The sequence below is a fragment of the Chromobacterium haemolyticum genome (assembly GCF_002081825.1).
GTDB classification, from domain to species: Bacteria; Pseudomonadota; Gammaproteobacteria; order Burkholderiales; family Chromobacteriaceae; genus Chromobacterium; species Chromobacterium fluminis.
This window is the reverse complement of sequence record NZ_MUKU01000013.1, coordinates 54,098-110,181: the sequence shown is the minus strand read 5'-3', so window position 1 is coordinate 110,181 and position 56,084 is coordinate 54,098. Positions and strand designations below refer to the sequence as shown.

The window sequence follows — 56,084 nt, the reverse complement described above, 5'->3', positions numbered from 1 at the left end:
TCAACTACATCACGCTGCGCGCGGTGATGGCGGCGCTGACCGCGTTGGCGATCTCCCTGCTGCTGGGGCCGTGGGTGATTCGCAAGCTGACCGAACTCAAAGTGGGCCAGGCGGTGCGCAACGACGGCCCGCAAACCCATCTGGTCAAGGCGGGGACCCCGACCATGGGCGGTTCGCTGATCCTGCTGGCCATCGGCCTGACAACCTTGCTGTGGGCGGATCTGTCGAACAAATACGTGTGGCTGCTGCTGGCGGTGATGTTCGGTACCGGCGCGCTGGGCTTTTACGACGACTGGCGCAAGGTGGTGTACAAGGACCCGAAAGGCGTGTCCGCCAAGTTCAAGATGGGCTGGCAGTCCGCCATCGCCATCGGCGCCGGCGTGTTCCTGATCGCCACCGCCAAGCTGCCGGCGTCCACCGAGCTGATCGTGCCCTTCGTCAAGACCGTCTCCTATCCGCTGGGCGCGATCGGTTTCTGCATCCTGACCTACTTCGTCATCGTCGGCACCTCCAACGCGGTGAATCTGACCGACGGCCTGGACGGTCTGGCGGCCTTGCCCACCGTGCTGGTGGCGGCAGGGCTGTCCATCTTCGCCTATGTCGCCGGCCACGCGGTGTTTTCCAAATATCTGGGCCTGCCCTTCATTCCCGGCGCGCACGAGGTGGTGGTGTTCTGCGCGGCGATGTGCGGCGCCTGCCTGGGATTTTTATGGTTCAACGCCTATCCGGCCCAGGTTTTCATGGGCGACGTGGGCGCGCTGGCGCTGGGCGCGGCGCTGGGCACCGTGGCGGTGATCGTGCGTCAGGAGATCGTGCTCTTGATCATGGGCGGCCTGTTCGTGGTGGAAGCGCTGTCGGTGATGATCCAGGTGGCTTCGTTCAAGCTCACCGGCAAGCGGGTGTTCCGCATGGCGCCGCTGCATCACCACTATGAATTGAAAGGCTGGAAGGAAACGCAAGTGGTGGTGCGTTTCTGGATCATCACCATGATGCTGGTGTTGGCCGGCCTGTCCACCATCAAGTTGCGTTGAGGAAGAACATGGATTACGCGAATCGTCACGTCGTGGTGGTGGGCTTGGGAGGCTCGGGCCTGGCGGCCGCGCGCTACCTGGCCGCGCACGGCGCGCGCGTGAGCGTGGCCGACGCCAAGCCGTCGGCCGAGCGCGTGGCCGAACTGCGCGCCTTCCTGCCGCAGGCGGAAGTGCGCGGCGGCGATTTCAGCGACCAGACCTTCGCCGACGCCGACTTGCTGGTGCTGAGTCCGGGCGTGCCGCTGAAGAACCCAGCCGTCTCCGCCTTCCGCCAAGCCGGCGGCGAGGTGATAGGTGATATCGAAGTGCTGGCGCGGGCGATTCGCGGCGACGGCAGCAAGGTGATCGCCATTACGGGCTCCAACGGCAAGAGCACCGTCACCAGCCTCGCGGGCCATTTGTGCGCCGCCGCCGGCCTGGACGCGGTAGTAGCCGGCAATATCGGCCTGGCGGTGCTGGAAGCGCAGCTAGAACGCGAGCAAAGCGGCAAGCGTCCGGACGTGTGGGTGTTGGAGCTGTCCAGTTTTCAACTGGAATCCACTTACAGCCTGGAGGCCGACGCCGCCACGGTGTTGAACATTTCCGAGGACCACCTGGACCGTTACGAGGATCTGCTGGACTACGCCCATACCAAGACCCGGGTGTTCCGCGGCGCCGGCGTCCAGGTGCTGAACCGAGACGACGCGCTGGTGCGCGCGATGGTGCGGCCCGGCCGCGCGGTCAAATGGTTTTCGCTGACAGAGAATGCCGCATACGCGTTGCAGCAGGATGACGGCCGCTACTGGCTGAGCCTGGACGGCGAGCGGGCTTTCGATTGCGCCGAGATGCGTTTGCAGGGCCTGCACAATGCCGCCAACGCACTGGCCGCGCTGGCCTTGTGCGAGGCCGTGGGCGCGCCGCGCGCCGCGCTGTTGCAAGGGCTGAAAACCTTCCAGGGCCTGGAGCATCGCGTCGAGCTGGTAGACGAAATCGCCTCGGTTGCGTTTATCGATGATTCCAAGGGCACCAATGTCGGCGCCACCGAAGCGGCGTTGAACGGCATGACTCGTCCGGTGGTGTTGATCGCCGGCGGCGACGGCAAGGGCCAGGACTTCGCGCCGCTGGCGCCGGCCTGCCGCCGCATCGCCCGCGCCGTGCTGCTGATCGGCCGCGACGCAGGCAAGATCCGCGCCGCGCTGGCTGACTCCGGCCTGCCGCTGCACGACTGCGAGACGCTGGAAGAAGCCACCCGCTGCGCGGCGGAACTGGCGCGGCCGGGCGACGTGGTGTTGCTGTCGCCGGCCTGCGCCAGCCTGGACATGTTCCGCAACTACGCGCATCGCGCCCAGGTGTTCATCGACGCCGTGCGCGAGCTGAAGCGGCAAGCGGAGGCGACGCGGCCATGATCGTGCACGGAGCCCGGCGCTACGCCGCCATCAAGCCGTTCGACGAAGCGCTGTCCTGGGCGCTGGCCCTGCTGTTGTCGATCAGCCTGGTGATGGTGTACTCGGCGTCCATCGCCTACGCCGAGGCCGACGCGGCCACGCACAACCGCTACTTCTATCTGATTCGTCACCTGATCTTCATGACGATAGGGCTGAGCGCGGCCTATATCGCTTTCCAGATTCCGACGGCGTTCTGGCAGAAGTACTCCGGCAAGATTTTCCTGATTGGGCTGGTGTTGCTGGTGCTGGTGCTGATTCCCGGCATCGGCAAGATGGTCAACGGCTCGCGGCGCTGGATCAATCTGTTCGTGCTGAACCTGCAGCCGTCCGAAGTGATGAAGTTCGCCACCGTGCTGTACGCGGCGGATTACACCGTGCGCAAGAGCCATCTGCTGCACAGCCTGAAAGAAGGCTTCGCGCCGATGTTCGCCGCCATGGTGGTGGTGGCCTTCCTGCTGCTGCGCGAGCCGGACTTCGGCGCGCTGATGGTGGTGATGAGCATCGCGATGGGCGTGCTCTTCCTCGGCGGCATCAATATGCGCATCTTCAGCGGGCTGGCGGTGATGGCGGTGGGCGCCATCGTGGTGTTGATCATCTCCTCGCCGTATCGGTTGAAGCGGGTGCTGGGCTTCATGGACCCATGGGACGACCCGTACGGCAAGGGCTACCAGCTGTCGCATTCCTTGATCGCCATTGGTCGCGGCGAGTGGTTCGGCGTCGGCCTGGGCGGCAGCATAGAGAAATTGTTTTACCTGCCGGAGGCGCATACCGACTTCATCATGGCGGTGATTTCGGAAGAATTCGGCTTTGCCGGCATTTGCGTGGTGGTGGGCCTGTACGCCTGGATTGTGCGCCGCGCTTTCCACATTGGCGTGGAGTCGAAAAAGCTGGAGCGTTACTACCAGTCGCTGGTGGCGCAGGGCCTGGGCATCTGGCTCGGCATTCAGGTGTTTTTCAACATCGGGGTGAATATGGGCCTGCTGCCGACCAAGGGTTTGACCTTGCCGCTGATGTCCTTCGGCGGCTCGGCGATGTTGATGAATTTGATCGCGGTGGCGGTGCTGCTGCGAGTTGATTATGAAAACCGAAGGATTATGCGGGGCTATAAGGTTTAGCCCCGAATAAGGAAAGAGGGCAAGTCTTTCCAGGTGCCTTGGCGCCGCATCCTTCGGTTGCTGCGAGCCCGAAGGGCGAAGCAAAAACCAGCGCATGATGCGCGGCAACGAGAGTTAACGGAACGGATAGAAATGGCGAATCGCACGGTCATGGTGATGGCGGCTGGCACGGGTGGACACATTGTCCCCGGCCTTGCCGTGGCCAAGGAATTGCAAAGCCGGGGCTGGAAGGTGGTGTGGCTGGGCACCCGGCGCGGCATGGAGAACAAGCTGGTGCCGCCGACCGGCATTCCGCTGGAGCGGCTGAACTTTCACGGCGTGCGCGGCAAGGGGCTGTTGGGCTCGCTCAAGGGGGCTCTGCAGCTGCTTGGCGCTTTCTTCAGCAGCGCGGCGCAGATTTTCCGCCATCGCCCGGACGTGGTGCTGGGCATGGGCGGCTACGTCTGCTTGCCTGGCGGCGTGATGGCGGGCCTGCTGTGGAAGCCGCTGGTTTTGGTCAACGCCGACGCCGGCCTGTTGTTGAGCAATAAGGCTTTGCTGCCCTTCGCCAAGAAATTGGTCTGCGGATTCGATGGGGACGCGGCGCGCAACGGCAAGGCGCTGGTCACCGGCAATCCCGTTCGCGGCGAGATCGAGAGCATCGCCGCGCCGGCGGAACGTTTTGCCGGGCGCAGCGGCCCGCTGAAGGTGTTGGTGGTCGGCGGCAGCCTGGGCGCCAAGGTTTTGAATGAAACCCTGCCGCAGGCGATGGCCAAGTTGCCGGCCGAGCAGCGGCCGCAATTGACGCACCAGACCGGCGAGGCGAATGTCGCCGCGGTCGAGGCCGCTTATCAGGCCGCCGGCTTGCGAGAGCAGGTGGAATTGTTGCCCTTCGTCGACGACATGCCTAAGCGCCTGGCCGAATGTGACTTGGTGATTTGCCGTGCCGGCGCGATCACGGTCAGCGAATTGTGCGCGGCCGGCGTGCCCAGCGTGCTGGTGCCGCTGGTGGTGTCCACCACCGGCCATCAGCGCGACAACGCCGAGTGGATGGCGCAGGCCGGCGCGGCCTGGCATCTGCCGCAGAAAGAATTGAACGCCGACGGGCTTGCGGGCCTGTTGGCGGGTTTGGATAGAGACCAGTTGCTGGACAAGGCTGAACGCGCGCGCGCGCTGGCCCGCTCCGGCGCGGCCGGCCGGGTGGCCGACTTGTGCCAGCAGCTGGCCAGGGAATGACAGGGCGTCATATGAGCGCTCAAGCAGAGACACAGACATGAAACACAGGGTCAAACACATACATTTCGTCGGCATCGGCGGCGTGGGCATGTGCGGCATCGCCGAGGTGCTGCACGGCCTGGGCTTTACCGTGTCCGGCTCCGATATGGCGGAAAGCGCCACCAGCAAGCGGTTGATCGACCAGGGCATCCGTGTGTTCTATGGCCACGACGCCACCTATATGCACGGCGCCGACGTGGTGGTGACCTCTACCGCGGTCAAGTCCGACAATCCTGAAGTGCTGGAAGCGCGCGCCAACAAGATACCGGTGATCCCGCGCGCGCTGATGTTGGCTGAACTGATGCGCTTCAAACAGGGCATCGCCATCGCCGGCACCCACGGCAAGACCACCACCACCAGCCTGACCGCTTCGGTGCTGGGCGCGGCTGGTTTGGATCCCACCTTCGTCATCGGCGGCAAGTTGACCGCGGCCGGCACTAACGCACGCCTGGGGTCCGGCGAATTCCTGGTGGCCGAGGCCGACGAATCGGACGCTTCTTTCCTGCATCTGACTCCGGTGATGGCGGTGGTGACCAATATCGACGCCGACCACATGGACACCTACGACCACAGCTTCGACAAGCTCAAGCAGGCCTTCGTCGACTTCTTGCAGCGATTGCCGTTCTACGGCCGCGCGGTGCTGTGCGTGGACGACCCGAATGTGCGCGAGATCCGCGGCCGCATCACCAAGCCGGTGACCACTTACGGCCTGGACGATTCCGCCGACATCTACGCCGAGAACGTGCGCGCCGCCGCCGGCCAGATGCATTTCGACGTGGTGGTGAAGAATGGCAAGGAAGTGCGCTTCCCGGTGGTGCTGAACATGCCGGGTCGCCACAACGTGCTCAACGCCTTGTCCGCCATCGCCATCGGCCTGGAGTGCGGGGCCAGCGTGGAAGCAATCCAGCAAGGCCTGGCCGAGTTCGCCGGCGTCGGCCGCCGCTTCCAGCGCTATGGCGAAGTGCCGGCCAAGGAAGGCGGCAGCTTCACCCTGGTGGACGATTACGGCCACCACCCGGTGGAAATGGCCGCCACGCTGGCCGCGGTGCGCGGCGCCTTCCCGGACAAGCGCCTGGTGCTGGCCTTCCAGCCGCACCGCTACACCCGCACCCGGGATCTGTTTGAAGACTTCGTCAAAGTGCTGTCCAGCGTGGACGCCTTGTTGCTGTCCGAAGTCTACGCCGCCGGCGAAGCGCCCATTGTGGCCGCCGACGGCCGCGCCTTGGCGCGCGCGGTGCGGGTTCTGGGCAAGGTGGAGCCGGTGTTCGTCGAGGACATCGCCGAGATGCAGCAGACCATTTTCGATCAAGCTCGCGACGGCGACGTGGTGGTGACCATGGGCGCGGGTTCCATCGGCGCGGTGCCGGCCAAAGTGGCGGCGGGCGCGTGATGATGAATGACAAGGACAAGGCAATGAAGCAGTACGGCAAGGTAGCGGTGATGATGGGCGGGAGCTCCTCCGAGCGCGAAGTGTCGCTGATGAGCGGCGCCGGCGTGCTCAAGGCCCTGCAGTCCCGCGGCGTGGACGCCCATAAGTTCGATCCGTCGGAACAGCCGCTGACGGCGTTGAAGGAAGAGGGTTTCGATCGCGTATTCAACATCCTGCACGGACCCTTCGGCGAAGACGGCACCTTGCAAGGCGTGTTGGAAAGCATGGGGCTGCCGTATACCGGTTGCGGCGTGATGGCGTCGGCAATCTGCATGGACAAATGGCGCACCAAGCTGTTGTGGCAGGGCGCCGGCCTGCCGATCCCGGCATTCGAGCTGCTGGACGAGAACAGCGACTTCGCCGCGGTGGAAGCCAAGCTTGGCCTGCCCATCTTCGTCAAGCCGGCCACCGAGGGCTCCAGCATCGGCGTGACCAAGGTCAAGCAGCCGGGCGAATTGAAGGCGGCGTTCGAAGAGGCTCGCAAATACGACAGCATCGTGATCGCCGAACGTTTCATCGGCGGCGGCGAGTACACCTGTGCGGTGATTGGCGATACGGCCTATCCGACGATCAAGATCGAGCCGGCGACCGAGTTCTACGACTACGACGCCAAGTATTTTCGCGACGACACCGTCTACCGTTGCCCGTCCGGCCTGAGCGAAGCGCTGGAACAGCGCGCGCGCGAACTGTCGCTGGCGGCTTTCCGCGTATTGGGCGGCCGCGGCTGGGGCCGGGTGGATTTCCTGATGGACGAGGCCGGCGGCATTTACTTGCTGGAAGCCAACACCAATCCGGGCATGACCAGCCATAGCCTGGTGCCGATGGCGGCGCGGGCGATGGGCATCAGTTACGAGGATTTGTGCCTCAAGGTGCTGGATATGGTGCATGTGGGATAACCATCGGTTGCTAAAAGGCCTGGCCAATTTGATGCTGGCCGCCGCAGCGCTGATGTTGCTGTATGCAGGAGGGTTCTGGTTGACGCACGCTCCGGTGTTTTCGGTGAAGAAGATCCAGATTCGCGGCGACATGAAACGCGTGACGCCGGAACAGCTGAAGTTCATTGCCGAGCATGAGCTGTCCGGCACCTTCTTCACGCTGGACATCGACAAAACGCGGGCGGCCTTCGGCAAATTGCCGTGGGTGCGGGATGCCCAGGTGCGGCGGCGCTGGCCGGACGCGCTGGATATTTCGGTGGAAGAGCATGTGGCGCTTGCGCGCTGGGGAGAGAACGGCCTGGTCAATACCCGAGGAGAGCGGTTCGACGCCGCCAGCGATCAGGACCTGCCGGTGTTTTACGGGCCGGCGGGGGCAGAGAAGGACATGAGCGAAATGCTGGGCGGGCTGCGTCAGGATCTGGCCCCGGCGGGCGTCAAACCCGCGGAGCTGTGGCTGTCCAGCCGCCGCGCCTGGAGAGTGGGGCTGGACAACCAGGTGAAGCTGGAGTTGGGACGCAACGACGTAAGTCCGCGCGCCCGCCGCTTCGCCCAGTACTGGAAGAGCAAATTGGCGGCGTTGCCGTATCACGTGGAATACGTGGATATGCGCTACCCGAATGGATTCGCCGTGCGGATGCCCGATTACAAGGCGCCGCCGGCCAAGGGAAACAAGTAATTAGCAGTTGGAGCGACAGGTGAGCAAACCAAAGGAAAGCAAGAACATGCTGGTTGGCCTCGACATCGGCACATCCAAGATCGTGGCGATCGTCGCAGAAGTCCTGGAGGACGGCCAACTCAATATCGTCGGCATGGGCCACACCCCGTCGCGCGGTTTGAAGCGCGGCATGGTGGTGAACATCGAATCCACGGTGCAGGCCATCCAGCGCGCGCTGGAAGAGGCCGAGCTGATGGCCGACTGCAAGATTCACGAGGTGTTCGCCGGCATTGCCGGCAGCCACATCAAGAGCGTGAACTCGCACGGCATGGTGGCGATCAAGGATCGCGAAGTCACCAAGATGGACATCGACCGCGTGATTGAAACCGCGCGCGCGGTGACCATCCCGCCGGACCATCAGGTGTTGCACATCCTGACTCAGGAATACAGCATCGACGGCCAGGAAGGCGTGCGCGAACCGCTGGGCATGAGCGGCGTGCGGCTGGAAGCCAAGGTGCACATTGTCACCGGCGCGGTGTCCGCCGCCCAGAACGTGACCAAGTGCGTGCGCCGCTGCGGCCTGGAAGTGTCCGACCTGGTGCTGCAGCCGATGGCCTCCGCCATCGCGGTGCTGTCGGAAGACGAAAAAGACCTGGGCGTATGTCTGATCGACATCGGCGGCGGCACCACCGACATCGCGGTGTACGCCAACGGCGCGATCCGCCACACCGCGGTGATTCCGATCGCGGGCGACCAGATCACCAACGACATCGCCATGGCCTTGCGCACGCCCACCAAGGAGGCCGAGGACATCAAGATCCAGCACGCGGTGGCGCTGGTGGCGATGGCCGACCCCAGCCAGATGATCGAGGTGCCGGGCGTGGGCGAACGCGGGCCGCGGCAGATGTCGCGCGCCACGCTGGCCGAAGTGGTGGAGCCGCGGGTGGAAGAGCTGTTCCAGCTGGTGCAGCAGGAACTGCGCCGCAGCGGCTTCGAGGATTTGCTGTCCTCCGGCATCGTGCTCACCGGCGGCGCCAGCCTGATGCCGGGCATGGTGGAGCTGGCGGAAGAAGTGTTCCACATGCCGGTGCGCGTCGGCGTGCCCAAGTATGTGGGCGGCCTGGCGGAAGTGGTGAAGACCCCGCGCTTCTCCACCGGCGTCGGCCTGCTGTTGTACGGCAAGGATCAGATTCAAACGCATGCCGGCCCCAAGGTGGAGTCGGCGGGCGTGGGCCAGATGTTCTCGCGCATGAAGGCGTGGTTCGCTGGCAATTTTTAAGAGTTTGTTGACGATCCGCAGATCGTGAACATTGTACTAAGCGCTACGCGGCCGGCGCATTCGCTGGCCACGATAGCGATCGGGCAGATGTATCGGGTAGGTAGCTCATCTTTATTGAGGAGAGGAAAATGAGCGGAATGGTCTTTGAAGTTATGCAAGAAACCGCCAATGTGGCGATCATCAAAGTCATCGGCGTTGGCGGCGGCGGTTGCAACGCCATCGACAATATGATCGACGGCAATGTGCACGGCGTGGAATTCATCTGCGCCAACACCGATGCTCAGTCGCTGCTGCGCAACAAATCGCCGCAGAAACTGCAGTTGGGCAACAACCTGACCCGCGGCCTGGGCGCGGGCGCCAATCCGGAAGTGGGCCGCAGCGCGGCGCTGGAAGACCGCGAACGCATCGCTGAGATGCTGCGCGGCTCCAATATGGTGTTCGTCACCGCCGGGATGGGCGGCGGCACCGGCACCGGCGCGGCGCCCGTGGTGGCCGAAGTGGCCAAGGAAATGGGCATCCTGACCGTGGGCGTGGTCACCCGGCCGTTCGAGCACGAAGGCAAGCGCATGAAGGTGGCGCAGAACGGCATCGAGGATCTGAAAAAGCACGTCGATTCGTTGATCGTGATTCCCAATGAGAAACTGATGGAAGTGCTGGGCGACGACGTGACCATGCGCGAAGCCTTCCGCGCCGCCGACGATGTGCTCAAGGGCGCGGTGGCCGGCATCGCCGAGGTGATCACTTGCCCGGGCCTGATCAACGTCGACTTTGCCGACGTGCGCACCGTGATGAGCGAAATGGGCCTGGCGATGATGGGTTCCGCCTACGCTTCCGGCATCGACCGCGCCCGCGTGGCCGCCGAGCAGGCCGTGGCCAGTCCGCTGCTGGACAATATCACTCTGGAAGGCGCGCGCGGCGTGTTGGTCAATATCTCCACCGCGCCGGGTTGCCTGAAGATGAGCGAGTACCGTGAAATCATGGGCATCGTGCGTCAGTACGCGGACGAAGACGCGCAGATCAAGTTCGGCACCGCCGAAGTGGAAGACATGCCGGAAGACACCATCCGCGTGACCTTGATCGCCACCGGCCTGGGCCAGAAGAAAACCGCCCGCAACACTGAGGAGCGGCCGGAGTACATCAAGATCGTGAAGACCGGCACCGACGACCGCGCGGTGGAAGTGGTCAGCTACGACGACTTCGACACCCCGGCCATCATGCGCCAGGGCCGTCGCCGCGCCGCGCCGTCCATGGACTTCTCCAACCCGGAAGTGAGCGAAAGCTACGATATCCCGGCCTTCCTGCGCAAGCAGGCGGACTGAGGCGGAGCCGCTATAGAAGAAAGCTATTTAATACTGCAAATCAATCAATAAAGTGCGGTTTTTGACTGTGCTAGAATCGGGCATTCCCATCTGTTTGAGAAGTCCGACATGATATTGCAGCGCACGCTGAAACAAGCGATAAGCGCCACGGGTGTGGGTTTGCACTCCGGCGAGCGGGTGAAGCTCACCCTGCTGCCGGCCGCGCCCGACACCGGGATCGTCTTTCGCCGCACCGACTTGCCCGAGCCGGTGGAGGTGAAGGTGGATCCATCGCTCGTCAACGACACGCGACTCTCCTCCACGCTGGTGACTGATACCGGCGTGCGTGTCGGCACGATTGAGCATTTGATGTCGGCCCTGGCGGGCTTTGGCATCGACAACCTCGTGATTGAGGTCACGGCGGCGGAAATCCCCATCATGGACGGATCCGCCGCCCCTTTCATTTACCTGCTGCAGACCGCGGGCGTGGCCGAGCAGAACGCCAAGAAGCGCTTCATCCGCGTGATGCAAACGGTGGCGGTGGAAGAGCGCGGCGTGTGGGTGAAGCTGGAGCCGCACGACGGCTTCAAGGTTACCCTGTCGATCGACTTCAACCATCCGGCCTTCAATCTGGCGCCGCAGACGGTGGCGGTGGATTTCGCGCGTCATTCCTATACCGACGAAATCAGCCGCGCGCGCACCTTCGGCTTCATGCACGAGGTGGAGTACATGCGCAACCACGGCCTGGGCCGCGGCGGCAGCCTGGACAACGCCATCGTGATCGACGACGAATACGTGCTGAACCCGGAAGGCCTGCGCTTCCCGGATGAATTCGTCCGCCACAAAATCCTGGACGCCATCGGCGACCTCTACATCATCGGCCATCCGCTGATCGCCGCCTTCTCCGGCCACAAGTCCGGCCACGCGATGAACAACAAGCTGTTGCGCAAGCTGCTGGAAACGCCGGAAGCCTGGGAATACGTCAGCTACGACGATCCGCTGGACGCGCCGTCCAGCTTCCACCGGCTGCCGGAGGTGGCCTAGCGGTGTTCGGCTTCTGGCGCTTGTGGCTGCTCGTCACCATCCTGCTGCTGGGTTGGGCAGGCGTCTGTTATCTATTGACCCGCAATCCGCTCTACCTGCACTACCTTGGCCGAATCGCCCGCTGGAGCGGCGGCCTAGTGGTGCTGGTCAGCGCCTTCTGGCTGATTTACCGGCTGCTGTCCTAAGCGGGCCGGAGGAGTGATGAACCCATGTCCGAATTGACACATTTCGATGCCGGCGGCCAGGCCCATATGGTCGACGTCGGCGCCAAGGCGCACACTCGCCGCCGCGCGGTGGCCGAAGGCCATATCCGCATGCTGCCCGCCACCTTCGCGCTGGTGAAAGGCGGCGGCCATAAAAAAGGCGATGTGCTCGGCATCGCCCGCATCGCCGCCATCATGGCGTCCAAGAAGGCCGCGGACCTGATCCCGCTCTGCCACCCGATCGCGCTGACCCGCGTGGCAGTGGACTTCGAACTGCTGGAGGCCGACAACGCGGTGCGCATCGAAGTCACCGCGGAATGCAGCGGCCAGACCGGGGTGGAAATGGAGGCGCTGACCGCCGCCAACGTTGGTCTGCTGACCATTTACGATATGTGCAAGGCGGTGGACCGCGGCATGGTCATCGACGGCGTGCGCTTGTTGGAGAAAGAGGGCGGCAAGAGCGGGCATTGGCGGGTGGAAAGCTGATCCGGCGCGATGTCGCTCGCAGTCTCATGTGTCGTTACCCGTGTTGTTCCGCACCGGCCGGCGTCCGCTCGGCGGGCTTGTCCCGCCAATAGCCGGCCAGCAGCGAGCCGGAAATATTGTGCCAGACCGAGAACAGCGCGCCGGGCAAGGCCGCCAGCGGGCTGAAGTAGGCCTTGCCCAACTGGGCGGCCAGGCCGGAGTTCTGCATGCCCACCTCAATCGCCAGCGTGCGGCACACCGATTCGTCGAAGCCCAGCAAACGTCCTCCCCAATACCCGCCCAAGAGCCCGATGGCGTTGTGCAGCATCACCGCCAGAATGGTCAGCCCGCCCACCGCGGCGATATGGTTCTTGCTGCCGGCGACGATGGCGGCGATCAGCGCGACGATGGCCAGCATGGACAATAGCGGCAGCAGCGGCTCCAGCCGGCGGACTTGAGGCGCGAAGAAACGATGGGCCAGCAGGCCCAGGCCTATCGGCAGGATGACGATCTGCAGAATGCTCAGCAGCATCGCCGCCACTTCCACCTTGATCGCCGCGTCCACGTACAGCCGGGTCAGCAGAGGCGTGGCCACTACCCCGACCAGCGTGGACAGCGAGGAGATGGTGACCGATAGCGCCACGTCGCCGCGCGATAGATAGATGATCACATTGGACGCGGTGCCGCTGGCGACGCTGCCCACCAGAATCATGCCGATGGCCAGTTCAGTCGGCATCTGGAACAGCCGCGCCAGCGCCCAGGCCGGCCAGCACCGGCGCCGGCCGGCTCAGCACCCGTTTGAAATCGTCCAGCGTCAGCGTCAACCCCATCGCGAACATGATCACCGCCAGCAGCAGCCCGGTATGCGGCAGTAGCGGGGTGAACGCCGCCGGCCGCTGGTAAGCGACGGCGGACAGCAGCAAAGCCCAAAGCGGGAACAGGCGGGTGATCTTGGCGAGCACGGCGACTCCTGACGGCGGATAATCCGCACATCATAGGCGATGCGCCCCGGTGTCTGGCAAGTTCGCGAGTTCATATGGCTGATCCAGCGTCAGCCGTCGCTTGCGCAATCGTCTTTTGCCAGCGGCGGCGCGGCGCGGTTTAATCGGGTCTTCGATTTCGTGGAGCGCGCGATGCAAGCGACGATTGCCGGCAAGACCGTGGCCGACTGGCAGGCCAGCCACCCCTTATTGACGCCCTTGATGGCCTTGCAGCCCTTGGCTTGGTTCAACCCCGCGCTGGCGTCGTCGGCGGAAGCGCTGGCCGACGTGGGCCTGAGCCGGGCCGATGTCGCGGACGCGGACGCGCGCTTGCGTCGCTTCGCGCCCTATCTGGCGAGGGTGTTCCCGGACGCTGCCGCCAGCGGCGGCATCATCGAATCGCCGCTGCTGCCGTTGCCGGCGATGCGCGCGGTGCTATGGGCCGAGGCCGGGCGGGTGGACGGCGGCAGCCTGTGGCTGAAGGCGGACAATCTGCTGCCCATTTCCGGCTCCATCAAGGCGCGCGGCGGCATCTACGAGGTGTTGAAGCATGCGGAGGCCCTGGCGCTGAGCCACGGCCTGCTGCGGGAGGAGGAGGACTACGCCGGGCTGGACAGCGCCGAGGCGCGGGCCTTCTTCGGCGGCTACCGGGTGGCGGTGGGCTCCACCGGCAACCTGGGCCTGTCCATCGGCATCATCAGCGCCAAGCTGGGCTTCCAGGCCAGCGTGCATATGTCGGCGGACGCGCGACAGTGGAAGAAGGACTTGCTGCGCAGCCATGGGGTCGAGGTGGTCGAGTATCCGTCCGATTACAGCGTGGCGGTGGCCGAAGGCCGCAAGCAGGCGGCGTCCGATCCGCGCTGCCATTTTGTCGACGACGAGAATTCGAAGAACCTGTTCCTAGGCTACGCGGTGGCGGCGGAGCGCCTGCGCGGCCAATTGGCGGAGCAGGGCGTACGAGTGGATGCCGAACACCCGCTGCTGGTGTATCTGCCCTGCGGTGTGGGCGGCGGGCCGGGCGGGGTCGCCTTCGGCCTCAAGCTGGTTTTCGGCGACGCCGTGCATTGCCTGTTCGCCGAACCCACCCACGCGCCCTGCATGCTGCTGGGCGTCTACACCGGACTGCATGATGAAGCGGCGGTGCAGGACTTCGGCATCGACAATCTGACCGCCGCCGACGGCTTGGCGGTGGGCCGCCCATCCGGCTTCGTCGGGCGCGCAATGCAGCGGCTGATAGACGGCTATTACACGGTGGACGATGGCGAGCTCTACCGCTTGCTGGCCATGCTGGAGCGCGAGCAGGGGCTGCGGCTGGAGCCGTCGGCGCTGGCCGGCATGCCGGGGCCGCTGCGGGTGCTGGGCGAGTCCCAGGGTTACCGTCAGCGGATGGGCTTGAGTCCGGCACGGCTGGCGCGCGCTGCGCATCTGGTGTGGGGCACAGGCGGCGGCATGGTGCCGCCGGCGGAAATGGACGCCTATCTGGCGGAGGGCCGGCGACGGCTGACGACGTGAACGATACTGGCGATATGCTGAACCTCCCTCCGCGCGCCGGCGTCCGGCTGGACGGCGCGCAATGGTCCAATCTGCACACTTTCGCGGCGGCGGCGCGGCATCTGAGTTTCGCCCGCGCCGCCGACGAGTTGTGCCTGAGCGCCAGCGCGGTCAGTCATCGCATCGCCAGGCTGGAACGGGCGCTGGGCACCCGCTTGTTCCTGCGGCTGACCCGCAGCCTGCGTTTGAGCGAGGACGGCGAGCGCATCTACCAGGCCTGGCTGGCCGGCCAGGCGCAACTGGAGGCGGCTTTGAATCCGAGAGACGAGGCAGAGCCGGCCGGCGCGGTGGCGCTGTACGCGCGGCCCTCACTGGCGCAATGCTGGCTGGCGCCGAGGCTGGCGGATTTCGCCGAGCGCCATCCGCGCATCGCGCTGGATATCCGCAGCGGCAACGAGATGGTGGATTTTCGCACCTGGAACATCGACCTGGCGTTGTATTACTCGGCAGGCGAGTTTCCCGGTCTGGACGCGCAGCGCCTGATGGACGAGCAAGTGGCGCCGGTATGCAGCCCGGAGTACGCGGACCGGTATGGCCTGCACGGCAATCCGGCGGCCTTGGCCGATTGTTTGCTGCTGCACGACGCCCAGGCCTGGGAGCGGGCGGCTCACGATGCTGAATGGCGCGAGTGGGCACGCCGCCGGGGCGTGGCGTTGCCGTCGCGCGGCATGAGTTTTGACCGTTCCGATTTGTGCGCCCAGGCGGCCGCGCATCACGCCGGGGTGGCGCTGGGCCGGCGGCGCCTGGTTCAAGAGCGGGTGGAGCGCGGCGAACTGATGCTGCCGCTGGGGCCGTTCGAGCCGCTGGGACCTCAGGCGTATTATCTGGTGCGCGCGGAGCAATCGCCGTCTCCGCGGGTGCGGGCGGTGATGGACTGGCTGTGCCGGTGCGCGGCGGATTAACTCCTTTCCTTTCCTCTTTTCACGCCGCCCTATCGCGCGTTTTCCCGGCGGCGTGCTAGTCTGCCTCAGTTCAATGTCATGTTGTCCGTGGGAGGCGCTTGATGATCACCCTGTACCAGTTCGGCCCGGCCATGGGCCTGATGGATCCCAGCCCCTTTGTGGTGAAGGCGGATCTGCTGCTTAAGCTGTCCGGCCTGCCGTACCGCCGCGTGCGCGGCGATATGCGCAAGGCCCCCAAGGGCAAACTGCCCTGCATCGACGACGATGGCCAGATGGTGCCGGACTCGACGTTGATCCGCCTGCACTTGGCGGACAAGCACGGCATCACGCTGGACGCCGGTTTGAACGCTGAGCAGAAAGCGCTGGCCTGGAGCGTGGATTGCATGCTGGGAGAGCATTTCTACTGGGGCATCGTGCATGAGCGCTGGATGGTGGACGCGCATTTCGAGCGCGGCCCCAGTGTGTTCTTCAAGGGCGTGCCGGCCTTGCTGCGCGGATTGGTGGTGGCGCTGGTGCGGCGTAAAGTGCGCGCCAATCTGTGGGGGCAGGGCATGGGGCGTTTCAGCGAGGCGGAACGCTTGCGGCTGCTGGAAGCGGACGTGGAGGCGTTGTCAGCCTTGTTGGGCGAGCGGCGTTATTTCATGGGCGACGCCGCCACTTGGATTGACGCCAGCGTTTACGCCTTCGTCAGCGGCGCGCTGACCGACGCCATGGGAGAAACGCCGTCGCGGGCGCTAGTGTCGGCGCGGCCCAATCTGGTGGCGTATGCGGAGAGGCTGCGGGCCGAGTTTTACCCTTGATAAGTTGGAGGGTCCGTCGCGACGCAACACGATAAAAGCAAAGGGGAAAAGATGAAGATGAACAGATTGCTGCCCTTGGCGGCCTGGCTGTGCGCGGCCGGCGCTTGGGCGGATAGCGGATTGGACTACGGCCGCTACGGCATTGATTTGAACGGCATCGATCCGGCGGTGCGGGTGCAGGACAATCTGTCGCTGCACGCCAATGGCCGCTGGATCCAGAACACGGTGATTCCGGCCGAGCGCTCCTCGGCGGGCGTGGCGGAAACCTTGGTGGACCGCAATCTGGAACGGCTGTGCCAGTTGATCGAACAGGCCGGCCAGCGTACGGACGGCGGCGCGGAGGCGAGGCAGATCGCCGCCTTGTACCGCAGCTTCATGGATGAGGACACCATTGCCCGGCGCGGGCTGGAGCCGCTGCGCGAATCGCTGCGGGCGGTGACCGGCCTGGGCTCGGCGGCGGAGGCGGTGCGCTATATGGGCCGCTTGCAGGATCAGCCGGTGGACACGCCGTTCCGCTTCTACGTGAGCCAGGACTCCAAGAATTCCGCCGCCTACCTGGCCGGTGTCGGCCAGTCCGGTCTGGCGATGGACCAGGACTACTACCTGGGCAAGTCCGCCGACTTCGCCGCCGCGCGCCAAGCCTATCTGGCCTATCTGACGCGCCTGTTCACGCTGGCGGAGCTGGACCAGCCGCAAAGCCGCGCCCGCGACGTGCTGGCCTTCGAGACCCGGTTGGCGAAAATCCAGTGGACCAATGTCGAGAACCGCGACATCCAGAAAACCTACAACAAGCTGAGCCTGGCCGAGCTGGCTCGCCGGCAGCCTGGCTACGATTGGCCGGCCTTGCTGAGCGATGCCGGCCTGGGCGCGGCCGAGCACCTGAACCTGGACCAGCCCAGCTATCTGGCCAAGCTGGCGCCGCTATTGCGGGACACGCCGGCGGCCACGCTGCGTAATTATCTGCTGGCGCGCACGCTGGACGCCTATGCGCCCAGCCTGACGCCGGCCTTCGTCGACGCTCATTTCGATTTCTACGGCAAGACGCTGGAAGGCCGCAAACAGAACCGGCCGCGCTGGAAACGCGGCGTCGCCATGGTGGAAAACGGTCTGGGCGAGGCGCTGGGCAAGCTTTATGTGGCGAGCTACTTCACGCCGGAGGCCAAGCGCCAGGCCGACGAACTGGTGCGCAATCTGTTGCAGGCCTACGACCAGTCCATCGACACCCTGGACTGGATGAGCGCCGCCACCAAGCGCCAGGCTCATATCAAACTATCCAAGTACACGCTGAAAATAGGCTATCCGGACAAGTGGCGCGATTACAGCGGCCTGCAACTGTCGCCGGACGATCTGGCCGGCAATGTGCGGCGCATCGCAGTATTCAACTACCGCTATATGAGCGGCAAGCTGGGCCAGCCGGTGGACCGCAAGGAATGGAGCATGACGCCGCAGACGGTGAACGCCTATTACAACCCGGCCAATAACGAGATCGTGTTCCCGGCCGCGATTCTGCAAGCGCCGTATTTCGACCCCGGCTTTGATCCGGCGGTCAACTACGGCAGCATAGGTGCCACCATAGGCCATGAGATCAGCCATGGCTTCGACGATCAGGGCAGCCAGTTCGACGGCGACGGCAATATGCGCAACTGGTGGACCGCCAGCGACAAGGCGCGCTTCAAGGCGGCCACGCGCAAGCTGGTCAAGCAGTACGACCGCTATCAGCCTGTGCCCGGCCATCATGTCAACGGCGAGCTGACGCTGGGCGAGAACATCGCCGACAACGCCGGCCTGGAAGTGGCGTACAAGGCCTATCGTCTGGCGCTGGGCGGCAAGGACGCGCTGGTGTTGGACGGCATGAGCGGCGACCAGCGTTTCTTCATCGCCTTCGCCCAATCCTGGCGCAGCAAGAGCCGCGATGAAGCCACGCTCAAGCAGCTGGTGTCGGACCCGCACACCCCGGACCTGTGGCGGCCGATCGGCACCGCCAGCAATATGGAGCCCTTCTATCAGGCCTTCGGCGTCAAGCCGGGCGACAAGATGTATCTATCGCCCAAGCAGCGTTTTCATCTGTGGTGGTGAGCCGCCCGCGGAGCGTGAAGCGCTGCTCAGACTGAGCGTTTGAGCTGGCCGGGCGTGAGCCCGGCGTGGCGGCGGAACATGGCGATGAAGGCGCTGTCCTGCGCATAGCCCAGCTCCGCCGCCACCCGGCTGACGCTTTCCCCCTCGGCCAGTAGCCGGCTGGCCTCCATCATTTTCAATTGCCGCCGCCAGGCGCTGAAGCTGAGTCCGGTCTGTTGCTGGAACAGCCGGTTGACGGTGCGCGCGCTGGCGCCGGCCTGGGCGGCCAGCTGCTCCAGCGCGGCCTCGTCGCCGGGCTGCTGCAGTAGCTGCTCGGCAATGCGCAGCAGCCGCCTATCCTGCGGCAAGGGCAGGCTTAGCGCCTGCTCCGGCGCGCGGCCGGCCTCGTCCAGCAACACCTCCACCAGCCGCTGCCGCGCCGGCTCCAGCGGCGTCAGCGGCCATTCCGCCACCCGCACGATCAACTCGCGCAGCAGCGGGCCGACGGCGATGACCTGCGGCCGTTGCGGCAGCGCGGGGTAGACTACGGGGTCGAAATACAAGCTGCGATAGGCGAAAGGCTTGCCGGTTTCGGCCTGGTGCCACAGCCCGGAGGGAATCCAGGCGGCCATCGTCGGCGGCAGCACGCAGCGGGTGTGGCCGATGCGGATCTGCAGCACGCCGCTGACCGCGTACATCAGTTGCGCGCGGCGATGACGATGCAGGCCGGAGTCGTGCGGCGCCGGCGCGTCTATGGCCATGCCGACGATGGGATCGGCGAGCTGATCCGGGTCCGGAGCGGTGATGGCCAGGTAGCGCGGCATCTTGTCCGATTCTCAATGTTTTATGGCTATCCATCGATAATAGACGGGCTTTCATCCTCCTACAATCCGTGCTCAATTGTTTTAGGGAGGACGAAATGAAAACCGCGATCCGGGCGGCGCCGCTGGCGCTGCTGATTTTATTGCTGGGTTTTCCGCAATTAAGTGAAACCATTTACGCGCCGGCCTTGACCGAGATCGCCCAGGCTTACCATGTCAGCGCCGGCCAGGCACAGTTGACGATGAGCGTCTACTTTCTGGCTTTCGCCTTCGGCGTGGTGTGCTGGGGCCGGCTGGCCGATCTGCGCGGCCGGCGGCCGGCCTTGCTGGCGGCCTTGCTGTGTTACGGCGCCGGGGCGGGCTTGGCCTGGCTGAGCCGCGATTTCACCGTGCTGCTGCTGGCCAGGCTATTGCTGGCCTTCGGCGCCAGCGCCGGCTCGGTGGTGGTGCAAACCATGCTGCGCGACCGTTACCAGGGACCGGCGCTGCTGGCGGTGTTCGCCACCGTCAGCGCGGTGCTGTCCTTGTCGCCGGCCTTGGGCCCGCCGCTGGGCGCTTTGCTGGTGGCCGGTTTCGGTCATCAGGGCGTATTCGCCGCGCTGTGCGCGCTGGCCTTGCTGTTGCTGACGCTGTCGTGTCTGTTTGCCGGCGAGACCCGGCCGGCGGATCTGCCGCCTCCGGCCGCCTTGGGCGCGGTGGCGGCCAGGATGGCGCGCGATCCACGGGTGCTGGCCACGGTATGGCTGGTGGCCGGCTTCAATCTGCTGTTGTTCGGCTTTTACACGCTGGCGCCGTTTACGCTGCAATTGCTGGGCATGCCACCCTGGCTGTTCGGCCTCAGCGGCCTGCTGGTGGCGGCGGGCGGCTTGTTCGGCGGCGCCGTCAACCGCCGCTTGGCGGCGCGCGGCGGCGGCGAGCGCTTGCCGCGTCTGGCCTTGATGGCCGCCGGCATGGCGGCCCTGGTCCAGTTGCTCAGCGGCTGGCCGGGTCTGTGGCAGCCTGTCGCCGTTGGCGTGCTGCTGCTCAGCCAACTGGCGATTTCCGCGGCCTTCGGCTGCGCGATTCCGCCGCTGCTGGCCGGGGCCTTGCGGGATTACCGCCAGGTACAGGGCACGGCCGGCGCGGTATTGGGCCTGATGTACTACCTGCTGATCGCCGGCGGTTTGGGTTTGCTCGGCGCGGCTTATCAGCCGTATACCTTGTACCAGCCCATGGCCATGGCGCTGCTGTGCGCGGCGATGTGGCCGGCGGCGCGGTGATTGGGCCGCTAGGGAGTTGAATATTCTGTCTGATTCATGGCATTGTGTTGAAAATTTCAAACAGCAATGGAGAGCAGCGCGATGAAGCAGGCCAGCGATATCATTGTGTTCCAGCGTCACGACGTGGCGCTGGAATCGTTTGTGGCGGCGGAAGATCGCCGCATTGCCGGCGAATGCCGGCAAAGCGTGGCCAACCATTATTCAGATCCCAGCGGGCAGTTCCACGCTGGCATTTGGAGCGGCGGGCTGGGCTGCTGGAAAGTGCGCTACAGCGAACACGAGTTCTGCACGCTGTTGCAAGGACGAGTGAAGGTCAGCGACGAGGCCGGGAACAGCGTGGAGTTGAAGCAGGGCGATCACTTCGTGATCCCCGCGGGCTTCATCGGCACCTGGCAGGTGCTGGAGCCGGCGTGCAAGACTTACGCGGTGTTCGAAGCGCGCCACGCCGAGTGAGCCGCGACAAACAACAGCCCCGCATTGCGGGGCTGTTTTTCGTAGCGGCGGGCCGAGCTTAAAAGGTGAAGCCGGCGCCGATGTACATGCCGTCGGCCAGCCGGCGGTTGCGGTTGTTGTCCTTGCGCTCAATGTCGAAGTAGCGGTAGCCGGCTTCCACGGTGAACGGGCCGATCGGATTCCAGCGCACGCCGGCGGCGAGATCGCTCACGTTCTTGACGCTGCCGCTGGCCATGCTGTCGCCGGCGTAATAGGCCTGGCCGTAGAGGCTGATCTTGGGCGCGAGCTGGATGTTGGCGCGGCCGCCGAGCAAGGCGGCGGTGCCGGAACCGCTGTCCGGGTTCAGGCCCATCAGCTTGCCGCCGCCGGCCAGAGTGACCGGGCCTAGCGGAATGGCGAACTCCAAGCCGGCGCCGCCGGCGTTGCCCTTGTGGTCGCTGTTCAGGTAGTCGATGGAAAGGCCCAGACCCAGGCCTTGCGGGGTGCGGCTGAATTGCTGGAAATCCTTGCCGGCGATGAAGCTGTAATCGGCGGCGTGGGCGGCGGCAGCCAGGGAAAGCAGAGCGGCGGCGGCGCCCAGTTGCAGAGTTTTCATGGGGTCACTTCTCTTGGGTGAGTTAGACAACAAGGGAAGTGACCGCTTTTTAAATAACAAGTTCGACGCGCCGCCAAATATTCACGTGCGAATCATTCGTTGGCGAGCAGGTTTTCCAGTTCCAGCAGCCGGGTCTTGAGGGCGGCCACTTCCGCTTCCAGCGCGGCGACGCGGCCGGCTATGCCCACCTCGATCACGCCGCAGCCATTGTCGCCGGCGGCCGGCAAAGACGGCGGTTCGCCGCTGAGCAGGTGGGCCCAACGCGCCTCGCGCTCGCCGGGTTGACGCTCTAGCTTCAGCACCAGCGGCGGGTATTTGTCGGCCAGCGCGTTGAGCGCGGTCTCCACCTCCTCCACGCCGCTGAAACCGTAGATGCGGCCGGAGCGGGTGCGAATCTCCGCCGCGGTCTGCGGCCCGCGCAACATCAATAGCGCCAGCGCCGCCAATCGCGCGCCTTCGATGTTCCATTCGTAATTGAGCCTGTGTTCGTACTTGGCCACCCGGCTGCCGGCGGGCAGCCGCTCGTTTGCCAGTTTCTTGGCGATCAGGCTGTCCAGCGCCGCGCTGATGTCGGCTTCGGACAGTTGCATCACCGGCTCGCGGCTGGTCAGCTGATTGCAGGCCGAGGCCAGGCCGTTCAAGGTCATCGGGTAGGCGTCCGGGGTCAGCGCCTGCTTTTCCACCAGGGCGCCCAGCACGCGCACTTCATGCGCTTCCAGTTGATGTGTATCCATCCATGTCTCCGCTTGAGGCTGCCGACGCCGGGGGCGGCGGCGGGCCGGATTGGCATGTAGCGATTCTAGCGCGGTTGGAGGGGCCTCCGCACGGTGAGATCATGGTCTTGGCTTGACAGCGGCCGGCGTGCTTGCCACCCTGTGCGGTTTTGTCGATGGTTGGGAGAGCGTGATGACGCGAGTGGACGTGTTGCTGGTGGAACTGGGCTTGGCGGCTTCGCGCACGGCGGCGCAAAACTTGATCGCCGCCGGGCGGGTCAGTTGCGACGGCGCGCTAGTGAGCAAGCCCAGCCAGAAATGCGCGCCGGGCAGCCGTTTCGATATCGCCGCTGACCCGTCCGATCGTTTCGTGTCGCGCGGCGGCCTGAAAATGCTGGGCGCGCTGGAGTCGTCCGGCCTGGACCCGCGCGGCGCGCTGGCTTTGGACGTGGGCCAGTCCACCGGCGGTTTCAGCGATTGCCTGCTGCAACAAGGCGCGCGGAGGGTGGTGGGCGTGGACGTGGGCCACGATCAATTGCATTCGCGGCTGCGAACGGACCCGCGGGTGCGCTATTTCGAGGGAGTAAACGCCAGGGCGCTGGACCATGCCGCCTTGTTGGAGGCCAATGACGGGCGGCCCTTCGACCTGATGGTGTGCGACGTGTCCTTTATCTCTCTGAGCCTGGTGCTGCCGTCGGCGCTGCCCTTGATCCGTCCCGGCGGCCATCTGCTCAGCCTGGTGAAGCCGCAGTTCGAGGTGGGACGCGAAGGTTTGGCCAGGGGGGGCATCGTACGCGACGAGAGCCTGTACCCGCGGGTGCGGGAAAAGATCAGCGAAGCCGTGCGGGAGCAGGGTTTCGAACTGTTGAAGTGGTTTGACAGCCCGATCACCGGCGGCGATGGCAACCGCGAGTTCTTCATTTACGCGCGCAAACGCTGAGCGGCGCGAGGCAAAGCCTTTTTATGGTTTTGGCATCGCCACGGCCGCGTGTCGCGGTTATTATTCCGCTTGGCCAAACTCGCTTTGTTCGCTGCGCAGCACCATGACCGGGCAATTGGCCCGGCGCAGCAGGTTTTGGGCGAAGCTGCCCAGCAACAGGTGGGCGATGCCGCTGCGGCCATGAGTGCCGAGCACGACCAGATTGGCGTTGTGGCTGTCCGCGTAGCGCACCAGCAGTTCCGCCATGTCGGCGCCGCCGTCCCAGCTTTCCGCCATGTGGATCTGCACTTGTTCCACGCCGGCTTCCACTGCCTGCTTGCGCGCTTGTTCCAGCACGCGGTTGCCGTCGCGGAAGGCTTGATCGTGCAGTTCGTGGGTGCCGAGCAGGCCGACGCCTTCCACCGCGAGGTCGCGCAGGCTGGCGATGTGGAACAACGTCAGGCTGGCTTTGCAGAACTTGGCGATGCGAACGGCCTCCAGCAGCGCCTTGTCCGAATTGCTGCTGCCGTCCAGCGCGGCGATGATGTGTTGGTACATGTTCGATGTCCTTTATGGCTGGTGAGACGGAGGGCTATCGTGACAGCATATCGCGGCGGGCTGCTCAGGCCAAGTCGGCATAGGCCGGGCTTGACCTGGCGCAAAGCATTGACGAAGGGGCCGGTCGGTGTTTTACAATTCAATATTCAGTTAAAGGTTTGATTTGAAATGCTTGTTTTTCTATTGATCATCGGCGCGTGCTTGCTGGCTTTGCTGGGGTGGATTTTGCACTCGCGCCGCGCGCCGCGTCTGGTCAAAAGGACGCGGACCGAGGACAAGGTGTACGCCTTGAATACTCAGATCCGCGCGGTGGAGCCGCCGGAGCATTCCACGGGGATGGCTTTCGGCGTACTGCTCAAGGCTGCGCGCGGCGATCGCACCGCGGTGGAAAAGTGGATTGTGGCCGAGCAATATCGCGGCAACGTGCCGGTCAGCCGGGATGAGGCGATCGAACTGCTGGCGAGGCGGCTGTTATTGAGCCGCAGCTGAGGTTTTCAGCACGAGAGAATAAAAACAGGCCCGCATAAACGGGCCTGTTTGCATTGCTCCACGAGTTCTCAGGCCAGCAGGCCCAGGTATTGACGCTCCCACGGCGTAATCTGGCTATGGTAGTGGCTCAACTCCACCTCCTTCACCGCCAGGTAGGCGGCGCTGAACTCCGCGCCGAACAGCCGCTTGGCGGCGTCGCCGCCGGCCATGGCCTCGCAGGCCGCGTCCAGGGTGTTGGGCAGGCTGGCGCGCTCGCTCTTGAACACATTGCCGGTGGCGGGCTCGCTGGGCTGCAAGCGGCCTTCAATGCCCAGCAGGCCGGCGCCCAGGCTGGCCGCCAGCGACAAATAGGGGTTGGCGTCGCAGCCGGGCAGCCGGTTTTCCACGCGGCGGCCTTCGGGGCCGGACACCGGCACCCGCAGCCCCACCGAGCGGTTGTCCAGGCCCCAGCTCAGGTTGACCGGCGCGGCCATGCCCTTGACGAAGCGGCGATAGGAGTTGGGACTGGGGCAGAACAAGGGCATCAGTTCCGGCAGATAACGCTGCAGTCCGGCGATGAAGCCGTGGAAAGTGTCCGAGGCCTCGCCGTCGGCGCGGCTGAACACATTGTCGCCGCGCTGGTCCACCACGCTTTGGTGCAGGTGCATGGAACTGCCAGGCTGGCCCGGCAGCGGCTTGGCCATGCACACCACGCTGAGACCGTGGCGGTTGCCTATCTCCTTAAGCGCGGTCTTGAACAGGAAGGTTTGGTCGGCCAGCGCCAGCGCGTCGCCGTGTTTGAGATTGATTTCAAACTGGCTGGGGCCCATCTCGTGGACGAAGGTGTCGGTGGCGATGCCCAGCATTTCGCAGGCGCGGTACAGATCGTCGAAATACGCTTCCAGGTCGTTGAGCGAGGAGAAGCTGAAGGAGTCGAAACCGGCTTCGCGGCGGCCGCTGCGCAGCGTCGGAGGTTGAAACGGCTGTTGCGGGTCGCCGTGGGCGGAGAAGATGTAGAACTCCAGTTCCGGCGCCACCACCGGCGTCCAGCCTAGCGCCGCGTAACGCGCCAGCACCGCTTTCAGCGCCGAGCGCGGCGCCAGCGGCGTCAGGCTGCCGTCGTGATCGACGCAGTCGCAGATCACGCTGGCGCGCGGGGTCTGGGCCCATGGCACCTGACGCAGAGTGGCGAAGTCCGGCGCCAGGGTGACGTCGGGATCGTGCTCGCCGTAGAAGCGGTAGTCCGGAAACTCCCCTATGCAGCTTTGAATGGGCACCGCCCGCGCAATGCGCAGCGGTTGCCCCTTGATGAAGGCTTTGGCCGGCAGGGTTTTGCCGCGGGCAAAACCGTGCACGTCGGCGAAAGCCAGTTCTACGTCACGAACATTCTGTTGAATCAGCCATTCGGCCAAGTCCGCCGGGATGGTGGCCTGGGACATGAGTCTCTCCCGATGCGCTTGCGCGTTATTGTTTGCATGTTTGGGTCTGTCTGTCCGTGGCGTTGTTTTATTTTTGGAGCGTTTGCTCTGCGGCCATTATGCCATCAGGCAGGGTCGGGAGGGCAAGCTCGGAATGAAGGCGGCAAAAAGCCCCGGCGAACCGGGGCTTGGGGGAGGAGAAGGCTCCGAACGTGTTTCCAACGCCCTTTTCCATCGATCTCGCCGACGCGCAGCGGATCGCAAACAGGCTTTTAGAGGCGGAAGCGGCCCACGGTCTGCTGCAGGGTATCCGCCTGCTGATCGATGGCGCGCACCGCCTGCACGGCGTTGCTGACCGAGTTCTGGGTTTCCTCCACCACGCCGGCCACCTGCTCGACATTGCCGGCGATATTGGTGCCGGCCTGGCTTTGCTCGCCCATCGCCACCACGACATTGTGCACGTTCTCCAGCGCCTGGCTGGCTTGCTTGCTGATCGCGTCCAGAGTCTGGGCCGCCTGCTGCACCTGTTCAACGCCGCCCTCCACCGCCGGACGGATGTCGTCCATCTGATTGGACACGCTGCCGGTTTCGCTCACCACCGCTTGCACGATGGTGGAGATTTCATCGGTGGCGGTGGCGGTGCGTTCGGCCAGCTTGCGCACTTCGTCGGCCACCACGGCAAAGCCGCGGCCGGTTTCGCCGGCGCGGGCGGCTTCGATGGCGGCGTTCAGCGCCAGCAGATTGGTCTGGTTGGCGATATCGCGTATGGTCTCGGCGATGCCGCTGATGTTGCGAGTGCGCTCGGCCAGTTTGCCCACCATATCGCTGGCCGCATGTACCTGGCCGGCGATATTGCGGATGCCGTCGGCGGCCTGGGCGGCCAGCGCTTCGCCTTGGCGCGCTAGCTCCACGGTGCCGCGCGAGCCGGATTCGGTGTCGCGAGCGCTGGCGGTAACGTGGTCGATGCTGACCGACAACTGCTCAATGGCGGCGGCGGCGGAACTGGTGGAGGAGCTGGCCACGCCGGACACTTCGTGCACCTTGTCCATATCGCTGGACAGCTGGCGGCTGGCCTGGTTGATATTGGTGGCCGCCAGGCGGATCTCTTCTATCATCTGGCGCAGTTTCAGCTGCATTTCGCGCATGGCCGCCAGCAGGCTGTGCGGCGGGCCCTGCACCGCGATGTCGGTGCCCAGGTCGCCGTCGGCGATGGCCTTGACCACCTGCGCGGCGTAGTTGGGGTCGCCGCCCAGAGATTGCATGATGCTGCGCGACACCAGCAGGATCAGCCCGGCCAGCGTGATCATGCCGATGGCGGCGATGATGAGCAGCGTGCGCGCCTGGCTCCAGAACAGCTGGTCGATGTCGTCGATGAAAATGCCGGTGCCCACCATCCAGCCCCAAGGTTCGAAGCGCACTACGCCGTTGAGTTTGGGAAACTCTTCCTTGCTGCCCTTGCGCGAGGTCTGAATGGTCACCAGGCCGTAGTGGTCCTTCTGCAACGCCTCTTCATAGACCGCCACTGTGGTGCGGCCGTCCGGCAGCGTGCTGCCCATGTCCACTTTGCCCACCCGGTCCTTATTGGGGTGGAACATCACCACGTTTTGCGGATTGCGGCCGAAGAAGTAAATGTCGTCCACCTTGAGCGCGTTGAGCGCGGCGATGGCTTGTTTTTGGGCGTCGGCGCGCGGCAGGCCTTTTTCTTCCAGTTTCTGGAAGTGGCTCATGGTGCCTTCCGCCATGCGCAGCAGGTGGGTGATTTGTTCGCGCTTTTCCTGGCCCAGCGTGGCGCGGGTGGAGAGCAGCGCCACGGCCGCGATGCTGAGCAGAGCCAGCAGGCTGGCCGCCATGATGATGAACAGTCTGGTATTGACCCGCATGATGTTCGCTTTTCGAAGGTGGATGTCTGATTTTGGGCTGTCGGTCCTGCCTCTGCAGGAGGCAAGAGCAGGGCCGGGATTATCGCCTGTTCTAGTATGGTTTTATGACATTACAAGCTGCAAGATCAAGGATTTGGTATTAATACTGTAGGATTGGCGCCGCCGGCGGCGGCGCCGTTGCGGGCTTTTTAGTCGTGGACTTGCAGGCGGCCGCTGGCGATGGCGGCCTTGAACACCTGGTAATCGGCCTCAACTTGGTCAGCGTAGGCCAGCGCGTAGTCGGCGATGGCCTGATCCAGCTTGTCGCTGTCACCCACATAGCCCGCCAGTTGGGCGGCTTGGCCGCCGGATTTGGAATGCGCCCGCGCCAATGCCCAGGCGCAGGCCTGGCCGTAGGCGGTGAGCGCCTCCGGCGTGGCGAAGGCTTCCAGCGACGGCGCGGCCTTCATGTCGCGCAGCTGGCGCACGTAGAAGTGGCGGCCGGCGGGGCCGGTGGTCCAACCCAGAAACAGGTCGCTGGCGGCCTGCATCAGGCGCTGGCCGAACACGACTCGCTTGCCCTGGTGGCCGTGCACGCAGGCCTGGGTGTAGGGCTCCAGCACCGAAGAGCGTGCCTCCTTCAATTGCAGGAACAGCGGTTGGTCGAAATTGTCCTGCAACAGCATCACCAGACAGCGGGTGCCCACGCTGCCCACGCCCACTACCTTGAACGCGCAATCCACCAGCCGGAAGCGCTCCAGCAACTGGCGGCGGTCTTCCTTCAGGGTGACGATGTAGTTGTCCAGCATCGGCTTGACCAAAGCTTCGGCGTCGTCGGCGGACAGCCAGCTGTCGTCGTTGTCCAGTAGGGTGTTTTTGTCATGAAGGTGGAAGATCACCGGCGGATTGTCGCGCAGCCGCAGCGTGCCGTCCTCCAGTTCCGTCATCTTGGGCAGCAGCTTTTCCTGGGTCTGGTGTCTGGCCTTGTCGGACAGCTTGAGCATTTGCTGGCGGATGGCGTCGGTGGGCGCGCGCTCCAGTAATTGCTCGAAGCCCACCTTGGTGTACCACAGCTCCAATTGGCCCATGCGGGCGTACTCGTTGACGCGGCGGCGGTAGACCTCGCTGGCGCGGCTTACCATGTCCCGCGCCTGGCTTTCGCTGAAGCCCTGGCCGCGCGCGGCCAGCACCAGGCTGACCGCCAGCCGTTTCAAATCCCATTCCCACGGGCCGTGATGGGTTTCGTCGAAATCGTTGATGTCGAAGATCAGCTGCCGTTCCGGCGAGGCGAAGAAGCCGTAATTCATCAGGTGGGCATCGCCGCAGATCTGCAAGTTCAGGCCGCTGCTGGGATTGGAGGCCAGATCGGCGGCCTGAATCATGGCGAAGCCGCGGAAAAAGGTAAACGGCGATACCTGCATGCGGCTGTAGCGCAGCGGAATCAGGCCTTGCACCCGTCCCTGAGAGGTTTGCTCCACCATGGCCACCACGTCTCGCGGCGCGCTGAGCCGGTTTTCCGCTTGCAGGGTGCGGGAGCAGGATTGGCGCAGCGCCTTGCCGGCGGCGTAGTGCAGTTCGTACTTGGCGTGGTAATTGGACATGCGGGCTCCTGGACAAAGATCTCCTGTCCAGTGTAACCGCTGGAGAATTTTTGTCAGGTGGGAGCGGCGGCTTGGCTTATCCACAAGGTTGTCCCCGTTTCATCCACATTACACACAGCGCGGCTGGGTTTTAGAAAGTTGTGCACAAGGTGGAAAGGCAAGCGGATGCAATCAAACCGGGCGTCTGCCGGAGTGTCTATTATGTTATCCACAGTGTTGTGCACAGTTTGTGCACACTTTCCACAGCGGCGGGGTTGTGGACGGCGCTGTCCACAGCCCCGCCGGAGAGGCGTCAGCTGCGCTGTGCGCAGTCATTGACCAGCTTGCGCCATGCCTTGCTGTAGCTGAGGCCATGGGTGTTCACCGTGAGTTTGCTGGCGTCGCCGTCCGGGCGGATGAGAATTTCCAGCCCGTCCTTATTGGTGGCGGGGTTGGTCAGCCGCACGGTCTCGCCGCGGTCTCCGCCGCGCTCGCGTTCGATGTACTCGCTGGGAATGCGCAGCTTGCGCATGCGCTCGTCCAGGCAGTTGGCGACGACGGGCGGAGGCGCCTTGGCCTTCAGCGTGGCGACCGGGTCGTTCAGGTTGGCGAGCGCCGGCACCACCGCGCAGCTCAGGGCGACGCCGAGCGCGGTTTGCAGCAATAGGGATTTGCAGTGTTCGATCAGATTGGGCATGGCTTTCTTGCGGGAAGGACGACGTACCAAGATTGGAAACGCCGCGTCGCGCGCAAGTTCGAGTTAGGCCCTTTGCAGGTGTTAAGGAGTTTGAGGTCCGAGGAACGGTCGGCGTCCGGTGCCGGCTCAAAGTTCGCCAGCGTGAACGGGGTTTCAGCCGTGCAGCGCGACGGATTCGCCGACGATGGCGAGCAGCAGCCAGATTTGCCAATAGCTGCTGCGCGCCAGCGAATCGGCGCCGCGCAGTTCCAGGCTGCGCTGGATGCGCAGCTGGCTTTGCCAGCGCATCAGACCGCGGGAGGCGCGGACTTCCAGCAGCAGCAGCGGGGCCAGGGTCAGCAGTTTGAGAATGAAAAGAGGATGTTGCAGATGGGAGGTGTCCAGCGAGAGCAGGCCCAGGCCGCTGACGGTCCACAGCGCCAGCGCCAGCAGCCACCAACGATGGCTGCGGAATAGCTGCGGGGTCTGGCTGGGGAATTGCTGCTGGCGCAGCAGGCCGGCGCGGCTCCATAACGCGGCCAGGCCGGCGCCCAGAGCCAGTAGATGCAAGCTTGCCAGCAGCCAGTGCCACAACATGGTTTGCCTCCCGTCCCCAAGAGATGCCCTACACGGTAAACAGGGGCGCGGCGGCTGGCAAGCTTATTTGCTTAGCCGTTTGACCGGGGGACGGCTTAGCCGGCGAAGCGCTGGCCCGCTTGGGCGCGGCGCAGGAAATCCAGCATCGCCGGCACGCGCTCGGAGCCCTCGGCCGGGGACCAAGCGGCCAGGTTTTGGTCCTGCAGCGGCAGATAAGGACCGTGCTTGACTTCAAACACCACGCTGCCCGGCAGCAGCGACACGACCGAATGCCAGGTATTGGCCGGCATTTCGAATACGCGCGCGCCGTCTTCGCCCAGGCGATGACGGCCTTGAACCACGCCGGCCTCGTCGAACACGATCACCTCGAAAGCGCCGCTGAGCGCGATCAACATTTCCCAGCTGTGGTCGTGGCGGTGGGGGCGGACGTAGGTGTCCGGCTCCATGGCGATGGCCAGGCGCTGGATAGGGTCTTCCAGCTGAGCGTGGAAATTCTGGTTGGCGCGCAGGCGCGGCGCACAGGCGGCTTTGGCCGACAGCGCGGCCAGGTCTTGTTGGTTCAGGGTCAGCATGGAATAGCCCGGTAGGGAAGCAAAGCAGCGATTATCAATGAAAACGCCGCCGGCAGCGAGGCCGGCGGCGAGCGCGAGCGTTTAGCGAAAGGCGGTCAAGCAACCGGCCTTCGAGGCGGCGGGATCAGGAACGGATCTGGCCGTCGCCCAGCACGATCCACTTCTGGCTGGTCAGGCCGGTCAGGCCCACCGGGCCGCGAGCGTGGATCTTGTCGGTGGAAATGCCGATTTCCGCGCCCAGCCCGTATTCGAAGCCATCGGCGAAGCGGGTGGAGGCATTGACCATCACGCTGGCGGAGTCCACCTCGCGCAGGAAGCGGCGCGTGCGCCCGTAGTCCTCGGACACGATGGCGTCGGTGTGATGGCTGCCCCAGTGATTGATATGCTCGATGGCCTCGTCAAGGTCTTTGACCACCTTGATGGCCAGGATGGGCGCCAGATATTCGCTGGCCCAGTCCTCGTCGCTGGCCGGCCGTACCTTGTCGCCCAGGATGGCGTGGGTGCGTTCGCAACCGCGCAGCTCCACGTCTTTTTCCCAATAGGCCTCGGCCAGACGCGGCAGGATGAATTCCGCGAAGGCGGTGTGCACCAGCAGGGTTTCCATGGTGTTGCAGGTGCCGTAGCGGTGGGTCTTGGCGTTCAGCGCGATGTTGAAGGCCTTGTCCGGGCTGGCGGTGTCGTCGATGTAGACATGGCAGTTGCCGTCCAGGTGCTTGATCACCGGCACCCGCGCCTCGGCGCTGATGCGGGCGATCAGGCCCTTGCCGCCGCGCGGCACGATCACGTCCACGTATTGCGGCATGGTGATCAACTCGCCCACCGCGGCGCGGTCGGTGGTGGCCAGCACCTGCACCGCTTCCGCCGGCAGTCCGGCCGCGCGCAGGCCCTCGTACACGCAGGCGGCGATGGCCTGATTGCTGTGGAAGGCCTCGGAACCGCCGCGCAGCAGCGCGGCGTTGCCGGATTTCAGGCACAGGCCGGCGGCGTCGGCGGTGACGTTGGGGCGGGCCTCGTAGATGATGCCCACCACGCCCAGCGGCACCCGCATCTTGCCCAACTGAATGCCGGACGGCCGGTAGGCCATCTCGCTGACCTCGCCCACCGGATCCGGCAGCGCGGCGATTTGGCGCAGCCCTTCGGCCATGCCGGCGATGGTTTTCTCCGTCAAAGCCAGCCGCTCCAGCAGCGCCGGTTCCAAGCCGGCTTTGCGCGCCGCGTCCATGTCCTGAGCATTGGCGGCCAACAGCTTGGCCTGATCGCGCAGAATGGCGTCCGCCATCGCCAGCAGCGCGCGGTTCTTCTGCGCGGTGTCGGCGCGGGCCAGTTCGCGGCTGGCCTTGCGGGCGGCCTTGCCCGTCTGTTGCATATAGTCTTTGACGTTCATCGTGGAAACTTCCGAGAGCCAGAATAGAGAATTGACTCTGAGAGTAAACCAAAGCGGGGAGGGCGGCCAGCGCGGAGCGCGCGACGCCTGGGCGCGCTGGAATGGCTTGGGGGCGAGTGGGTTTTGTTAGATTATTGAGGGATAAGAGTATTTCACAATATTATTTATGGATATAACAGTCCTTGGGTATAGTCGGGAACATCGCCGATCATCCATCAAGAAAAGGTCTGTCCATGAAGCTCCGCCTTGCCCTGGCCGCCCTGTTGCTGGCCGCGACCGGCTCCGCGCTGGCCGACGCCACTCTGCTCAACGTGTCCTACGACGTGATGCGCGACTTCTACAAGGACTACAACCCGGCTTTCCAGAAAGCCTATAAGGCCAAGACCGGCGAAACCGTCACCCTGCAACAGTCGCACGGCGGCTCCAGCAAGCAGGCGCTGGCGGTGGCCAACGGCCTGGCCGCCGATGTGATCACCATGAACCAGGCCACCGATATTGACCTGCTCGCGGGCAAGGGCCTGCTGCCGGCCAACTGGGCCAGCCGGCTGCCCAATCACGCAGTGCCGTTCACCTCCACCATCGTGTTCCTGGTGCGCAAGGGCAACCCGCAGCAAGTACGCGACTGGAGCGACCTGGCCAAGCCGGGTTTGAAAGTGGTGATTCCCAATCCCAAGACTTCCGGCAACGGCCGCTACAGCTATCTGGCGGCCTGGGGCTATGCGCTGAAGCAGCCGGGCGGCAACGAAGCCAAGGCCCGCGAACTGGCGGGCAAGATCTTCAAGAACGTGCCGGTGCTGGACGGCGGCGGCCGCGCGGCCACCACCACCTTCATGCAGCGCCAGATCGGCGATGTGCTGGTGACCTTTGAGAACGAGGCGGAAATGATCGCCCGCGAATTTGGCCGCGGCGGCTTCGAAGTGGTTTACCCCAGCCTGTCGGTGCTGGCCGAGAATCCGGTGTCGGTAGTGGACAAGGTGGTGGACCGCAAGGGCAGCCGCAAGCAGGCGGAAGCCTATCTGCAATACCTGTGGAGCCCGGAAGGCCAGAAGCTGGCCGCGGACAACTACCTGCGCCCGCAAGACCCGGCAGTGGCCAAGCAGTTCGCTTCCCGCTTCCCGGCGGTGAAGACCTTCACCGTGGCCAGCGTGTTCGGCTCCTGGGCCGCGGTCAATCAGAAGCACTTCGCCGACGGCGGCAGCTTCGACCAGATCTTCAGCAAGAAATGAGCGCGTGATGGCGGCCAGCGGCTTTAATCTGATCAATAAGCGCCACTCGGTGCTGCCCGGCTTCGGCCTATCCTTCGGCATCACCCTGTTTTGGTTGGGCCTGATCGTGCTGCTGCCCTTCGCCGTGCTGCTGTGGTCGGCGCATGGCATGGGCTGGGCGGCCTTCGTCGATGCGGTGGCCCATGAGCGCGTGGTGGCCGCCATCCGGCTGTCCTTTGTTTCCGCCGGCATCGCCGCGCTGATCAATCTGCTATTTGGCTTTCTGGTGGCCTGGGTGCTGGTGCGCTACCACTTTCCCGGCAAGCGGCTGATAGACGCGCTGGTGGACCTGCCGTTCGCGCTGCCTACCGCGGTGGCCGGCATCGCGCTGACCACGCTGTACGCGCCCAATGGCTGGATAGGCCAATACCTGGAGCCGCTGGGCCTGAAAGTGTCGTTCACCCCGCTGGGCATCATCGTGGCGCTGACCTTCATCGGCCTGCCCTTCGTGGTGCGCACGGTGCAGCCGGTGCTGGAAGACCTGGAGCGCGAGCTGGAAGAAGCCGCCACCTGCTTGGGCGCCGGGCGCTGGGACATTTTCCGGCGCGTGATTTTCCCGGCGGCCTTGCCGGCCTTGATCACCGGCGGCGCCATGGCCTTCGCCCGCGCCACCGGCGAATACGGCTCGGTGATCTTCATTGCCGGCAATATTCCGATGGTGTCGGAGATCGCCCCGCTGATCATCGCCGCCAAGCTGGACCAGTTTGATCAAAACGGCGCGGTGGCGGTGGCGCTGGTGATGCTGGTCATCGCCTTCCTCTTCCTGTTCGCCATCAATCTCATCCAATGGTGGGCCGCGCGCCGCCACGGCGCGGGTAAATGATATGCAAAGCCTGACCACTGAATCGCGCCTGGTGCGCTATCTGTTGACCGGCCTGGCCTTGGTCTTTTTGTTCCTGTTCCTGCTGGTGCCGCTGTTGGCGGTGTTCTGGGAAGCTTTCCGCAAAGGCTGGGATCTGTATCTGGCCGCCTTGGTGGAGCCGGACGCGCTGGCGGCCATCAAACTGACCTTGACCGCCGCCGTCATCGCCGTGCCGCTGAACCTGGTGTTCGGCGTGGCGGCGGCCTGGGCCATCGCCCGTTTCGAATTCCGCGGCAAGAGCTTCCTGACCACGCTGATCGACCTGCCGTTCGCGGTGTCGCCGGTGGTGGCCGGCCTGATGTACGTGCTCTTGTTCGGCGTCAACACCGCGCTGGGCGGCTGGTTGCAACAGCACGGCCTGCAAGTGATCTTCGCCGTGCCCGGCATCGTGCTGGCCACCGTCTTCGTCACCTTCCCCTTCGTGGCCCGCGAACTGATCCCGCTGATGCAGGCCCAGGGCGCGGACGAGGAGCAGGCGGCGCTGGTTTTGGGCGCTTCCGGCTGGCAGACCTTCTGGCGCGTCACGCTCCCCAATGTCAAATGGGGCCTGCTCTACGGCGTGATCCTGACCAATGCCCGCGCGATGGGAGAATTCGGCGCGGTGAGCGTAGTGTCCGGCCATATTCGCGGCCAGACCAACACCATTCCGCTGCATGTGGAAATCCTGTACAACGAGTACAACTTCGTCGGCGCCTTCGCCTGCGCTTCGCTATTGGCCTTTCTCGCCCTAGTCACCCTGGGCGTCAAGAGCCTGGTGGAGTGGCGGATGGCGCGACAGAGCGACGCCGCCGCGGAACGCAGCGCGGCCGCTCGCCTGGCCGCCGCCGGCCGTGCCATAGCCAAGGACCAGCCCGCATGAGCATAGAAATCCGCAATATCCGCAAACAGTTCGGCGACTTCGTCGCGCTGGACAATGTCAGCCTCAACGTGGAAGCCGGCGAACTGCTGGCGCTGCTGGGGCCGTCCGGCTGCGGCAAGACCACCTTGCTGCGCATCATCGCCGGCCTGGAACAGCCGGACGCCGGGCAAGTGCTGTTTGCCGGCGCCGACGCCACCCACACCCATGTGGCCGAGCGCGAAGTGGGCTTCGTGTTCCAGCATTACGCGCTGTTCCGCCACATGACGGTGTTCGACAACGTGGCCTTCGGCCTCAGCGTCAAGCCGCGCAAGAGCCGGCCCGGCAAGGACGAGATCCGCGACAAAGTGATGCAGCTGCTGAAAATGGTGCAGCTGGACTGGCTGGCGGACGCCTATCCCGGCCAGTTGTCCGGCGGCCAGCGTCAGCGCATCGCCCTGGCGCGCTCGCTGGCGGTGGAGCCCAAGGTGCTGCTGCTGGACGAACCCTTCGGCGCGCTGGACGCCAAGGTGCGCAAGGACCTGCGCCGCTGGCTGCGCGATCTGCACAACGATATGCACATCACCAGCGTGTTCGTCACCCACGATCAGGAAGAAGCGCTGGAAGTGTCGGACCGGGTGGTGGTGATGGACCACGGCCACATCGAGCAAGTGGGCCGCCCGGACGATATCTACGAAAACCCGGCCACGCCCTTCGTCACCCAGTTCCTGGGCGATGTGAACCTGTTCCACGGCCGCATCGAGCGCGGGCAGTTGCAGATCGGCGGCTACGCCCATGCGCTGGAAGGGCTGAGCCTGGCCAGCGGCGACGAGGCGGTGGCCTATGTGCGCCCGCATGATCTGGATCTGTCGCGTCAGGCCGACGGCGCGCTGGCGCAGGGCACGGTGGAGCATATCCACGCGGTGGGGCCCATTGTACGGGTGGAACTGGTGCAGGCCGACGGCCGGAGCATAGAGGCGGCGGTGAGCAAGGAGCGTTACCGCGAGTTGGGCGTCTTGCCCGGCGACAGCCTGTATGTGACGCCGAAGAAGCTGTCGGTGTTTGCCAAGCAGGAAGGTCAGGATTATGTGATTTGAGTGTTGCAGGCCGCGTTCGCGCTGAGTCCGTTTCGTTGGAAAGAGAAAAGCACCGTTCGTCCCGATAAGGGGAACGGTGTTTTTTATGGTCTTTGCTAGGTGGGGCGGTATTTCAGTCTAGGCTTCGATTTGACTAATGTATCAAAATTGGTACCATTCAAGTATGAATGCCCCCATCTTGGATGTTTGTTTCTACCAGACGGCAAGCGGTACGGAACCTGTGCGTGATTGGTTGAAAGCGCTGGAGGCTCCGGACCGAAAAGTCATAGGCGCAGCTATCAAGACGGTCCAGTTTGGCTGGCCGCTTGGCATGCCGTTGGTGCGGAAAATGGCCAAGGATTTATGGGAGGTCCGCATCCATCTGCCTGGGCGTATCGCCAGAGTGATGTTCACCGTGGTCGCGGAGGCGATGGTTCTGCTGCATGGTTTCATCAAGAAGTCGCAGGCCACCGCGAAGGAAGATTTGGGGCTGGCGCTTGCGCGGCTCAAACAGCTAGGAAATATATGATGAACAAAGAGCATATCGGCAGCCGCTTCGATGACTTCCTGGCCGAAGAGGGCATGCTGGAAGAAGCCACCGCAATCGCGGTGAAGCGGGTGATCGCCTGGCAGATTCAGCAGGAAATGAAGGCGCAGAAACTGAATAAGACGGCTATGGCAAAGAAAATGCATACCAGCCGCGCGGCTTTGAACCGCTTGCTGGATGATACGGATACCAGTCTGACGCTGGCTACGCTGGCTGGCGCAGCTACTGCGCTGGGTAAGAAAATCAAGGTGGAACTCGTTCCTGCCTGATCAAGGAGCTGATAGCGTGTCACCCTGGTTCGCGAGACTTTGAACAGGTTCTTTAGGACATGCGGCGGAATCCATCCTTGGGTTTTGATGGCGGGGTTTGGTGGGTATCGCCTACCGGCTCCACCCACCCTACAAGACCGTTCGCCGTAGGGTGGGTGGAGCGTAGCGATACCCACGCGGACATGTGGCGGAATCCATCCTTGGGTTTTGATGGCGAGGTTTGGTGGGTATCGCCTACCGGCTCCACCCACCCTACAAACCGCCTGCCGTAGGGTGGGTGGAGCGAAGCGATACCCACCAGCTGAGGTCAGCGATTGCGCAGGCGGATACGGCGGAAACGCGCCTCCAGGCTAAACCGCTGCCCCAGCGCCAGGTAGAGCTGGTGTTGGCTGTCCACATGGCGATAGACGCGCACCCGATCAGCGTCCAACAGCATCATGATTTCCAGATAGTTGAAGAAACCCATCCACTGGCCGCGTCCGTCGCGGTCGTCAAAATCGATGTCGCGCGCCACGCGGCTGAGCAGGCCCTTGCCGACATATTCGCGGTTGTCCTTCATCCATTGCAGCAAATGCGCCGCGCATTCGCGGCCATAGGCGCTGTCGGCGGGGTAATCCTTACGGGGCGTGGGCATTTGCCAGTAATGCCGATAGGTGCGGCCGGGGCAGAAGCGAACAAAGGGGAGCAGGGCTTCCTGCTGTTCCAGCGAGTGCAGTTTGTAGCGGCGACGACGGGGAAAGTTTTGAGCGTGATGCATGGTGTTTCTCCTGCTGTGACACAAGATAAACCACCTGCCGGGGGAAGCTGAGGTATTAGGCAGGCGCGTGGCAGGATTGGCGTACCGGTCCGAAGTCTAGCCGGCGAGTGCATAGCACTCTCCCACCATGCGCCTGCCAAAATGGCTTTGCCATGGATAAAGCAGCCAACGCAGCATGCTGCGTTGGCTTGTCGACTTCGGAAACGAGACGCCAATCCCGTGTGCCGCATGTGGGCGGCAACGTGGGGATTGTTCCTGAGGGAGTGCTTGGGGTCAAGGCGGTGTGGCTGGTTCAGCAAGGTGTGCGGGTGAGGATTAGGCAAGCGCGTAGCGGGATTGGCGTACCGAGTGAACTCCAAACCGGTGAGTGCATTACACTCTCCCTCCATGCGCCTGCCAAATGACGTAGCAAGGCTGGGATTGTTGCCGAGGAAAAGGGGTGGATCAAGGCGACGTGGTGAGTTTGGTTAGGTGAGAGGGTTTTGAATCCGCTGCGCGGATGATGATTTTCATTGCCGGGGCTGCCCGGCGGGCAGGAAGGGGAATTTGCGCGGCCAAATTCCCCTTCACCCCAAAGGCCGCCCTGCAAGCCTGGCCTACGGCTTCCCGCCGGGGCCCGTCAGGCCCGAGGCGCGGCTGAACTCGCAGCGCGCTACCGTCGCGCTGCTCGAACAGGCAGCCGCTTAAGACCTCGGGCCTGCCACCCGTCGGCAGGCTTGAAGGGACTGGGGGCGCGTCGGCTACGTGGTTTCTTCTTGAAACATCATCCGCAAAGCGGATGCAACAACCCCTTCACGCAAATACCAAAGCCCCGGTCAAATCCCCCGGCGGCTGCGCGCCGCGCGCGCGGAAGGCCGCATTGCGCGCGCTGACCCCTTCTAGCTCCGGCAAATCATGCAGCCGGCTGATGAAACGGATGATGGACGTCGTATCGTAAAAGGTGTGATCCACATGCCCGCGCTTGGCGAACGGCGACACGATGATCGCCGGAATCCGCGAACCCGGCCCCCAGCGGTCCCCCTGCGGCGGTGCCACATGGTCCCACCAGCCACCGTTCTCGTCATGGGTGATCACCACCAGCATATGCTTCCATTGCGGCCCGCTCATCAAATGCTGCAACACATTGGCCACGTGACGGTCTCCGGATTCCACGTCGGAATAGCCGGCATGCATGTTCAGATTGCCCTGCGGCTTGTAGAACGTCACCGCGGGCAGTTTGCCGGCCACGGCGTCGGCGATGAAGCGGTTGGAAATCGGGCTGTCGCCCAGGCCGCCGTCCAGCAGATGGCGCTCGCGGGCGGCGCTGCCGGGCGCGAACTGGCGGAAGTAATTGAAGGGTTGGTGATGGTACTGAAAGTTGGGCGCGTCGCCGCCGCCCTTGCCGTCCAGCGCCGCTTGCCAGCTGCCGCCGTACCAGGCCCAGCCGATGTGCTTCTCGGACAAGAGGTCGCCAATGGTGCGGTAGCTTTGCGGCGGCAGGGTGCTGGGGTCTTGCGGATCGGCGTAGCGTTTGTCTCCGCCTTCCGCCGGTCGTACGAAGCTGGGCTGGTAGGGCGGGGCCATGGTGTTCACCGCGTAGCCGTCAGGGGTGATGGCGCCGTTGTTGACGAATTTGGGCGGGCCGTCCAGCGCCGAGGCCGGGGATTTGGGGTCCAGCGCCAACTGGCGGCCGGTGGGGCCATCGGCCAGCACGGCGATTTTCTTCTTGGCCGGGGTCTGGGCGGCGTTGAAGTATTCCGGGGTGCGCGCGGCGATCAGGAACTGGTGGTTGAGGTAGGAGCCGCCGAAAGCCGCCATGAAGAAGTTGTCGCACAGGGTGAAGCGGCGGGCGATCTGCCATTGATTGAGGGTGTGCGCGGTGTTCGGGTAGTGGCCCATGACCAGGGCGCCGGAATCGGCCCAGGCGACGAATTGGTCGTTGCGGCCGTCGTTGATCTGCATCTGGTTGTGATAGAACAGATGACAGAGATCGCGGGTGATCACCGCTTCCGGCAAGGGCTGACCCTCGGCGTCTTTCAGCGGGAACGGCGCGTTGGGCAGGCCGTGAATGTCTTTTTCTTCGATGAAGTAGCGTTTGCCGGCCACGGTCTGCCCGGTGGGCACCAAGCCGCCCCAGATCTTGGGCAGGCCGGACAGCGGTTGGCCGTCGCGGTCGCGTTGCAGCGCCTGTTGCTGTCTGACCGCGCTCAGCGGCTGGGCCACGCCGGGGAAGTTGCCGTAGAGGTTGTTGAAGCTGCGGTTTTCCAGATAGATCACCACCACGTTCTTGATATTGGCCTTGAGCAGGGCGTCTAGCTGGCCGTGGCGCGGGTGGCTGCTTGCCGCCGGTGCGGCGGCGGCCGGCAGCGCGCAACTGGCGCCGATGGCGGCCAGGCCTTCGAACAGGCGGCGGCGGGAGGGGTCTTGCGGGGCGTCCGCTTCGGTTTGCTGCAGGCTGTCCTGATCTTCGCTGGCGTTCATGCTGTGATCCTTGGTTTAGGGAGTGCGGTGGCGGCGCGCGTCAGCCAGACGGCCGGCGTGTTCCATTGTCCATCATCCCGCCGCGGTGTTGCGGCGGGATGTCGGCGTGCGGAGATAAGATTAATCGATGCGCAACGCGGCGGCGCGCGCTTCCGCCAGCGGTTGGATAATTTCTTCCGGCAGGAATTCGCGGAACAGCGTATCCGCCGGCGGCTGATCGCGCAGCAGTTCTATCGGGTCGCGGCCGTCTATGCTGCCGAGATTGGGCGCGTGGACAAAGTAGCCCAGCAGCCGTTGCAGCCGCGGCGGCAGCGCGCGGGCCAGTTCCCGGGAGACGGCGAGGTATTGGTTTTCCGCCTGGCGCAGCCAGCCCAGGTTGTAGCTGATGACGACGCCGGTGCGCGCTTGGGCGCTTTGGTTGGCGCCGCCGCCGTGGATCAGCGAACCCAGGTAGATTAGAACGGAGCCGGCGGGCATGGCGGCGCTGATGACTTCTTCCGGCTTGGGATCGCGCGGTTCGGGCCAACGGTGGCTGCCAGGCACGACGCAGGTGGCGCCGTTCTGCTCGGTGAAGTCGTCCAGCGCGTACATGCAGTTGATCATTTTTTCCGATCCGGGCGCGGTGCCGGGAAACATCAGGTCGTCGCTGTGCAGGAATTGACGCGGTTCGCCGGGGCCGATGCTGATGGCCTGGGTGAGGTTGAGTTGGTATTCGCGGCAGCCGCGCAGCAGGAAGGCATCCATCACTTGCAGGATCAAGGGGTGGATGGCAAGTTCGCGGGCGGCGGGCACGCGCTCTATCAGGCCGCTGACCCTGCGGGTGGCGTAGCCGTAGAAGTCGCCCTGACAGGGGGCGGAGCGGTCCAGCAGCGGTTGCAGCTGGGAGCGGAACTGTGCCAGGCCATCCGGGGTCAACAGATGTTCTATCACGATGCCGCCGTCTTGTTCTAGCGCGGCGATCAGGGTTTCCGGCGCGGTGTCCGGGAGGAAGCGTTGCAGGCAGGGCATGTCTTGGGTTCCATCGCTTTATTAAAGAACCGGCGGCCGGGCCGCGGCGGTGTGGATGTCGAGAGATGTTATCTTCTGGATATTTACCGTGTCTGCGGAGCCGGCCTTTAGGTCAGGTGATAGATTATCTTTATAGTGAATGTATTTATTAATGTGAATTGGCGCCTGCCGCGCCTTGTAAGCTGCGGGTTTTCGACCTTACCCTGAGCCTTCCCCGCCACCCCTGTCTGGAGTCCACATGAGTGTGTCCTTGTTGAGCCGCTACGCTTTTTTCTCCTGTTGCCTGTTGTTCACGCTGTTCAGCTTGCCCTTTGTCCACTATGAGTGGTTGTGGCCGTTCACGCTGGCCGCCGCCGCGTTGACGCTGCTGGGGGTGTTCGATTTGCTGCAAACGCGCCACGCGGTGCGCCGCAACTATCCGATTTTGGGCAATATTCGTTACCTGGTGGAAAGCATCCGCCCGGAAATCCGCCAGTACTTGCTGGAGTCCGACCGCGAGCAACTGCCGTTCTCGCGCGCTCAGCGCTCTTTGGTGTACGCGCGGGCCAAGAACGAGGGCGCGGACAAGCCGTTCGGCACCTTGATCGATGTGTATCAGCCGGGTTTCGAGTTCATCAGCCATTCGATGCGGCCGGCGCCGCTGAGCGATCCGGCCGGTTTTCGTGTGGAAATCGGCGGTCCGCAGTGCGCCCAGCCGTATTCGGCGTCCTTGTTCAATGTATCGGCGATGAGTTTCGGCGCGCTCAGCGCCAACGCCATCCGCGCCTTGAACCAGGGCGCGCAGCGCGGCGATTTCTATCACGACACCGGCGAGGGCAGCATCAGCCCTTACCACTTGGAGCATGGCGGCGCGCTGGTGTGGGAACTGGGCAGCGGTTATTTCGGCTGCCGAGACGCGACCGGCGGTTTCGATGCGGAGCGCTTTGCCGATCAGGCGCGCAACCCGCAGGTGAAAATGATTGAGATCAAGCTGAGCCAGGGCGCCAAGCCCGGCCACGGCGGCATTCTGCCCAAGCACAAGGTGACGCCGGAAATCGCCGCCACCCGCGGCGTGCCGCTGGGGCAGGATTGCGTGTCGCCGTCCCGCCACAGCGCGTTTTCAACGCCGATTGAGCTAATGCGTTTCATCGCCCGGCTGCGCGAGCTGTCCGGCGGCAAGCCGGTGGGCTTCAAGTTCTGTCTGGGTCACCCGTGGGAGTTCATGGGCATCGCCAAGGCGATGCTGGAAACGGGGATTCTGCCGGACTTCATCGTGGTGGACGGCAAGGAGGGCGGCACCGGGGCGGCGCCGCTGGAGTTCACCGACCATATCGGCGTGCCGCTGCGCGAGGGATTGCTGTTTGTCCACAATGTGCTGGTGGGCTTGAATCTGCGCGACAAGATCAAGATCGGCGCCAGCGGCAAGCTGGTCAGCGCTTTCGACATCGCCAGCGTGCTGGCCATCGGCGCGGACTGGGCCAATTCCGCGCGCGGCTTTATGTTCGCCATCGGCTGCATCCAGAGCCAGAGCTGCCACACCAACCGTTGCCCCACCGGGGTGGCGACACAGGATGCCTTGCGTCAGCGCGCGTTGGTGGTGCCGGACAAGGCGGACCGGGTGTTCCATTTCCATCGCAACACCATGAAAGCCTTGGCGGAGATGCTGGCCTCGGCCGGGCTGGAGCACCCGTCGCAGTTGCGGCCGCACCATTTGGTGCGCCGCGTCAGCGACACCGAGATCAGGCTGTTCTCGCAGCTGCATGTCTTTTTGCAGCCGGGCGAGTTGCTGGAGCCTGAGATCAAGGCGGCGTTCTACGGCCGCATGTGGCAGATGGCGCGGGCGGACAGCTTTGAGGCGCAGCCTGTCTGAACCTATTGCGCAGAGGGCGCGGCGCCGGCCTCTTCGTCGTCCGCGTCTTTGGGCGGGGGCACGATGCGCCATTGGCCGTCCTGGCGGCTGAAGCGCATCCGCTGCTCGCGCTCCACCGGCTTGCCGGTAAGTTTGCGGCCCTGGTAGCTGACTTCGCAATCCAGGGTGGTGTTTTCCTCGTCGTTCTGACAGTCGCTCACCGAGGTGACGCGCAGGTCCTTGAGCATGGATTCCACCATCGAGCGCATCAGCAGGGTGTGGGTGGATTCCGGCTTGGCGTCGAACTCGGCGAGCGCCTGGGCCTTGAAGGCGGCTTCCGCCTCGGCCGGCGTGGGTTGTTCGCTCGGGGCGGCTTGGGCGAGTCCGGCGGCCAGGCCGGCGAGCGCCATGATGATGTATTGTTTCATGCCGCGACTTTAAGCCGGTTTGACCGGCGGCGGCAAGATGGCCGGCGGCTTGCCTGCCTTTACTTGCGGTGGTGGGCGATCAGCTTGGCCAGCGCGGCGCTGACCAGCGGGTTGCTGACGCTGGCGGCGGCCTCTTCCATGCCGTCCAATGCGTTCTGGCTGATCTTCAGCGTTTTTTCCTTGGGTTTGCGCGCCAGGCGGATATCCACTTTGACCCGCACTTTGCTGGCCACATAGCCTTGCTGTGCCAATTGCGGCAGCAGGCCGGGCGCCAGCATGCGCAGGCGGGCGGCGATGATGCCGGTATCGGTGTAAATCACCAGTTCGTCGTCGCGGATGCGCACGGCGCGGCAAGTGCCGGCCAGCAGCGGCGGCAGCAGTTTCTGGAAGGCTCGGTTCAGCTTCATCAGTGCTTGAGCCTCGGCGGTGAGCCGGGTCAAGGTGCTGTCTTTGCGGGCAATGTCGTTGAATTGGCGTCCGTACATGGCGGGCTGTCGAGTGAAAACAGTTCATTGTAGCCGCTGACGGGGGTGCTTGGGGAGGTCGCGGCCGACGCGCTTGCGCCGGCGGACCGGATTTGTCGACGGGACGGCCGGGCGCCTGCCCGGCCAGAGGCCTTATTGACCGCCTTCCACGTCTTCCAGGCTGAAGGTTTCAGTGTGGTCATTGTAGGAGAAGATTTCCGCGTAGCGTCCCCAACTGATCACGGTGTCCAGCGTCTCCTCGGCGGTCTCGTCGGACAGAGAATCCTCCAGTTCCTGGGCGAAGCGCAGCCGCGGCGCGCGTTGGCCCGGGCGTTCTTGCAGCACTTTGCGGATGTGGGCCGCCATTGGCACGTGGCGCAGCAGGTGTTCGGCGAACTGCACTTTGCGTTCCTGGGTGCCGTAGTCGGCGAACAGCTTGCCGGCGGCGGTGAGCAGGATGTCGCCGTCCTTTAGTTCGGCAAAGCCCAAGTGTTCCAGGATTTCGGCCACCGGGAACAGTTCGTCCACTTCCAGCCTTAGTTTTTCCGCGATTTCCGGCATGTCCGCCTTGCCGTGATAGGGCGCTTGAGCCACTTCCTCAATTAAGCCGGCCATCAGGTTAGTGGACACCTCGCTTAACTGGCTGCCGATTTCCAGCGGCAACTTGTGCAGGGTGTGGGCGCTGCGGCGCGCGGTCATCAGCGCGTAGATGTCGTCCACCATTTTGCGGAAGGCCGGGTCCAGCCGGTTGCGGCGGTGCGGGAAGGGCACTTTGATTTCCGCCACCACGCGGCCGGGATTGGACGACAGCACCAGGATGCGGTCGCACATGAATACGGCTTCTTCGATGTTGTGGGTGACGATGAGCACGGACTGGATGGGCAACTGGCCTTCGCTCCACAGGTCCAGCATATCGGTGCGCAGCGTTTCGGCGGTGAGCACGTCCAGCGCGGAGAAGGGCTCGTCCATCAGGAGCAGGGTGGGGTTGACCACCAGGCCGCGGGCGAAGCCGACGCGCTGGCGCATGCCGCCGGACAGTTCGCGCGGGTAGGCGTTCTCAAAGCCGTCCAGGCCAATCAGGTCGATGGCGGCCAGCGCGCGGCGGCGACGCTCCTTGGCTTCCACGCCCAGCGCCTCCAGCCCGGCTTCCACGTTTTGCAGCACGGTCAGCCAGGGGAAGAGCGCGAAGGTCTGGAACACCATGGCCACGCCTTCGGCAGGGCCGGTCAGGGGCTTGCCGTGGTAGCTGACATCGCCGCTATTTTGCTTGATCAGGCCGGCGATGATGCGCAGCAAGGTGGATTTGCCGGAGCCGGAGCGGCCCAGCAGGCCGACGATCTCGCCTTCGCGCAGCGTCAGGTTGACGTCGTCCAGCACCTGGATTTCGTCATTGCCCTTTTTGAAGCCGCGGCAGACGTTTTCCAGCCGGAAGATTTCCCGCCCAAGGGTGGTGGTGTCTGGTGTCATGGTTGCCCCCTTAGTTGAGACGAAGTTTGTTTTCGGCGATGGCGTACAAAGGACGCCACAGCAGTCGGTTGAACAGGACGACGAAGATGGACATCACGGCGATGCCGAGCAGTATCTTGGGGTAGTCGCCGGCGGCTGTGGTTTGGGCAATGTAGGCGCCCAGGCCGTGGGCGGCCAGCTTGTCGTCGCCCCAGGAGACGTATTCGGACACGATGCTGGCGTTCCAGGCGCCTCCCGATGCGGTAATCGCGCCGGTGACGTAGTAGGGGAAAATGCCGGGCAGCATCACTTGCCGCCACCATTGCCAGCCGCGGATGCGGAAATTGGCCGCCGCCTCGCGAAAATCGTTGGGAAAGGCGCTGGCGCCGGCCACCACATTGAACAGGATGTACCACTGGGTGCCCAGCACGATCAGCGGCGACAGCCAGATGTCCGGGTTGAGTTTGAAGTGGACGATGAACACCACGAACACCGGGAACAGCAGATTGGCTGGGAAGGCGGCCAGGAATTGCGCCAGTGGCTGGATCTTTTCCGCCAGCGCCGGACGCAGACCGATGTGCACGCCCAGCGGTACCCAGACGATGGAGGCGAGCAGTATCAGCAGGGATACCCGCACCAGGGTGATCAGGCCCAGGCCCAGCACGCGCAGGACTTCGGCCGGTCCCACTTCGGTGTGGATGAAGCTCACCAGTTTCCAGCTGGCCAGCAGACCCAGCGTCGCCACCAACAGCCACCAGACTACATCAATGCCGCGCGACACCGAGGTTTGCGCTTCCGAGTGCAGGCCTTGCGGCAGGCGGTAATTGAGGCGCAGCCGGGCGGTTTTGCGCAGTAACTTGCCAAAGGGCTTGAGCAGCAGCTGGATGGCGCGGGTGCGCTGGATCAGCTTGAGCACCCAGGACTCCGGCGCGGATTGGCTGGCAGTGTCTTCCAGGCGGAATTTGTCCGCCCAGGCCACCATGGGGCGGAACAGGAATTGGTCGTAGATGACGATGACCACGGTCATGGTCAGAATCACCCAGCCCACGGCGGCCAGATCCTTATGTTGGATGGCCATGGCGAGGTAGGAGCCGACGCCGGGCAGGGTGACGGTCTTGTCGCCGACGGTGATGGCTTCCGAGGCCACCACGAAAAACCAGCCGCCGGACATGCTCATCATCATGTTCCAGATCATGCCGGGCATGGAGAACGGCACTTCCAGCTTCCAGAACTTCTGCCACGGCGTCAGCCGCAGATTGAGCGAGACTTCTTCCAGATCGCGCGGCACGGTGCGCAGCGATTGGTAGAAGCTGAAGGTCATGTTCCAGGCCTGGCTGGTGAAGATGGCGAAGATGGCGGCGAATTCCGCCCCCAGCACCCGGCCGGGAAACAGCGCCAGGAAGAAGGTGACGGTGAAGGAAATGTAGCCCAGCACCGGCACTGATTGCAGGATGTCCAGCATGGGCACCAGCAGCAAGCCGGCGCGGCGGCTCTTGGCCGCCAGCGTGCCGTAGATCAGGGTGAAGACGAGTGCGGCGGCCATGGCGGCCAGCATGCGCAGTGTGGTGCGCAGCGCGTATTCCGGCAGATTGGCCGGGTCCAGCGTGATGGGAACGGTTTGCAGCGCGGTCAGCGGCGCCCAGGTTTCGCGGATGCCGGTGGTGGCTATCAGCAGGAAGCCGAGCAGGAGCGGAAACGCGATCAGATCCCAGCGGTTGGGAATCAACCGTTTGGCCGTGGCGGGCATGAAATGGCGGACAACGGTAGTCATCTGGCCTCTCCGATTGAGCGCCGCCGACAGCGCCGCCAGCGGCGGTCAGCGGTTTTTTAGTCTGTTTTATTCGGGCGGAGCCGCGGAAGCGTGCCATGCGGCAGGAATCAGCATGCCTGTCACCTGAAGCATAGGCCAAGGGCATCGGGCGCAGACTGCCAGCAAGGCCATGCATCGGGAATGGGAGCGCAGGGCGTCGGCGCTGGATACTAGCAGAGTTGCGTGGACGGGAATGTTACCGACGCGGCAGATTTGTTGGGGTTTTGTGACGGATTGTACTGTTTGAAACTGAGTGGCGTTTCGCTCTCGGGCGCCCGGCTGGGCCGGGCGCTCGGAGCGTTTGGTTTGTGCTCGGGTTTACAGCACGTTGACGGCGGGGCTGCCGGCCGCCACCTCCACGGTTTTGACGCCGGCTGTGGCCGGGCTGGGGGCCGAGCCGCCGCTCAGCGCGCCCACTTTGTGGAAGGCGCAGCTGAGTTTGGCCGGCGTCAGCGTCACCAGCGCGTAGCCCTGGGCGTCGCTGTCCACGTATTTGAGCCAGCTGTTGAAGTTCTGCAAGGTGCTGGTGAAAGTGTTGACCACTTGGCCGCTGACCGTGGTGTAGATCAGGGGCTTGGCCTTGGAGAAGGCCGGCACGGTGTCCACCACGTTCTTGAAGTAACTGAACAGCGAGTTGCTGGACACGCCGGCGGTGACCAGGTCCACCATCACCGGGCTGGGGCTGGCGGCGTCGTAGTCATCCATCACCGGGCCGGCGAAGAAGGCGTGGATGTCGCCGGTGAGCGCCACCACATTGGCGATGCCCTGAGCTTTCAGATAGGCCATCAGCGCTTTGCGCTCGGCGTTGTAGCCGTCCCACTGGTCGGCGTTGAGGATGAATTTGTCGAAGAACATCGACGGCGGCAGGCTGGCGTCCAGACCGGGCTTGATGGCGGCGTTGAACACGCCGGCGGAGATCGCGCCGCCGCTGAGGGTGCTCAACAGCGGCTGGGTGTTGGTATAGCTGACCACGGGTGTGGCGCCGCTGGTGTTGGCGGCGGCCAGGTCCAGATAGAGCGCGCCTTGCAGCTGGGCGATCTGCGGCTGGGTCAGCGTCAGGCCCATGCCGGCCAGTTGCGGCGCCAGGCCCTGGGTCAGCAGCGAGGCCACCGCGACGGTGCCGTCGAAACCCATGCGCAGCAGCGAGACTTCATTGCCCCATAGTTTCCAGGTGGTGGAGGCGGACTTCATTTGGTTCTGCCACCAGGCGCGCTGGGTTTCGCCCAGAATGGAGACATTGAGCAGATTGCCGCCGGTGGAGGCCATCTTGCTGGCTTCCACCTGGGCCAGAGTGTTTTTCTGCACGAAATAGCGGCTGCCTATCTCGCTGCCGGCCTGGGTTTCCGGAATGATGTGGTCGCTGCGGTACAGACGCTCGTCGGTCATCACCAGGGTGGCCAGGTCGCCGAAGGTGAAGCTGCGGTAGATCTGGATGTTCTGGAACGAGGGGTTGCTCAAATCCAATTGCACGTCGGCCGGCATGTTTTCGAACCAGGCCTGGCTGGCGCTGCGGCGGCGCGCGGTTTGCGGCGAGCTGTCGTCGGTGGCGGTGTATTCCTGGCGGTCCTGCCAGCAGTCGTCGGAAAACTCGTGGTCGTCCCAGATCGCTATCATCGGGAAGCTGGCGTGCAGCTTCTGCAAGCGGGCGTCGTTGCGGTAAGACTTGTACAGCGAGCGGTAGTCCGCCAGCGTGGTGGCGTAGCGGGCGCCGTCGGCGCGCTGGGTGCCGTTGGGCAGGCTCAGCGCCGGATGGCGGGTTTCGTTGCCGCCGCTCTGGAAGCCGGCGCCGACGGTTTCGTAGATGTAGTCGCCCAGGTGGACGATGAAGTCCAGGTCCTGATTGGCCAATTCCTCGAAAGCGCCCCAGTGGTTGACGCTCCAGTCCTGACAGGAAATGAAGGCGAACTTGAGCTGGGACAGTGGCGCGCCGGCGGCCGGCGCGGTCTTGGTGCGGCCGGTCATGCTGACCGCCGGGCCGGTGAGGAAGCGGTAGTAGTAGGTGGCGGCGCTGCCAAGGCCGGTGACTTTGTGGCGTATGGTGTAGTCCCAGTCAGGCTGGGCGCTGAGCGCCACGTTCACCAGCAGGGTGGAGAAGTCCGCGCGGTCGGACAATTGCAGCGTGACTTTGACGTTCTGGCCGCCGTCGCCGCCGTCGACACGGGTCCACAACACGATGCTGTCCGGCTTGGGGTCGCCGGAGGCCACGCCCTGGCTAAAGCCGCTGCCGTTGACGCCGATCGCGGCGCCCGAGCCCCCGGGCAGGCTGCCCGCGCCCCCGCCGCCGCATGCGCTCAAGCCGCCGGTGGCGACGGAGGCGGTCAAGAAGCCGCTCCACTTCAGAAACTGTCTGCGATCCATCGATGTCTCCCCTCTATTGTCTTTGCGTGCTTGTGCTTGAATCGGGCCGTGGACGGCCCTTGTTGGAAAGGCGCTATTGTTGGAGGGGATTATTAAAGTGGCATGACAGTCAGTGTCAATTTAATTGAGTGTTTGCTCGAATTCGTCCGGGAAACGTGGATTAAAACCAACACTTGTTTGAGTTCGGCTCGGCGCCGCCGACAAGAGCGGCGCCATGGCCGCGCGCTTGCGGACGAGGCCGCGACGCGACGGGCGGTTTTCACGCGCGCCTCTGGCTGCGGTCGGGCGTAAACGAAAATAAAGACCGCGCGCAGGCGCTTGCCCCCTTGATACAGCGCAAGCGCGCCCCCATAAAATAAGGCGGCTAATGTGCTACACTTTCAAGCATTTTTGCGGACACCTTACTTAAACAGCCCGCTGGTCTCTGGAATTCGATTACATGATTTCTTCTTTGCTTAAAAAAGTATTCGGCAGCCGCAATGACCGGCTTCTGAAGCAATTCCACCAGACGGTGGTGCGCGTCAATGCTCTGGAAGAGGGCTTGAAAGCGTTGTCCGACGAGGCTTTGGCGGCCAAAACCGATGAGTTCAAGCAGCGTTTGGCCAAGGGCGAGACGGTGGACGAGCTGTTGCCGGAAGCCTTTGCGGTGTGCCGCGAGGCCTCGCGCCGCGTGCTGGGCATGCGCCACTTCGACGTGCAGCTGATCGGCGGCATGGTGTTGCACTACGGCAAGATCGCCGAGATGCGGACCGGCGAGGGCAAGACTCTGGTGGCCACGCTGCCGTCCTACCTGAATGCGCTGACCGGCGACGGCGTGCACGTCGTCACCGTCAACGACTACCTGGCCAGCCGCGACGCCGGCATCATGGCCAAGCTGTACAACTTCCTGGGCCTCTCCGTCGGCGTCAATCTGTCCCAGATGCCGCACGACGAGAAGCAGCAAGCGTACGCCTGCGACATCACTTACGGCACCAACAACGAATTCGGCTTTGACTATCTGCGCGACAATATGGTGTTCAGCGTGGAAGAGAAGGTGCAGCGCAAGCTCGCCTACGCGGTGATCGACGAGGTGGACTCCATCCTGATCGACGAAGCGCGCACCCCGCTGATCATCTCCGGCCCGGCCGACGACAATATCGACATGTACCAGCGCATGAACGCGGTGCCGCCGATGTTGAAGCGCCAGGAAACCGAAGAAGGCGAGGGCGATTACTGGGTGGACGAAAAGGCCAACTCGGTGATGATGTCCGAAGCCGGCCACGAGCACAGCGAAGAAATCCTGACCCGCTTGGGCCTGCTGAAGGAAGGCGACAGCCTGTATTCCGCCACCAACATCACGCTGATGCACCATCTGATGGCCGCCTTGCGCGCCCACTCGCTGTTCCATAAGGACCAGCACTACGTGGTGCAGGACGGCGAAGTGGTGATCGTGGATGAATTCACCGGCCGCCTGATGGCCGGCCGCCGCTGGTCCGAAGGCCTGCACCAGGCGGTGGAAGCCAAGGAAGGCGTGGAGATCAACCGCGAAAACCAGACGCTGGCTTCGATCACCTTCCAGAACTACTTCCGCTTGTACGGCAAGCTGGCCGGCATGACCGGTACCGCCGACACCGAAGCTTACGAATTCCAGAGCATTTACGGCCTGGAAACCGTGGTGATCCCGACCAACCGGCCGATGATACGCAAGGACGCGCAGGACAAGGTCTACCGTTCCGCCAAGGAAAAGTACGACGCCATCCTGGCAGACATCAAAGACTGCCACGAGCGCGGCCAGCCGGTGTTGGTGGGCACCACCAGCATCGAAAACTCCGAGCTGATCGCTGATCTGCTGCAAAAAGCCAAGCTGCCGCACAATGTGCTGAACGCCAAGGAACACGCGCGCGAAGCCGACATCGTGGTGCAGGCCGGCCGCCCCGGCGTGATCACCGTGGCTACCAATATGGCCGGCCGCGGCACCGACATCGTGCTGGGCGGCAATCCGGAGCCGGAGATCAAGGGCATCGAGTCCGACGACAGCCTGTCCGCAGAGGAAAAGCGCGCGCGCATCGACAAGATCCGCGCCGATTGGAAAGTGGTCCATGATCAGGTGTTGGCCGCCGGCGGCCTGCACATCGTGGGCACCGAGCGCCATGAGTCGCGCCGCATCGACAATCAGCTGCGCGGCCGTTCCGGCCGTCAGGGCGACCCGGGCTCTTCCCGTTTCTACCTGTGCCTGGAAGACCCGCTGCTGCGTATCTTCGCTTCCGACCGCGTCGCCGCGATCATGGACCGCCTGAAAATGCCGGAAGGCGAGGCGATCGAGCACCCCTGGGTGTCCCGCTCCATCGAGAACGCCCAGCGCAAGGTGGAAGGCCGCAACTTCGACATCCGCAAGCAATTGCTGGAGTACGACGACGTCGCCAACGACCAGCGCAAAGTGATCTACCAGCAGCGCAATGAAATCCTGGTGGAAAGCGATGTGTCCGACGTGGTGGTCAATATGCGCGAAGGCGTGTTGTCCGACCTGGTGGACCAACACCTGCCGCCGGAATCCATGGAAGAGCAATGGGACCTGACCGGCCTGGAAAAAACGCTGGAAGCCGAATTCCTGCTGCCGATCAAGGTCGGCGAGTGGCTGAAGGCCGAGCCGGCGCTGGACATCGAAAGCATCCGCGAACGCATCATCGAGCAAGCCGCCGAGACCTATCAGGCCAAGGTGGAACTGGCCGGCGACGGCGTGATGCGCCAGTTCGAGCGTAGCCTGGTGCTGCAGATGCTGGACAATCACTGGCGCGAACACTTGGCGGCGATGGATCATCTGCGCCAGGGCATTCATCTGCGCGGTTACGCGCAGAAGAACCCGAAGCAGGAATACAAGCGCGAAGCCTTCGAACTGTTCGCCGACATGCTGGAGCGCATCAAGCGCAGCGTGGTCAATGTGCTGATGACGGTGCAAATCCGCAGCCAGGAAGACGTGGACGCGGTGGAGCCGCACCAGGTGGGCGAGTATGAAATGCAGCACGCCGCGCCGGGTTCTGCCCTGGGCGATGACGAAGAGAATCCGCTGTCTCCGGACGCGCTGGCCGCGCAGGGCCTGCGCATTGGCCGCAACGACGCCTGCCCTTGCGGCAGCGGCAAGAAGTACAAGCAGTGCCACGGCCGTTTGGAGTGATCCAGTAGCAAGAGCGTATAAAGCCGACGCGAGGGCGTCGGCTTTTTTCATGTTCATGCGCTTTGCAAGCCGACGGCGCGGTGTTAGCATCGTCGCGGGTCAACAGTTCACCCAGGCGTCGCCGGTGCCCTCACCACGCTAAACCTGTCTTGGCTAGACTCATCTCGCTTGGCTCGAACCCGTGCCAGGCCGTAAAGGCGACCGCGGCAGTCCATTCCGACCTTGGCACGACGACAGGATTCGAACCATGTCTCGTACGCTTTATCCCTTTTATTGCAGTGATATCTCCGCGCTGGCGCGTTCGCTCAAGCAGCAATGGGCGCAGGAAAGCGCTCCGCCCAGCCATGTGCACATTCTCAATATGCTGGCGCGTTCCGCCGGTTTTCAGAACTTCCAGCACTGGCGCGCGGAATGCGAACGTCCGGCTCCGCCAGCAGCTTTGTCCGCGGAGACGACGCGGCTGTTGCGTCATTACGACGCCGAGGGGCGCTTGACGCGCTGGCCGAAGAAGTTCAGCGAGCAGCGTCTCTGCCTATGGGCGTTGTGGGCCGGTTTGCCGCAGGGCGGACAATGGTCCGAGCCGGAGGTAAACGCCTTGATCCGCGCGGGCGAAGTCTTTGGCGATCATGTGCTGTTGCGGCGCGAGCTGGTGGAGCAGGGCTTGCTGGGGCGCACGCCGGATTGCCGGCGCTATTGGCGCGTGGAGCGGCAATTGACGGCGGAGGCGGGGGAGCTGGCAGCGGAAGTGAGCCGGCGTAGAGCCGGCCGTTGAGGCGTGATTGGCGGCGGTTGACGCCAGAGGCCGCCGCCGGCTGATTTACAACTGGGTTTTGATCGCCGCTTCCAGCTTTTTCTCGTCCAGCAAGCCGGTGAGCTTGGAGGCGATCTTGCCCTTGCGGTCCAGGATCAGGGTGTAGGGCAGGCCGCCGGTGGCGTTGCCCAGGCTGCGCATCAGGTTCAGGGTGTCGCTGTCGCCCAGCAGGATTGGGTAGCCTATCTTCAACTGGTTGACGAAGGCGCTGACTTCTTCTTTGTTGTCCAGCGCCACGCCCACCACTTCCACGCCTTTGGGCGCCAGTTTGGCGCGCAGGCGGTTCAGCATCGGCATTTCTTCGCGGCAAGGCCCGCACCAAGTGGCCCAGAAGTTCAGCACCGTGACCTTGCCCTTATAGGAGGCGATGGTGGCGTTGCCGCCTTGTAGCTTGGTGAAGTTGGTTTGTTCCAGCGTGGGCGCGGCCATGGCGGATAGCGGCAGCAGCGCGATCAGCGCGGGGGCGAGCAGTCGTTTCAGCATTGTGTTGAGCTTCCGGTAGGTGTTTGAAGTGTATTGGATATCCGACAAGGTCAAAGTTCTCGATGTGAACCAAACAAATGTTTCATGTTAAAATGGTCGATTGACCTTTTTGCGGAGTGGGCATGTCTATCCTCGTCTGCGGGGCCCTCGCATACGATACCCTGTTCTCGTTTCATGGCCGTTTTGATAGCCAGATCCTGCCGGATCAGCTGCACAAAATTTCCACGACTTTCCTGGCCCCGACCATGCGCCGCGAATTTGGCGGCATGGCCGGCAATATCGCTTACAGCCTGTGTCTGTTGGGCGAAACCCCCATCGTCATGGGCGTGGTGGGTGAGGATTTCGAGCCGTATCGCCAACATCTGAAACGCGCTGGCGTGGACGACCGCTTCATTCGCTTGATCCGCAAGCAGTATACCTCGCAGTGCTTCGGCATCGCCGACAAGGATGGCAATCAGTTGATGGCCTTCCATCCCGGCGCCATGGATTTTGCCATCGAAAACCACGTATCGGATATCCCGGACCCGATCGAGCTGGCGATTCTGTCGCCTGGAGGCTATCGCGCCTTCCTGCAGCATTCCAAGGAGCTGGCCGCGGCCGGCATTCCCTTCATCTTCGATCCGGGTCAGGAGCTGCCGCTGCTGTCGCGCGACGAGATCCACGAGATTGTAGAGCTGGCCAGCTATGTGGCCATCAACGATTACGAGAGCGAACTGATGCGCGAACGCGCCGGATTGTCGGTGGAGGATCTGCGCAAGAAGGTAGACGCGTTGATTGTCACCCGCGGCTCCAAGGGCGCTGAAATCTACGTCGGCGACACTGTGCACCTGATCCCGCGCGTGCAGATGCCGATCAAGCCGGTGGATCCGATGGGCTGCGGCGACGCCTTCCGCGCCGGCCTGCTCTACGGCATCAGCCGAGGCCTGGACTGGAAGATTACCGGCCGGCTGGCCAATGTGATCGGCGCGATCAAGGTCACCACTCCGGGTTGTCAGAATCACTTCTTCGACTGGGAGTCGCTGAAGGACTTGTATCAGCAGGCTTACGGCGAACCCTGGCCATTGTGACGAGGCGGCCGGTGGGCCAAACCGACAAGGACGCGCAAGCGTCCTTTGCTTTTTGACGGTCCCAACACAACAAGTCTTGAATTCATCCCGCGCCACCCCCACCATTAGCGAATTCAATTCGAAAACCCAAGGGGATTCCATGCCGCCCGTTCCGCATCTGGCAACCGCACTGACCGGCCCGCTTTACGAGCTGGAAAGCCGCATCCTGACTGCCCAGCCTCAGATCGAACACTGGTTCCGCAGTCAATGGCATAACCACGCGGCGCCGTTCTATGGCTCGGTGGACCTGCGCAACAGCGGTTTCAAGCTGGCGCCGGTGGACATGAACCTGTTTCCCGGCGGCCACAATAACTTGAACCGCGATTTTCTGCCGCTGGCGGTGCACGCCGCGCAAAGCGCGGTGGAAAAAGTGTGTCCGGAAGCGCGCAGCGTGCTGCTGATCCCGGAGAACCACACCCGCAACACCTTCTATCTGCAGAACATCGCCGCGCTGGTGCATATTTTCGAACAGGCCGGCCTCAAGGTGCGCCTGGGTTCGCTGAACCCGGAAATCACCGAACCGACCGAGCTGCAGTCAGCCAACGGGGACACCGTGCGGCTGGAGCCCATCGAACGCCGTGGCAACCGCCTGGTGCTGGCGGACGGCTTCAACCCCTGCGTGGTTTTGCTCAACAACGACTTGTCCGGCGGCATCCCCGACCTGCTCAAGGGCCTGGAGCAGAACCTGCTGCCGCCGCTGCACGCCGGCTGGGCGGTGCGCCGCAAGAGCAATCACTTCGCCGCCTACGACAAGGTGTGCGAGGACTTCGCCCGCTTGATCTCCATCGACCCCTGGACCATCAACCCGTATTTCGCCAGCTGTAGCGG

51 protein-coding genes and 1 pseudogene (2 of these 52 running past the window's edge) are annotated in these 56,084 nt (G+C 64.0%); 31 read left to right on the top strand and 21 right to left on the bottom strand.

Going from position 1 to position 56,084, the window contains the following annotated elements:
• The 12 genes from mraY to moaC all read left to right on the top strand — a co-directional run.
• Positions 1-1,031 carry the 3' portion of a phospho-N-acetylmuramoyl-pentapeptide-transferase gene (gene mraY / locus B0T39_RS12295; RefSeq protein WP_081546967.1) on the top strand. It extends 55 nt beyond the left edge of the window, so 1,031 of the gene's 1,086 nt are visible here — the last part of the coding sequence; its start codon lies off the left edge, out of view; it ends in the stop codon at positions 1,029-1,031.
• A gap of 8 nt (positions 1,032-1,039) precedes the next feature.
• Positions 1,040-2,416: a UDP-N-acetylmuramoyl-L-alanine--D-glutamate ligase gene (gene murD / locus B0T39_RS12290; RefSeq protein WP_081546965.1), complete on the top strand. Its 1,377-nt coding sequence runs from the start codon at positions 1,040-1,042 to the stop codon at positions 2,414-2,416.
• The gene (gene ftsW / locus B0T39_RS12285; protein ID WP_081546963.1) at positions 2,413-3,570 is read left to right on the top strand and encodes a putative lipid II flippase FtsW; all 1,158 of its coding nucleotides are present in this window, start codon (positions 2,413-2,415) and stop codon (positions 3,568-3,570) included. The genes murD and ftsW overlap by 4 nt, the downstream gene beginning before the upstream one ends.
• Before the next feature lie 132 nt (positions 3,571-3,702).
• Positions 3,703-4,785, top strand: a complete 1,083-nt coding sequence (gene murG, locus B0T39_RS12280) for an undecaprenyldiphospho-muramoylpentapeptide beta-N-acetylglucosaminyltransferase (protein ID WP_081546961.1) — start codon at positions 3,703-3,705, stop codon at positions 4,783-4,785.
• A gap of 37 nt (positions 4,786-4,822) precedes the next feature.
• Positions 4,823-6,214 (top strand): UDP-N-acetylmuramate--L-alanine ligase, encoded by a 1,392-nt coding sequence (murC, locus tag B0T39_RS12275; RefSeq protein ID WP_081546959.1) that lies wholly within the window; start codon positions 4,823-4,825, stop codon positions 6,212-6,214.
• A gap of 23 nt (positions 6,215-6,237) precedes the next feature.
• Positions 6,238-7,149, top strand: a complete 912-nt coding sequence (locus tag B0T39_RS12270; RefSeq protein ID WP_081547019.1) for a D-alanine--D-alanine ligase — start codon at positions 6,238-6,240, stop codon at positions 7,147-7,149.
• Positions 7,139-7,864, top strand: a complete 726-nt coding sequence (locus B0T39_RS12265; RefSeq protein ID WP_081546957.1) for a cell division protein FtsQ/DivIB — start codon at positions 7,139-7,141, stop codon at positions 7,862-7,864. Before B0T39_RS12270 ends, B0T39_RS12265 begins: the two co-directional genes overlap by 11 nt.
• A gap of 19 nt (positions 7,865-7,883) precedes the next feature.
• Positions 7,884-9,122: a cell division protein FtsA gene (ftsA, locus tag B0T39_RS12260; protein WP_081546955.1), complete on the top strand. Its 1,239-nt coding sequence runs from the start codon at positions 7,884-7,886 to the stop codon at positions 9,120-9,122.
• A 128-nt stretch (positions 9,123-9,250) separates the two neighbouring features.
• Positions 9,251-10,441 (top strand): cell division protein FtsZ, encoded by a 1,191-nt coding sequence (ftsZ, locus tag B0T39_RS12255; protein ID WP_039755403.1) that lies wholly within the window; start codon positions 9,251-9,253, stop codon positions 10,439-10,441.
• A gap of 111 nt (positions 10,442-10,552) precedes the next feature.
• On the top strand, positions 10,553-11,464 hold the full coding sequence (gene lpxC / locus B0T39_RS12250) for a UDP-3-O-acyl-N-acetylglucosamine deacetylase (RefSeq protein WP_166451204.1): 912 nt from the start codon (positions 10,553-10,555) through the stop codon (positions 11,462-11,464).
• 2 nt (positions 11,465-11,466) lie between these two features.
• Entirely contained in the window at positions 11,467-11,649 is a 183-nt protein-coding gene (locus B0T39_RS12245; protein WP_081546951.1) for a hypothetical protein, read from the top strand.
• A gap of 24 nt (positions 11,650-11,673) precedes the next feature.
• A complete protein-coding gene (gene moaC, locus B0T39_RS12240) occupies positions 11,674-12,153 on the top strand; it encodes a cyclic pyranopterin monophosphate synthase MoaC (protein WP_019102329.1) in 480 nt (159 codons plus the stop codon).
• Between the two features lie 34 nt (positions 12,154-12,187).
• On the opposite strand, the pseudogene panS reads toward moaC, so the two are convergent.
• A pseudogene (gene panS, locus B0T39_RS12235) lies at positions 12,188-13,094 on the bottom strand (ketopantoate/pantoate/pantothenate transporter PanS).
• 171 nt (positions 13,095-13,265) lie between these two features.
• Here panS and dsdA point away from each other — a divergent pair.
• From dsdA to B0T39_RS12215, 4 genes are all read left to right on the top strand, one after another.
• The gene (gene dsdA, locus B0T39_RS12230; RefSeq protein ID WP_081547017.1) at positions 13,266-14,624 is read left to right on the top strand and encodes a D-serine ammonia-lyase; all 1,359 of its coding nucleotides are present in this window, start codon (positions 13,266-13,268) and stop codon (positions 14,622-14,624) included.
• Positions 14,625-14,638: 14 nt separating this feature from the next.
• Complete coding sequence (gene dsdC / locus B0T39_RS12225) at positions 14,639-15,565, top strand: DNA-binding transcriptional regulator DsdC (protein ID WP_081546949.1); 927 nt, start codon at positions 14,639-14,641, stop codon at positions 15,563-15,565.
• A 101-nt stretch (positions 15,566-15,666) separates the two neighbouring features.
• Positions 15,667-16,365 (top strand): glutathione S-transferase family protein, encoded by a 699-nt coding sequence (locus tag B0T39_RS12220; protein ID WP_081546947.1) that lies wholly within the window; start codon positions 15,667-15,669, stop codon positions 16,363-16,365.
• A gap of 51 nt (positions 16,366-16,416) precedes the next feature.
• Positions 16,417-18,441: a M13 family metallopeptidase gene (locus tag B0T39_RS12215; protein ID WP_254894546.1), complete on the top strand. Its 2,025-nt coding sequence runs from the start codon at positions 16,417-16,419 to the stop codon at positions 18,439-18,441.
• Between the two features lie 26 nt (positions 18,442-18,467).
• On the opposite strand, the gene B0T39_RS12210 is transcribed toward B0T39_RS12215, so the two are convergent.
• Complete coding sequence (locus B0T39_RS12210) at positions 18,468-19,244, bottom strand: AraC family transcriptional regulator (protein WP_081546945.1); 777 nt, start codon at positions 19,242-19,244, stop codon at positions 18,468-18,470.
• Positions 19,245-19,339: 95 nt separating this feature from the next.
• On the opposite strand from B0T39_RS12210, the gene B0T39_RS12205 reads away from it, so the two are divergent.
• Positions 19,340-20,500 carry an MFS transporter gene (locus tag B0T39_RS12205; RefSeq protein WP_081546943.1) on the top strand — a complete coding sequence of 387 codons (1,161 nt, stop codon included), beginning with the start codon at positions 19,340-19,342 and terminating at the stop codon, positions 20,498-20,500.
• 81 nt (positions 20,501-20,581) lie between these two features.
• Positions 20,582-20,953 (top strand): cupin domain-containing protein, encoded by a 372-nt coding sequence (locus tag B0T39_RS12200; protein ID WP_081547013.1) that lies wholly within the window; start codon positions 20,582-20,584, stop codon positions 20,951-20,953.
• A gap of 58 nt (positions 20,954-21,011) precedes the next feature.
• Here the strand turns inward: B0T39_RS12200 and B0T39_RS12195 are convergent, their stop codons facing one another.
• Both B0T39_RS12195 and B0T39_RS12190 read right to left on the bottom strand, forming a co-directional pair.
• Positions 21,012-21,548 carry a YfaZ family outer membrane protein gene (locus B0T39_RS12195; protein WP_081546941.1) on the bottom strand — a complete coding sequence of 179 codons (537 nt, stop codon included), beginning with the start codon at positions 21,546-21,548 and terminating at the stop codon, positions 21,012-21,014.
• Positions 21,549-21,640: 92 nt separating this feature from the next.
• Positions 21,641-22,282, bottom strand: coding sequence for a YceH family protein (locus tag B0T39_RS12190; RefSeq protein ID WP_081546939.1), 642 nt, complete (start codon positions 22,280-22,282; stop codon positions 21,641-21,643).
• Positions 22,283-22,409: 127 nt separating this feature from the next.
• Here B0T39_RS12190 and B0T39_RS12185 point away from each other — a divergent pair, with 127 nt between their 5' ends.
• On the top strand, positions 22,410-23,201 hold the full coding sequence (locus tag B0T39_RS12185; protein WP_254894545.1) for a TlyA family RNA methyltransferase: 792 nt from the start codon (positions 22,410-22,412) through the stop codon (positions 23,199-23,201).
• A gap of 60 nt (positions 23,202-23,261) precedes the next feature.
• On the opposite strand, the gene B0T39_RS12180 is transcribed toward B0T39_RS12185, so the two are convergent.
• The gene (locus B0T39_RS12180; RefSeq protein ID WP_081546935.1) at positions 23,262-23,738 is read right to left on the bottom strand and encodes a universal stress protein; all 477 of its coding nucleotides are present in this window, start codon (positions 23,736-23,738) and stop codon (positions 23,262-23,264) included.
• 168 nt (positions 23,739-23,906) lie between these two features.
• On the opposite strand from B0T39_RS12180, the gene B0T39_RS12175 reads away from it, so the two are divergent.
• Complete coding sequence (locus B0T39_RS12175; protein ID WP_141111201.1) at positions 23,907-24,227, top strand: hypothetical protein; 321 nt, start codon at positions 23,907-23,909, stop codon at positions 24,225-24,227.
• 68 nt (positions 24,228-24,295) lie between these two features.
• Here the strand turns inward: B0T39_RS12175 and B0T39_RS12170 are convergent, their stop codons facing one another.
• The 7 genes from B0T39_RS12170 to B0T39_RS12140 all read right to left on the bottom strand — a co-directional run bounded on the left by B0T39_RS12170 (position 24,296) and on the right by B0T39_RS12140 (position 32,292).
• Positions 24,296-25,645: a glutamine synthetase family protein gene (locus B0T39_RS12170; RefSeq protein WP_081546931.1), complete on the bottom strand. Its 1,350-nt coding sequence runs from the start codon at positions 25,643-25,645 to the stop codon at positions 24,296-24,298.
• Positions 25,646-25,896: 251 nt separating this feature from the next.
• Complete coding sequence (locus B0T39_RS12165) at positions 25,897-27,504, bottom strand: methyl-accepting chemotaxis protein (RefSeq protein WP_081546929.1); 1,608 nt, start codon at positions 27,502-27,504, stop codon at positions 25,897-25,899.
• A gap of 188 nt (positions 27,505-27,692) precedes the next feature.
• Positions 27,693-29,084 (bottom strand): DUF2252 domain-containing protein, encoded by a 1,392-nt coding sequence (locus tag B0T39_RS12160; protein ID WP_081546928.1) that lies wholly within the window; start codon positions 29,082-29,084, stop codon positions 27,693-27,695.
• 292 nt (positions 29,085-29,376) lie between these two features.
• On the bottom strand, positions 29,377-29,760 hold the full coding sequence (locus tag B0T39_RS12155) for a hypothetical protein (RefSeq protein WP_081546926.1): 384 nt from the start codon (positions 29,758-29,760) through the stop codon (positions 29,377-29,379).
• 153 nt (positions 29,761-29,913) lie between these two features.
• Positions 29,914-30,336, bottom strand: coding sequence for a DUF2214 family protein (locus B0T39_RS12150; RefSeq protein ID WP_081546924.1), 423 nt, complete (start codon positions 30,334-30,336; stop codon positions 29,914-29,916).
• Between the two features lie 95 nt (positions 30,337-30,431).
• Positions 30,432-30,908 carry a WbuC family cupin fold metalloprotein gene (locus tag B0T39_RS12145; protein WP_081546922.1) on the bottom strand — a complete coding sequence of 159 codons (477 nt, stop codon included), beginning with the start codon at positions 30,906-30,908 and terminating at the stop codon, positions 30,432-30,434.
• A 124-nt stretch (positions 30,909-31,032) separates the two neighbouring features.
• A complete protein-coding gene (locus tag B0T39_RS12140; protein ID WP_081546920.1) occupies positions 31,033-32,292 on the bottom strand; it encodes a glutamate-5-semialdehyde dehydrogenase in 1,260 nt (419 codons plus the stop codon).
• Positions 32,293-32,525: 233 nt separating this feature from the next.
• Between B0T39_RS12140 and B0T39_RS12135 the strand changes: the two genes are divergently transcribed.
• The 6 genes from B0T39_RS12135 to B0T39_RS12110 all read left to right on the top strand — a co-directional run bounded on the left by B0T39_RS12135 (position 32,526) and on the right by B0T39_RS12110 (position 37,146).
• A complete protein-coding gene (locus tag B0T39_RS12135) occupies positions 32,526-33,518 on the top strand; it encodes a sulfate ABC transporter substrate-binding protein (protein ID WP_081546918.1) in 993 nt (330 codons plus the stop codon).
• A gap of 7 nt (positions 33,519-33,525) precedes the next feature.
• A complete protein-coding gene (gene cysT, locus B0T39_RS12130; protein WP_081546916.1) occupies positions 33,526-34,380 on the top strand; it encodes a sulfate ABC transporter permease subunit CysT in 855 nt (284 codons plus the stop codon).
• A gap of 1 nt (position 34,381) precedes the next feature.
• On the top strand, positions 34,382-35,278 hold the full coding sequence (cysW, locus tag B0T39_RS12125; protein WP_081546914.1) for a sulfate ABC transporter permease subunit CysW: 897 nt from the start codon (positions 34,382-34,384) through the stop codon (positions 35,276-35,278).
• Positions 35,275-36,351 (top strand): sulfate/molybdate ABC transporter ATP-binding protein, encoded by a 1,077-nt coding sequence (locus B0T39_RS12120; RefSeq protein ID WP_019103751.1) that lies wholly within the window; start codon positions 35,275-35,277, stop codon positions 36,349-36,351. The genes cysW and B0T39_RS12120 overlap by 4 nt, the downstream gene beginning before the upstream one ends.
• 163 nt (positions 36,352-36,514) lie before the next feature.
• Positions 36,515-36,859, top strand: coding sequence for a type II toxin-antitoxin system RelE/ParE family toxin (locus B0T39_RS12115; protein ID WP_081546912.1), 345 nt, complete (start codon positions 36,515-36,517; stop codon positions 36,857-36,859).
• Positions 36,859-37,146 (top strand): XRE family transcriptional regulator, encoded by a 288-nt coding sequence (locus B0T39_RS12110; RefSeq protein WP_081546910.1) that lies wholly within the window; start codon positions 36,859-36,861, stop codon positions 37,144-37,146. Before B0T39_RS12115 ends, B0T39_RS12110 begins: the two co-directional genes overlap by 1 nt.
• 307 nt (positions 37,147-37,453) lie before the next feature.
• Here the strand turns inward: B0T39_RS12110 and B0T39_RS12105 are convergent, their stop codons facing one another.
• The 3 genes from B0T39_RS12105 to B0T39_RS12095 all read right to left on the bottom strand — a co-directional run bounded on the left by B0T39_RS12105 (position 37,454) and on the right by B0T39_RS12095 (position 41,371).
• Positions 37,454-37,903, bottom strand: a complete 450-nt coding sequence (locus B0T39_RS12105; RefSeq protein ID WP_081546908.1) for a hypothetical protein — start codon at positions 37,901-37,903, stop codon at positions 37,454-37,456.
• Positions 37,904-38,695: 792 nt separating this feature from the next.
• The gene (locus B0T39_RS12100; protein WP_081546906.1) at positions 38,696-40,363 is read right to left on the bottom strand and encodes an acid phosphatase; all 1,668 of its coding nucleotides are present in this window, start codon (positions 40,361-40,363) and stop codon (positions 38,696-38,698) included.
• A 120-nt stretch (positions 40,364-40,483) separates the two neighbouring features.
• A complete protein-coding gene (locus B0T39_RS12095) occupies positions 40,484-41,371 on the bottom strand; it encodes a phytanoyl-CoA dioxygenase family protein (RefSeq protein ID WP_081546904.1) in 888 nt (295 codons plus the stop codon).
• A gap of 238 nt (positions 41,372-41,609) precedes the next feature.
• On the opposite strand from B0T39_RS12095, the gene B0T39_RS12090 reads away from it, so the two are divergent.
• Positions 41,610-43,220, top strand: coding sequence for an FMN-binding glutamate synthase family protein (locus B0T39_RS12090; RefSeq protein ID WP_081546902.1), 1,611 nt, complete (start codon positions 41,610-41,612; stop codon positions 43,218-43,220).
• A gap of 2 nt (positions 43,221-43,222) precedes the next feature.
• Here the strand turns inward: B0T39_RS12090 and B0T39_RS12085 are convergent, their stop codons facing one another.
• The 5 genes from B0T39_RS12085 to B0T39_RS12065 form a co-directional block, all read right to left on the bottom strand.
• Positions 43,223-43,627 (bottom strand): hypothetical protein, encoded by a 405-nt coding sequence (locus B0T39_RS12085; protein WP_081546900.1) that lies wholly within the window; start codon positions 43,625-43,627, stop codon positions 43,223-43,225.
• A gap of 59 nt (positions 43,628-43,686) precedes the next feature.
• Positions 43,687-44,112 carry a DUF721 domain-containing protein gene (locus B0T39_RS12080; RefSeq protein WP_081546898.1) on the bottom strand — a complete coding sequence of 142 codons (426 nt, stop codon included), beginning with the start codon at positions 44,110-44,112 and terminating at the stop codon, positions 43,687-43,689.
• A 132-nt stretch (positions 44,113-44,244) separates the two neighbouring features.
• A complete protein-coding gene (locus tag B0T39_RS12075) occupies positions 44,245-45,558 on the bottom strand; it encodes an ABC transporter ATP-binding protein (RefSeq protein ID WP_081546896.1) in 1,314 nt (437 codons plus the stop codon).
• A gap of 10 nt (positions 45,559-45,568) precedes the next feature.
• Positions 45,569-47,308, bottom strand: coding sequence for an ABC transporter permease (locus B0T39_RS12070; RefSeq protein ID WP_081546894.1), 1,740 nt, complete (start codon positions 47,306-47,308; stop codon positions 45,569-45,571).
• Positions 47,309-47,665: 357 nt separating this feature from the next.
• On the bottom strand, positions 47,666-49,705 hold the full coding sequence (locus tag B0T39_RS12065; protein ID WP_081546892.1) for an alkaline phosphatase D family protein: 2,040 nt from the start codon (positions 49,703-49,705) through the stop codon (positions 47,666-47,668).
• 439 nt (positions 49,706-50,144) lie between these two features.
• On the opposite strand from B0T39_RS12065, the gene secA reads away from it, so the two are divergent.
• Positions 50,145-52,856 carry a preprotein translocase subunit SecA gene (gene secA / locus B0T39_RS12060; protein WP_081546890.1) on the top strand — a complete coding sequence of 904 codons (2,712 nt, stop codon included), beginning with the start codon at positions 50,145-50,147 and terminating at the stop codon, positions 52,854-52,856.
• Positions 52,857-53,103: 247 nt separating this feature from the next.
• Complete coding sequence (locus B0T39_RS12055) at positions 53,104-53,628, top strand: DUF2087 domain-containing protein (RefSeq protein WP_081546888.1); 525 nt, start codon at positions 53,104-53,106, stop codon at positions 53,626-53,628.
• A gap of 45 nt (positions 53,629-53,673) precedes the next feature.
• Here B0T39_RS12055 and B0T39_RS12050 read toward each other — a convergent pair whose 3' ends face one another.
• Entirely contained in the window at positions 53,674-54,150 is a 477-nt protein-coding gene (locus B0T39_RS12050; protein ID WP_081547011.1) for a TlpA family protein disulfide reductase, read from the bottom strand.
• Between the two features lie 122 nt (positions 54,151-54,272).
• Here B0T39_RS12050 and B0T39_RS12045 point away from each other — a divergent pair, with 122 nt between their 5' ends.
• Together B0T39_RS12045 and gshA are read left to right on the top strand one after the other, a co-directional pair.
• Positions 54,273-55,217: a carbohydrate kinase family protein gene (locus tag B0T39_RS12045; RefSeq protein ID WP_019103990.1), complete on the top strand. Its 945-nt coding sequence runs from the start codon at positions 54,273-54,275 to the stop codon at positions 55,215-55,217.
• Between the two features lie 139 nt (positions 55,218-55,356).
• Positions 55,357-56,084 carry the 5' portion of a glutamate--cysteine ligase gene (gshA, locus tag B0T39_RS12040; RefSeq protein ID WP_019103989.1) on the top strand. The gene runs 562 nt beyond the window's last position, so only the first 728 of its 1,290 coding nucleotides appear in the window; the start codon lies at positions 55,357-55,359; its stop codon lies off the right edge, out of view.

Bases quoted from the DNA above. Each gene is read 5' to 3' on its own strand.
- B0T39_RS12200 (WP_081547013.1), top strand. From the start codon at position 20,582: ATGAAGCAGGCCAGCGATATCATTGTGTTCCAGCGTCACGACGTGGCG.
- B0T39_RS12120 (WP_019103751.1), top strand. From the start codon at position 35,275: ATGAGCATAGAAATCCGCAATATCCGCAAACAGTTCGGCGACTTCGTC.
- B0T39_RS12110 (WP_081546910.1), top strand. From the start codon at position 36,859: ATGAACAAAGAGCATATCGGCAGCCGCTTCGATGACTTCCTGGCCGAA.
- B0T39_RS12065 (WP_081546892.1), bottom strand. From the start codon at position 49,705: ATGGATCGCAGACAGTTTCTGAAGTGGAGCGGCTTCTTGACCGCCTCC.
- B0T39_RS12075 (WP_081546896.1), bottom strand. From the start codon at position 45,558: ATGACACCAGACACCACCACCCTTGGGCGGGAAATCTTCCGGCTGGAA.
- B0T39_RS12140 (WP_081546920.1), bottom strand. From the start codon at position 32,292: ATGAACGTCAAAGACTATATGCAACAGACGGGCAAGGCCGCCCGCAAG.
- secA (WP_081546890.1), top strand. From the start codon at position 50,145: ATGATTTCTTCTTTGCTTAAAAAAGTATTCGGCAGCCGCAATGACCGG.
- B0T39_RS12115 (WP_081546912.1), top strand. From the start codon at position 36,515: ATGAATGCCCCCATCTTGGATGTTTGTTTCTACCAGACGGCAAGCGGT.
- B0T39_RS12150 (WP_081546924.1), bottom strand. From the start codon at position 30,336: ATGTTGTGGCACTGGCTGCTGGCAAGCTTGCATCTACTGGCTCTGGGC.
- ftsW (WP_081546963.1), top strand. From the start codon at position 2,413: ATGATCGTGCACGGAGCCCGGCGCTACGCCGCCATCAAGCCGTTCGAC.
- B0T39_RS12050 (WP_081547011.1), bottom strand. From the start codon at position 54,150: ATGCTGAAACGACTGCTCGCCCCCGCGCTGATCGCGCTGCTGCCGCTA.
- B0T39_RS12095 (WP_081546904.1), bottom strand. From the start codon at position 41,371: ATGCCCTGCCTGCAACGCTTCCTCCCGGACACCGCGCCGGAAACCCTG.
- B0T39_RS12190 (WP_081546939.1), bottom strand. From the start codon at position 22,282: ATGGATACACATCAACTGGAAGCGCATGAAGTGCGCGTGCTGGGCGCC.
- B0T39_RS12175 (WP_141111201.1), top strand. From the start codon at position 23,907: ATGCTTGTTTTTCTATTGATCATCGGCGCGTGCTTGCTGGCTTTGCTG.
- murD (WP_081546965.1), top strand. From the start codon at position 1,040: ATGGATTACGCGAATCGTCACGTCGTGGTGGTGGGCTTGGGAGGCTCG.
- B0T39_RS12195 (WP_081546941.1), bottom strand. From the start codon at position 21,548: ATGAAAACTCTGCAACTGGGCGCCGCCGCCGCTCTGCTTTCCCTGGCT.
- B0T39_RS12220 (WP_081546947.1), top strand. From the start codon at position 15,667: ATGATCACCCTGTACCAGTTCGGCCCGGCCATGGGCCTGATGGATCCC.
- B0T39_RS12090 (WP_081546902.1), top strand. From the start codon at position 41,610: ATGAGTGTGTCCTTGTTGAGCCGCTACGCTTTTTTCTCCTGTTGCCTG.
- dsdC (WP_081546949.1), top strand. From the start codon at position 14,639: ATGCTGAACCTCCCTCCGCGCGCCGGCGTCCGGCTGGACGGCGCGCAA.
- B0T39_RS12160 (WP_081546928.1), bottom strand. From the start codon at position 29,084: ATGTCCAATTACCACGCCAAGTACGAACTGCACTACGCCGCCGGCAAG.
- B0T39_RS12135 (WP_081546918.1), top strand. From the start codon at position 32,526: ATGAAGCTCCGCCTTGCCCTGGCCGCCCTGTTGCTGGCCGCGACCGGC.
- B0T39_RS12145 (WP_081546922.1), bottom strand. From the start codon at position 30,908: ATGCTGACCCTGAACCAACAAGACCTGGCCGCGCTGTCGGCCAAAGCC.
- B0T39_RS12180 (WP_081546935.1), bottom strand. From the start codon at position 23,738: ATGTACCAACACATCATCGCCGCGCTGGACGGCAGCAGCAATTCGGAC.
- B0T39_RS12055 (WP_081546888.1), top strand. From the start codon at position 53,104: ATGTCTCGTACGCTTTATCCCTTTTATTGCAGTGATATCTCCGCGCTG.
- B0T39_RS12045 (WP_019103990.1), top strand. From the start codon at position 54,273: ATGTCTATCCTCGTCTGCGGGGCCCTCGCATACGATACCCTGTTCTCG.
- ftsZ (WP_039755403.1), top strand. From the start codon at position 9,251: ATGAGCGGAATGGTCTTTGAAGTTATGCAAGAAACCGCCAATGTGGCG.
- murG (WP_081546961.1), top strand. From the start codon at position 3,703: ATGGCGAATCGCACGGTCATGGTGATGGCGGCTGGCACGGGTGGACAC.
- B0T39_RS12270 (WP_081547019.1), top strand. From the start codon at position 6,238: ATGAAGCAGTACGGCAAGGTAGCGGTGATGATGGGCGGGAGCTCCTCC.
- dsdA (WP_081547017.1), top strand. From the start codon at position 13,266: ATGCAAGCGACGATTGCCGGCAAGACCGTGGCCGACTGGCAGGCCAGC.
- B0T39_RS12170 (WP_081546931.1), bottom strand. From the start codon at position 25,645: ATGTCCCAGGCCACCATCCCGGCGGACTTGGCCGAATGGCTGATTCAA.
- B0T39_RS12085 (WP_081546900.1), bottom strand. From the start codon at position 43,627: ATGAAACAATACATCATCATGGCGCTCGCCGGCCTGGCCGCCGGACTC.
- murC (WP_081546959.1), top strand. From the start codon at position 4,823: ATGAAACACAGGGTCAAACACATACATTTCGTCGGCATCGGCGGCGTG.
- B0T39_RS12215 (WP_254894546.1), top strand. From the start codon at position 16,417: ATGAAGATGAACAGATTGCTGCCCTTGGCGGCCTGGCTGTGCGCGGCC.
- B0T39_RS12100 (WP_081546906.1), bottom strand. From the start codon at position 40,363: ATGAACGCCAGCGAAGATCAGGACAGCCTGCAGCAAACCGAAGCGGAC.
- moaC (WP_019102329.1), top strand. From the start codon at position 11,674: ATGTCCGAATTGACACATTTCGATGCCGGCGGCCAGGCCCATATGGTC.
- B0T39_RS12265 (WP_081546957.1), top strand. From the start codon at position 7,139: ATGTGGGATAACCATCGGTTGCTAAAAGGCCTGGCCAATTTGATGCTG.
- B0T39_RS12165 (WP_081546929.1), bottom strand. From the start codon at position 27,504: ATGCGGGTCAATACCAGACTGTTCATCATCATGGCGGCCAGCCTGCTG.
- cysT (WP_081546916.1), top strand. From the start codon at position 33,526: ATGGCGGCCAGCGGCTTTAATCTGATCAATAAGCGCCACTCGGTGCTG.
- B0T39_RS12070 (WP_081546894.1), bottom strand. From the start codon at position 47,308: ATGACTACCGTTGTCCGCCATTTCATGCCCGCCACGGCCAAACGGTTG.
- B0T39_RS12105 (WP_081546908.1), bottom strand. From the start codon at position 37,903: ATGCATCACGCTCAAAACTTTCCCCGTCGTCGCCGCTACAAACTGCAC.
- B0T39_RS12205 (WP_081546943.1), top strand. From the start codon at position 19,340: ATGAAAACCGCGATCCGGGCGGCGCCGCTGGCGCTGCTGATTTTATTG.
- B0T39_RS12080 (WP_081546898.1), bottom strand. From the start codon at position 44,112: ATGTACGGACGCCAATTCAACGACATTGCCCGCAAAGACAGCACCTTG.
- B0T39_RS12210 (WP_081546945.1), bottom strand. From the start codon at position 19,244: ATGCCGCGCTACCTGGCCATCACCGCTCCGGACCCGGATCAGCTCGCC.
- cysW (WP_081546914.1), top strand. From the start codon at position 34,382: ATGCAAAGCCTGACCACTGAATCGCGCCTGGTGCGCTATCTGTTGACC.
- B0T39_RS12155 (WP_081546926.1), bottom strand. From the start codon at position 29,760: ATGCCCAATCTGATCGAACACTGCAAATCCCTATTGCTGCAAACCGCG.